This is a genomic window from Pseudomonas glycinis (assembly GCF_054871425.1).
Genome location: NZ_JBTYHF010000003.1, coordinates 1 through 56,361, shown reverse-complemented (window position 1 = coordinate 56,361; position 56,361 = coordinate 1). Strand labels below are relative to the sequence as shown.

Genomic DNA, 56,361 nt, shown 5'->3' with positions numbered 1-56,361 from the left:
GCGACCTTGCCGGTCAACGTGCTGGGGCTGGCCGGTGTCACGGTGCGGGTCAAGGTGATCGAGCCGCCGCAGTTCTCGGCGATTGGCGACCCGGCGCGGGCCAAGGCCGATCCGTTGGGACCGGACCGGATTTATGTGCGCACCGCGCAGGTGCGCACGCTGCTGTCGGTGAATCTGCCGGTGCTCTCGGGGGTGACGGGGCTGACCAATGCGGTGCTGGGCCTGGTCGGTACGCTGACGCCGACGCTCAATGCGCTGTTGAGCCTGAACCTGGTGGACACAATCAATTCAGTGTTCTGCCTGTTGGGTGCCGGCTGCCAACAGCTCGATCCGAAGCTGCTGCCCTCACCGCAAATCGACATCGCGCTGGATGCCGGCGGGGCGAAAAGCTATGTCACCGATTATCGCTGCCCGACCGACGACAGCGGCAGCAAAAGCCTGACCGCCGCCACCACAACCTCTCTCGCTGATCTCAAGCTCGGCAAGATCGATCCTGTCGCAGCGTTCTCTTCAGTCGCCGAACCAACGGTGGCGCCGTTGCCGCTGGTCGATCTCGGCATCATCACCTGCCACAGGATTCTCGGCATCGGCAGTTGCGATGCCGCCTCCCGCGTCCAGTACGGCGCGGGCGGCATCGCCATCAAACTCGACACCAGCGTCGCGCAGACCACGCAGAATCTGCTGTTCTCCAGCACCACACCCTTCGCCACCCCGGCCAATCTGAAACTGCCGCCGAGCCTGCTGCCGGCCGCGCCGACCAGCAACATCGTCGGCAGCCTGGCGAACACCCTGTCGGGCATCAACCTGATCGTCTACAAACCCGTGGGCAGCAATCCGCTGGGCGCCATTGTCACCGGGGTGGCTTCGTTGATCAGCGACGTCAGCAACCGCTTGTTGCCAGTGGTCACCGGTTTGATCAGTCCCTTGCTCGACCCGTTGTTGAACAATTTGCTCAAAGGCCTGGGCATCAATCTGATGAACACCGAGGTGGGCGCCAACATGACCTGCGGGCAGACCGGCAAGGCCTATCTGGTGATCTGATCATCCGTGGCAATCGGCAATTCGATGCAGAACCGTGCGCCCTCTGTGGAGTTGCGCACGCTCAATTGCCCGCCCATGTTGGCGATGATGCCGTAGCTCACCGACAAGCCCAGACCAGTGCCGACGCCAATCGGCTTGGTGGTGAAGAACGGCTCGAAGATCCGCTCCAGCAAACGCGGATCGATACCGCCGCCATTGTCCTCGACCCACAACCGCACGCTTTCCTCGTCACGCTCGGCGTAGATCGAAATCCACGGCTTGAACGCCGAGTCGTTGTCGCGTTTGCTGAGCAAGGCGTCGCGTGCGTTGACCATCAGATTGATCAGCACCTGCTCCAACTGATCGACGTAGCCGCGCACCTGCGCCTCGAAGCCGGTCTCGCTGATGCGCAGATCGACACCTTTGCCGCGCATGCCTTCGGCCAGTAGCGACAGGGTGCCTTCGATGGCTTGGGCCGGGTTGAACAACTGTTGTTCGATTTCCGAGCGCCGGCCGAACACACGCATGTGGTCGACCACCTTCGCCGCGCGCTGCACCTGGGCGTCGATGCGGTTGAGTTTGTCGGTCAGATAGTCGACCTGCACCTCACCGTTGCCGAGGCGCTTGAGCACGTTGACGATGGCCATGCGCATGACGTTGAGCGGCTGGTTGATCTCGTGGGCAAGGCCGGTGGCCATTTCGCCGAGGGTAGCCATTTTCGCGCTTTGCGTGAGTTGTTGTTGCGAGCGCCGCACCTCGGTGTTGTCGCGGCCCACCGCTTGCACTTCGATCAACTGGCCGCGCTCGTCGAACACGCCGCGATCCGACCACACCCACCAGGCGTGTTCGCGTCCGGGCAATTGCAGGCTGATTTCCGCTGTACTCAATGGCTGTTCCGGCGTCAGTTGGCTCAAGCGTTGAACGAACGCTGCGCGCTGTTCTTCGGACATCCAGCCACCCAGATCAACCCCGGGCAGTTGTTCCGGGGTGCATTCCAGATAAGTCGCCAACGGTCGGTTGCCAAAGATCAGCGTCAGGTCAGGGCGATAACGGCAGATCATCGCCGGCGAGTCCTCGACCAGAATCCGATAGCGCTCTTCGCTTTGCCGCACCTGCTCGGCGGCAAGCGTAGCGTCGGTGACGTCCAGCCACAAGCCCACCGCCTCGACCGGCAGGCCGAGATCATTGCGCAGCAGTTTTGCCTCATCGAGCAGCCAGTGATAGTCGCCTCGGTTGTCGCGCAGACGATAACGCGCACGCACCGAACCTTCGCGCAGCAACTGGCGGTTGCGCTGGAAATACAGTTCACGGTCGTCGGGGTGCACGCGCTCGACCAGCGCTGTCGTGTCGCAATCTTCCAGCGTCCAGCCCAGCAAGGGTTGCAGGCTGGCGCTGAAAAACGCCGGGATCAGCGCGCCTTCTGCGTAGCGCTGCACGTAGATCACCGCCGGTGAACTGGCAATCAGATTATCCAGCCGCGCATGGGCGGCAGCGGCGCGCTGTTGTTGATTCTGGATGTCGCTGATGTCGAGCATGAACCCGACCAGACGCCGATGCTCACCGGTGCCGCTGACCTGGCCCTGAATCCGGTACCACGTCGCTGCTGCGCCGGCCTCCGCGCGGTGCAGACGCACGCTCAGGGTCAGCGCTTCTCCTTGCAGTTGCAGGGCGCGCAAACGGCTGCGCAACTCGTCGCGGTCGGCGGGATGAAACAGCGACAGCCAGTCTTCTACCGGCAGCAGGCGATCGCTGAGATTCAGTGCCGAGGCCAGCGTCGGCGCCAGTGCAATCTGCTCTTCGGCACTGATTTCCCACCAGCCGGTGCCGAGCAGGTTTTGCAGCGAGTCCAGGCGCTCCATCGATTGCACATGGCGTCGCTCGCGCAAGCGGCTGAGCAGCGGCCCGGCCAGCGCGCCGGCCAAGGTCAGCCAGTCGCGATCGGTCAGCCATGGCGCCACGTTGTCGACCATATAAAACCCGCAGAGCAGCCACGCGACCACGCCCTGGTCATTGCTGTAGGGCACGGCGAAACCGTTGGCGTTGCCGAACGTGGCCTGCAATCGCGAATGTTCATAGCGGCCCTGCGGGCCGGCGAGGCGTTGCGGCGCGCTGCCGTTGAGGCTGTCCAGCGGCGTGCCCAGCGGCTGACCGTCCTCCCACAATTGCGGGGCATCGTGGCCGCGAAACTGTTGATGAATCTGCCAGCCCTGGGCCTGTTCATCCAGTAACGCCACGGCGAGGCAGGGGATGTGCCAGCGCTGGGCGATGGCCTGCAATTGTTCGCCGAGCACCGTCGGTAAACGTGTGAGGCTGCATGTGCGCAGACGATCGCTGACCTGCGCGGCGAGGGTCTGGCAGGCGTCGCGATCGCGCGCTTGCTGACGTTCGAGCAACAGGTCGGCGATGTCGAGCATCTGCAGTTGCCAGCCATCGTTTAGTGGCTGCACCCAGCCGCGAAGGTGCAGCGGCTGATCATTCAGGCCGCTGAAATCCAGATCGAGCAATTGCCCTTGCCAGTCTCGCGGCTGACCTTCGATGGTCAGCAGACTGTGCGGCAGCAGGTAGGCGCGGAGCGGCAGCGGCTGACCCTGAGGTTTGTGCTGGGCGAGCAAATGCCGCAGCGGGCCGGCGATTTGCAACACATCGCCGTTGCCATCCAGATAAAAATGCAGGCCGATCGGCGGCGCGCCGAGGTGGTCCGGCAAGTCGTGGGCTGCGACGGGGGCGCGCTTGAGCAAGCGCCCGAAAAGCTTATCGCCGGCGGTCAAAATTGCAGGCTCGAGCTGGCGGTCAGGTGCGTGGGCAGATTGGGCACCGTGCCGATCCCGGGCAGCACCAGAAACGGCATGATCTGATTGAGCTTGCTCACCGGATAATTGACGCTGACGGTCAGGGTGCCAGTCCCCGCGTCGTACGCCGCACTGGTGTCGGTGCCGACCACCAGATTCAAGGCCGAGGGCAGCCATTGCAGTTGTTGGGTCAGCGCGGCATTGGCGGTGTTGACCACCACCGTCGAATAGTTCGGCGTGGTCGGGTCGACCGCAACGCTGCGGCGCACCGCCTCGGCAGTGGCCTGGTTGAACGATTGCATCATCACGAAGGGCAGGCCGTAGCTGACCAGCCCGTAAAACACTGCGAAAAAGATGATGAACACCAAGGCGAATTCGATCGCCACCGCACCTTTTTGCGACCTGCGAAAGCCGTTTTTCATGCGTGCGTCTACCCTGACAGTCACTGCGTAGTATCAGCATAGAATCATTCAGCCAAAACGGACGGCTTTCAGCGGATGCAGATTTTCCTTGTTCTGATCTGGCTGGCGATCTGCGCCGCCCAAGATGCCCGGCAGCGACGAATTTCCAACGCATTGACGTTAGGCGTGGGCGCGCTGGCGCTGGTCTGGTTGTTGGCGACTGGCACTACTTGGCTGGGCGCCGACGCGGCGCAAGGCGGCTGGGCCTGCCTGATCGCTTTGCTATTGACGCTGCCGGGGTATCTCCTCGGCCGCATGGGCGCCGGCGATGTGAAATTAATGACAGCCCTGGGTCTTGCGACGAACGGCATATTCGTTCTTGGCGCGTTTATCGGCGCGGGCGTGGCCAGCGTGCTGTGGCTGCTGCTCGCGCCAAAAGTCTGGCCTCATATGGCTCAAGGAGTTAGAGAGCATGTGCGTCATCTGGCCCCGGACAAGTCAAAAAAGCTGCCATTTGCGCCGTTCGTGTGGGTAGGTGTAGTGCTTTCGCTGTACTGGATCACCTGATCGCGGGGTGCCACTAGTCCTATGTACATAGTCGGAAAGTGGGTCTACTTTCAATTCAGGCGAATACGCCACCAAAGTGCAGGAATCGTCAGCGTTGGCCGAGCAAATGGAGTGGTTCGTGAACAAGCCTAATTCGGTAAAAATCCTCGTGGTCGATGATCAGCCGCTGATCGTCGAAGAACTCTGTGAGTTTCTCGAGAGCAGTGGCTATCGTTGCGTGCCGTGCGACTCGAGTCTTGAAGCCATCGAGCTGTTCAGGGCGGACCCGGACATCGGTCTGGTGCTGAGTGATTTGCACATGCCGGACATGGACGGCATCGAGTTGATCCAGGCGTTGCAGCGGCTGGCCGGCAAGCAGCGGGTGTTCGAGGCGATCATGCTCACCGGCCGCGCTGACAAGCAGGATGTGATCAAGGCGTTGCGCGCGGGGATTGCTGATTACTATCAGAAGCCGATTGATCTGGCTGAGTTGCTCGAGGGTGTGCAGCGTCAGGAACTGGCTTTGCAGGAGCGGCAGAAGAATCTGCATCTGGGGCATTTGAATCAGAAGTTGCAGTTTTTGTCCGAGTCGATTGATGACCTTTATCAGGATCTGGACAAGGTACGGCGCTCGCCCGTGCCGGTGGTGAGTGATGGTGAGCCTGAGTCTGTGGAGATACCGGCGGTGTTCAATCAGTTGTCGCCCCGGCAGTTGGATGTGGCGCGGTTGGTGGGCAAGGGGCAGACCAATTATCAGATTGCCTGTGAGTTGGGGATTACCGAGAACACGGTGAAGCTGTATGTATCGCAGGTGTTGCGGTTGACGCATATGCATAATCGGACGCAGTTGGCTTTGGCGCTTTCTCCTGGTAGTTCGGCGGGGCGGCAGCGGGTTACTGCGCATTGACTTGGCGGCCTTTGGGCCGACCATGCTTTGGGTGGTTGGGGTGAATATCCGTTTCTTCGGGTGTTGCGGCTGGCGGTTTCGCCCTTACGGCGAGTCCCTTTTGGCAAACGCCGGAATGCCGGCCCAGCCCAAAGGAACCAAAAGGTCTTCGCCCTGACGTTCGGCCCGCTCGCTGGGGCTCGGGGTTCCTTCGCTCCGGGATCGATCCTGGCGCAGCGGCTACGGTTTGCTTCGCTGCACCTCCTTCCGCTGTGTACGACTGCGTCGTACGGTCGCTGCGCTCCCACGCCCGGATCAATCCCTCCACTCAGCCTGCCGACGGGCTCCCAGATCAAGATCAAAAGCTACTCGAGCTTGCGCTCATTGTTTTGAGTGGTGAAAAGCATGCGGTGTCTGGCTTTCGTTTTGCGCTGGATTCGCCCCTCACCCCAGCCCTCTCCCGAGGGAGAGGGAGCCGATTTGCGGGTTGTTCAAAATTTGCATTCGACTCGGTATCTCAGGTCGGCATACCTGACCCAAACAACTCGGGTCGGTCCCCTCTCCCTCTGGGAGAGGGCTAGGGTGAGGGTGCGTTTGATCTGCTTCAAAATCTGCATTCGACTCGGTATTTCAGGTCGATGTACTTCGCCCAAACAACTCGGTCGGTCCCCTCTCCCTCTGGGAGAGGGCTAGGGTGAGGGTGCTTTTGATTTTGATTGTTTAAATCTGTGTCTGATTTGCCAGAACCTTCCCACAAGGTTTTCAGGTTGTCCGTCGGACGTCGGGTCACTAGTCTCTGGCTGTCGCTGACAACTCAGCGGTCAGGTGTGGAAACCTGAAATTCAAGTAGTTGCTTTGCATTGCTACCGTAATCGTTGTCGGCGTGTTCGTTCGTCTGCAAACTGTGTCGCGGCGGCTGTGCGTGGGCAGACTTTGGTCTGGCCGGTTGCCTACTTATCGGTTTTCCACCCTGCGTACAGCTGCCACCTTTTGTCGTGTGGAAACGACAGAAGAGGGCGTCACAGCCAAGTAGGAGTTCTCATGGACAAACTGATCCCAGACCCACCCCCATCCCCCGCCACCCCGCTCGAAGACGCCATGCGCGCCGACGATCTTGTGAAAAACCGCGAAGCGATAAAACGCGCGCTCGATTTCTATCTCTGCCCCGAACCCGCAAAACCGCACCCGCCCAGCGCGCTGTTCATGGTGGTGCCCAATGTCGATACCGAAAGCTTGTTGGCGCATGCCTGTGAGTCGCTGGCGTCAGCGAGTGCGATGGCGAGTAATTTCGCTGGCGAGTTGAGCGGGTTTCAGCGCAGCACAGCGTTAGCGATCCAGCAGATTGTCATGCTGGCGGAGTTGGCGGTGAATCGGGCGCTGGATCGGGTTGATCCGCAGAGCTGAAACCGCGTTATCGTTCTTCGCGAGCAGGCTCGCTCCCACCGAAAGCACGCGGTCGACTGTGGGAGCGAGCCTGCTCGCGAAGGGGCCTTTAAGCGCACCACCAAACTAATTCTTGCTCTCGATCTTCCCGCCCACATCCGGATCGTAAAAATCCGGAATCTCGTACTGGTATTTTTTCAGCCAGCGCTGCATCGCCAGTTCGCGTTCGGTGGCGGTGGCGCTTTGCGGTTTGGGCGAGGCGGCTTTGTTGCGGCTTTGCAGGACCAGCCAGCCTTCGGTTTCCTGTTGTTGCGCTGAAGCAGGGCCGGTGTCGATGGCGTGGGCGGTGAGGGGCAGGGTGAGCAGGGTCAGGTAGCACAGGCCTTTGCGGATAGTCATGGCTGTCTCCTATTCGAGCGTCGGCGGTAGGGGGTCGATGAAGGCGGCGACGCGGTCGCCGGGTGCGGCTTTTGCGTGGGCCGGGGCTTTGAGTTTTTCCGCGCGTTGCTGCGCTTCGGTGAATTGTTCCGGGGTCAGTTTCGAGCGGCTGACGATTTCCGCAGCTTGCGGCCAGTCGTTCTGGTAGAGCAGCAGGGTGACCATGTTCAGCGTCGCCAGTTGATTGTTCTGGCTCAGCTCGATGGCGGTGAGGAATTCGAATTTCGCTTCGTTGAGGCGCAGTTGGTTGAGGTAGACCACGCCGAGGTCATTGCGGATTTTTTCGTCGGTGGGCGCCAGGCGCGCGGCGCGTTGCAGGTGGGCCTGGGCCTGGCCGTTGTCGCCACGGGCGGCGTAGACCTGGCCCAGGCCATGTTCGGCCTGGGCGGTGAGGCAGCCGCCGAGCAGGCTGCGGTAGAGCGGCTCGGCTTCGCTGCGACCGAGCAGGCGATAGACCTTGGCTTTGCGCAGGCGCACTTCGCTGAGGTTGTCCGGCAGGCTTTGCAGGTTGGCGAGGCTGGCGTGGAGCTTGCCGTCGCTGGCCAGATCATCGGCGAGGTTCAGCGACAGCTCCTGCTCCGAGGTCAGTTTGCTGCAGCTGGACGGCGACAGCAGCGAGGTCCACGGCGCCTGGCCATCCGTGGCGCAGCCGCTGAGCAGCAACAGACTTGCCATGACTATCAGTACTTTCATCAAACGCTCTCCATGAGCCAAGGTCAGTTTGCGAACGCGCGGGCAATGGCGGTGAAGCCCGGGCCGGCCAGTACGATCAGCAGGGCGGGAAACAGAAACAGCATCATCACCACCGACATCTTCGCCGACATTTTCGAGATGTATTCCTGCAGCCGGGTCAGGCGTCGGTCGTCCAGTAATTGCTTGAGCGCCAGCAGTGATTTCATCGCACCGCCGCCCTGGTGGATCAGTTGCTGGAGGATCACGCAGGTGTCGGTGAATTCGTCCACCGCGAGCATCACTGCGGTCTTGTTCAGCTCCTGCCCCAGCTCCAGACCGGAGTCGACGCGGCTGAGGATCAGGCGCAGTTCGCTGGTCAGCTCCGGCAGCAGTTTCTGCGCTTCGACACTGAGCACGCGCAGCGCTTGTTCCACGGCCATGCCGGATTCGAAGAGGATGCGCAGCAGCGGAATGAACGTGGAGATTTCCACGGCGATGGTTTTCTGTCGGCGGGCGGCGGCGTAGGCGAGCAGGCGTTTGGGCAGTAGATAGCCGCCGCCCGCAGCGAACATCGGCGCCATCCAGCGGTGACTGGTCTGCGGGAATAACACTTCCTGCAAAAAGATCGCCAGCCCCAGAGCGAGCAGCGGCGTGCCGATCTGGCAGGCGGCGAAGAGCGCGCGTTCGTTGGCGCGGCGCCAGCCGAGGCGGCCGAGCAGGGTCTGGGTTTCGCTGTCGATGCTCACCGAGCCCCGGCCGAAACGGCTGTTGCCCAGCGCGCGCAGCCAGTGGCCGAAACGGTTCTCCCGCACCAATTGGCCGTGCAAGCGCTGATGCACCTGACGCACGCGGCGGCGCTCGGTGAGCAGGTGATTGCCCAGCAATAACAGCGAACCAAGGAGCAACAACAACGCCGCGAGCCAGACCATCTCAAACGCTCCGCAACATGCGCCACAGCGCCAGACTGCCCAACACCTGCAACACGGCGGCGCTGAGCAGCATGGTCTGGCCGCTTTCGTCGTGCCACATGCCGAGCATGTAGCCGGGGTTGGTCAGCATGAAGTAGCTCACCAGAATCAGCGGCAGCAAACCGAGCACCCAAGCGGTCATGCGCGTTTCCCCCGTCAACGCGCGCAACTGCCGCGCGCCCTGGTCGCGCTCGCGGATCAGTTTGATCAGATTCTCCAGCAACTCGCTGGCGTTGCCGCCGTAGCGGTGATTGACCTTCAGGCCGAGGGCGAACATGCGCAATTCGTCCTGCTCGTAGAGCTCGGCAAAATCGCTGACCGCATCGGGCAGGTTCACCCCCAGTTGCACGTTGCGCTGCACCCGGCCCATGGCCGCTTTCAAGGGATCTTCACTGGCCTCGATGCCGCCCAGCACCGCATCGCTCAGCGTGCGCCCGGACTTGAGGCTGCGCACGGTGTGGTCGAGCAGTTGCGGCAGTTGTTCGATCATGCGGCGGATCCGCCGTCGGTAGCGAATGGCGATGTACAACCGCAACGCCACGGGCGGGACGAGCAACATGATCAGCAAACCAACCCAGCTCCCGAGCAGAAATCCCAGGCCCATGGCCGCCGCCCACAGGCTCAGCCACAGGCCGAAACGCTCGCTCGGCCGACCCAGTCCTGCACGCAGAAACATGCGCTCCAGCCCCACCCACCTGGTCTGCTCGACGGCCAGCTGCGGTTGTCCGGCGGCGAGTCGATTGAGGACTTTCTCCGTCGCGGTCTTGCGCAGCCCTTGCAGGAACAGATAGATCGACAGCCCGAGCAGCATCAGGCAGATGGCGATGAGAATGATCGGTCCCAGCATCTGCGTGCTCCTCGCCGTCAGCCCAGGTGAGCGTCGTGGCGCAGCTTGTCGCCGGCCGGGTTGACCGCTTCGCGCACAAAGCCGAACCCCGTGCGGCGGTCGAGGCGGAACAGGGTGTTGGTGACGTAGACGTCCTCGCGGATGCCGACCACTTCCACCACTTCACTGACGCAGCGCCGGCCATCGGGCATGCGCGTCAGTTGAATGATCACGTCGAGGGCGGCGCAGATCATCTGGCGCAAGGTGCGTTCGGCGATCGAGCGCCCGGTCAGCCCGACCAGCGTCTCCAGACGCAGCAGCGCATCCTGCGCATTGTTGGCGTGCACGGTGCTCATCGAACCGTCGTGGCCGGTGTTCATCGCGGTGAGCACATCGACCACTTCGACGCCACGGATCTCGCCGAGAATGATCCGGTCAGGACGCATGCGCAGGGCGTTGCGAATCAGGTCGCTGGCCTTGACCTCGCCATGCCCCTCAGCGTTGGGGGGACGGGTTTCAAGACGCACCACATGCGGATGGCCGAGTTGCAGCTCGGCGACGTCTTCGATGGTCACCAGCCGTTCGTGCGGGTTGATCAACTGGCTGAGGATGTTCAGCAGCGTGGTCTTGCCGGTGCCGGTGCCGCCACTGATGAGGATGTTGCAGCGCCTGCCCACGGCGTTCTGCAGGAATTCGAAAATCGCCAGATCGATGGTCTGCATCGCCATCAGGTCGGTGCTCTTGAGCATGTCCTTGCGGAACTTGCGGATCGACAGGCACGGGCCGTCGAGGGCGATCGGCGGGATGATCGCGTTGACCCGGCTGCCGTCCGGCAGGCGCGCATCGACCATCGGCGAGGACTCATCGAGGCGGCGCCCGAGCGGCGCAAGGATGCGTTGCATGACCCGCTCGACATGATGCGCATCGATAAAACGCAGATCGCTTTGATGCAGTACGCCGTCGCGCTCGATGAACACCCGGTGCGGGCCGTTGACCAGAATTTCCGTCACCGACGGGTCGCGCAGCAGGACTTCCAGTGGGCCGAAACCGGTGAGCTCGTCGACGATTTCCTCGCCGAGGCGCTCCATTTCGTAGCGCGAGATCGCCAGATGCAAACGCGCGATGTATTCGGCGACCTTGTCGGTGACGAACTGCGCCAGTTGCTGGCGCGAACCTTCCAGCAGGTTTTTCCCCGACTCCTCGATGGCGTCGATGATGTAGCGGTGCAGGACCAGTTTCAGGCCTTCGTGATCGCTGTTGCCGATCGCTCCGTGAGACGTTGCGCCAAAGAGTTTTTCTGCGCTCATGAGTGGCCTCGCAGACGGTCGAACCAGGTGACTTTTGGTTTGCTCAAGCCTTCGGAACGCTTGGCCAAACGTTCGCCGAGGGCGCGCAGGCTCTGGGTGAGTTTCTCTCGCGGCGCCAGTTCGAACAAACTCACGCCCTGGTTTTTCGCGTTCAGGCGCACATCGGGACTGAACGCCAGCACGGCGATGACTTCCAGATTGAAGGTCTTGCCCAGGGTCTCGGCATCCGGCGCAACGTTGCTCAGGTAACGATCGATCAGCAAGCGCCCGTGCTCGAGTTTCATGCCTTTCTCGCGCCACTGGTTGAGCACGGCGAGGTTGCGTCGGCAGTTGAGTACGTTCTGGTCGGTGTACCACAGCAGTTTGTCGCAATGGCTGACGAAGGTGCGCAACGCTTCACTGTCGGCCTGCCCGGTGAGGTTCACGACAATGTGCTGGAAGTGCTGGCGCAGGGCGCTGAGGAGCATGTACAGCTCGGCGGCACTGGTGGATTCCAGCGGCTCGTCGCTGTTGGCGTAAGCAAGAATTCGCAGGCCGTGCTCGGCGCTGGTGAAAGCGCTGTCGATCAGCGTGGCGTCGAGGCGGCGCAAATGACGCAGGGCATCGCCGAAGTGAAACGAACTCTCCAGACCCAACAGCGCCAGACTATCGCCACGCGGCAGACCGAGGTCGAGCAGCAGGGTTTGCTGGCCGCTTTTCTGCACGACCATGGCCATGTGATTGGCGATCAAGGCGCCGTCCGATGCGCCTTGCACACCGTACAGAACGGTGAGGCCGCCGAGCTGCGTGCTGGGGGTAACGGCCGGCAGCCGTTTGCTCAGGCGCCGCACCAGTCCGGCGACTTCGCTGGAACGCGAGCCATAGGCGACAAAATCCCGCGCGCCGGCCCTCATTGCATTGAGCACAAGTTGATTGTCCATGCCGTCGCCGAGAGCAACGATCGCCAGCATCGGCTTGGCTTCCAGCGCACCTTCGATCAGCGCGCTCTGCGCCACGACGTGCTCGCGATCAAGGCCGACGAAGACCAGATTGGCGAACGTTACATCGACCAGTGCGAGCAATTCGTCGAGGCTGCCGGCACCGGCGCTGATGACCTGGCCGAGTGGCGCGAGGGCGCTTTGCAGCCATTCCAGATCGGTGCTGTTGCGGGTGATGGCGAGGAAGGTCTGACTGAGATTCTGGTTCATTGCGACAACCCGCTGCGCTTGTCGAAGTTGCCGTTCTCGAGGAAGAACATGCGATAGAAATTCGGGTCGTAATTGCGCAATTTCTCTCCCGGCAACGACGGCAGTCGCGCGTCCGCCGCCAATGGCTGGACCAGATGCGGGGTGACGATCATCAGCAGTTCGCGCTCTTCGCGCTTGATCTGCGAGCCCTTGAAAAACGCGCCGAGGATGGGAATGTCGCCCAGGCCGGGAAACTTGTTCACCTGCGAGCTGTTGGTGGTGCTGATCAAACCGCTGATGACAAAACTTTCGCCATCGCCCAGCGATACGCTGGTGTCGGTACGGCGGATGGTCAGCGCCGGAACGGTGGTGCCGGCGATGTTCACCGCGTTGGCAAAATCCAGTTCGCTGACCTCCGGGGCAACCTTCAGCGCGATGCGGTCGCGGCCGATGATGGTTGGTGTCAGGGTCAGGCGGATGCCGAATTCCTTGTACTCGATCGACACGCTGTCGCTGCCGGAACTGGGCACTGGAATCGGGATTTCCCCGCCGGCCAGGAAGCTCGCACTCTGCCCGTTCAGTGCCACCAGACTTGGTCGCGCCAGGGTGTAGGCGAAGCCGCTGGTTTCCAGGGCGTTGATGATCGCCATGGTCTTGCCGCCGACCCAGGAGAAATTGAACAGCGAGTTATCTACCGGCAGGCGCGGCTGCGGCACGCCATCGATCGGTGGCAGCGTGCCGGGCGAGCCGAACAGGAAATTGCCGCGCGTGCCGATCAGCGACGCCGTGGCTTCCTTGAGTTTGGTGCGGCTGACTTCGACGAAGCGGATGTCGGTCTGCACTTGCGATGGCAGGGTCGGATCGTCCGACGGCACGCTGCTGGTCAGCGCCGTGGTCGCCGCGCCCTGGACGAAGACCATGGCTTGTTGCGGCTGCGCCGAGCAGGCCGTCCAGACCATCAGGCTGGTTGCGCCGGGGCCGACGCCCGTGAGCAAAAAGGACGAACCGCCATTGGCATGCACGTCGGCAATTTTCGGGTCGCCCACTGCCAGCCGAGTGATTGCCACCGGTGACTGCATGTCCTGCTGGAAGCCTTCACCGATTTCGATCACCGAGGGCAGGCGCGGCAGTGCCGAGCAGTTGCCCACCGCCGCGAAGGCGCTGTCCATCGTCAATCCCAACAACAGCAAGGCCCGGAGCGCCGGTTTCAATGTCGGTCTGAGTCGACTCTGCATGCACGTGAATCCTTGCGCAGTCATGGGGTTTGTTGGCTGATCTGGTTGCCGCGAATGATTTCCACCGCAGGCCTGGGCGCCGCGCTGGCACTGGCGGTGGCAGGTGTTTTTTGCGCGCTGCCCAGGGCGAGTTGAGTGAACTGGAAGAGCTGGCTGTTGGCGCGATCCAGATGCGCGGGCGATTGCGCTTCGCCGGCCCAGTATTTGGCCAGCCGCTGTTCTTCGCTGCTGCGCACCGCGAGACGCAACGTGCCGACTTGAGTGGCGAGCATCAGGCGGCTGAGCAGTTGTTCCGGCACCGCCAGCACCGCAGTCCGCGCGGCGATGCGGCGCTGGTCCTGTTTGAGTTTTTCTTCGGCGCTGAGGTTGGGGGAAGCCGGTTGGCCGTCGTTGGTCAGGCCGTACTGATCGCCGACCCCGAGCACGCGCAGGGCCGGAACGGCGATCTGCGCCGACTGCTGCAGATTGCTCGCGTCCTCGCGCAGATACAGCAGCACGTCAACGTAATCGCCCGGCAGCAACTGCCCGGCGGCACCGATCACTTCATCGACGGCCACGGTCAGTGCGCGCTCGTCGCGGCGAATCATCCGCGCCAACGCACCGCCGGCCTGGAAGCTTTCGTCATTGAGCCAGGTGCCGGCGCTGAGGTGGCGCCAAGGCGTGCGGCCGACTGCTTGTTCAATGCTGGTCAGGCTGCCGGCCGGTGCGCTGCGCAGTTTTTCCACGGTCACATCGGCGGCGCTCAACGGCGTGAACGGCGCTACATCGTGGAGCAGCACCACCACCGGTTGGCGGGTCTGGTCTTCGGCAATCGCGACAGTCTGTTCAATGCTGACCGCTGGGGCGACGGGCGCCTCGGCGACCGGGGCCGGCTGACGACTGAGCACCAGCCCCCAGTAACCGACAAAAACCGCGCCGAGCAACAGCAACGCGGCTAGGCCCATGGTGACGCGACTGTTCATGACGGCTCTCCCTTTCCTGCTGCACAACCGACGGCATCTGCTTGTGAAGGGCTTACTCATTCGGCAGCTATGAACATGCAACTATTTCGCTATTTCCAAGCTAGCTGATCCAAGCAAAAGCGCCATTAATGACAGGCGAAATAACCGTACCAAAGTATGAATCTGGCCAGTTAACAGCCGGAAACGGCGGAAAAACGATGGGATTAATGCTTTGTGATTAATGCGTTCTTACAGTTGTTGGGCGGGGGTTTGTTGACAATGCTCAGGTGGCACGGTGGAACCTTGCCGCGGTGGTGATGTCGGCGCCAGAGGCGCGAAGGAGTGGACCTATGTTTCGTATGACTTTTGATTATGTGATCGCCAAGGCTCGCGCGTTTGCCCGCAGTGAAGAGGGTGCTTCGGCGATCGAGTATGCGATTGTGGTGGCGATGGTGGCGGTGGTGGTTGTGGCGTTCGTCACTCCGCTTGGAGACAGGGTCTTGGCGATCTTCAACAATATTCTGACCTCGCTCGATGGTACGGCTGTGACCCGGCCAACGCCGTGATTTTGTGAACTCTGCACTTGGCTGATATCGCACTACACTGGATTTACCTTTCAGTATTCAGGTATTGCCTATGAACGCGTCTTCGTCGCCCCGCCAACAACTGCTTCTGGTTGATGATGAAGAAGACGCGTTGCTGGAGTTGGCGGAGTTGCTGGAGGGGGAGGGCTTTACCTGTCATACCGCGACGTCGGTGAAGTTGGCGTTGCATCTGTTGACCCGGCATCCGGATATTGCTTTGGTGATTACTGATCTGCGTATGCCCGAGGAGTCGGGCATGTCGCTGATCAGGCTGCTGCGTGAGCATACGTCGCGGGAGCATTTGCCGGTGATTGTGATGTCGGGGCATGCGGATATGGAGGATGTCAGCGATATGTTGCGGTTGCAGGTACTGGATCTGTTTCGCAAGCCGATTTATCACGTGAGGTTGTTGGAGACTCTCGATACTCTGTTTCCCAAGCCTCTGGTTGGGGCTGGGTGAACTCGGCGGCCTTTGGGCCGACCGTGTTCTTTGGGGGGGGTGAATATCCGTTTTTTGCGGTGTGGCGGCTGGCGGTTTCGCCCTTACGGCGACTCACTTTTTTTACAAACGCCTAAAAAAAGTAAGCAAAAAAACGCTTGCTCCTACGTTCGGCCCTCGCAGGCTCGGGTTCCTTCGCTCCGGGACTGATCCGGGCGCAGCGGCTACGGTTTGCTTCGCTGCACCTCCTTCCGCTGTGTTCGACTGCGTCGAACGGTCGCTGCGCTCCCACGCCCGGATCAATCCCTCCACTCAGCCTTCCGATGTCGCCGGTGGATCAAGATCAAGAGCACTCGAGCTTGCGCTCATTGTTGAGTGGTGCGGCTTCGCCGCGGGCAGCTGCGCTGCTTTGCTTTTGCTTTTGTGGGAGCGAGCCTGCTCGCGAAGGCGGCCTGCCAGCCGACCTGTTTCTCGCTGATGTACTCGATTCAAACTGTGGGAGCGAGCCTGCTCGCGAAGGCGGCCAGCCAGCCGACCTGTTTCTCGCTGATGTACTCGATTCAAACTGTGGGAGCGAGCCTGCTCGCGAAGGCGGCCAGCCAGCCGACCTGTTTCTCACTGAACGCACCCGATCAAACTGTGGGAGCGAGCCTGCTCGCGAAAGCGGCCTGCCAGCCGACCCATTTCTTCCTGATGTACATCAATCCTGTGGGAGCTGGCTTGCCAGCGAAGGCGGCCAGTCAGCCAACAACGCTCTGCCTGACTCACCACCTGCGCAATCAACCTCTTGCTCTTGTCACTCCGGCACAAGCCTGTCCAGTACGCGGTTGACTGCCAGTTCGCCCAGCATGATCACTTGCTGTATTCCCAACAGGGAATTGCGCTGCGGTCCATCGATAAATCCGGCGAGGTCGCTGGCCATGATGCTTGCCGAGGCCAGTGATTCGCAGGCATGCACCAGCAGGGTTTCGTTGTCCGCAGCCGGGTCGACGATGAACAGGGTGCTGGGTTTGCGCGGTGCGGCAGGGTCTTTGATGAGGCGGGGGTTGAGGTAGTAATCGATGGCGCGGTCGGCGGCTTCCTTGAGTTTTTGCGCTTCGACGAGCGGGTCGGCGAAAGTCGGATCGGCAAGGGGTGGATCGGGCGTTATCTTTTTCACGGGCTCAGTCTCCTTGTGGAGTAAGGGCCGCAACCTCACGCTGCTAAACGATAAGGGTGGCAGCTGGACGCAGGTTAGCAGACCGATGAGCCACGAAATCGGCGCGCCCGAGGGCGCCCTGCGCACAGCCGCCATCAAGCACAGGAATGTATTCCGGACTGATAGAACTGGTGCAACGTGGATCGGCGAGCTGCTAAACCCGACCACTGATGAGCAGTGGCAGGCAAACGATAGAACCCGCGCCCCAGGCGCACAAGCCGGCGGATTCTGGCGTAGCCGTAGGCAAAGGCGCAAGGATTTGTGGGCTGTTGCGAGGTAACGGGGCGTGTGTTTAAACGGCTGGTTTAAGCGCTGCGATAAATCGGTTGAATAGCCGAACGCTTTCGCGAGCAGGCTCGCTCACACAAGGACGGCGGTTGTACTCAGCAACCATGAACACCGCCGAATCTGTGGGAGCGAGCTTGCTCGCGAAGGCGGTGCGTCAGTCAAAAAAATCCTGACTGACACACCGCTCGGCCATCACAACTGATAACTGAAACTGATGCTGTACCGAGGCTTGCGGTTCAACGTGTCCAGCGCTTCATCGGACATGGCCTTCGCCACTTCCAGCGCGACGTTGTAGTACTTGGCATCGCCGAACCTCAGCCCGAGGGCTGTCGATGACAGGTTGTTGGCCTGCACCGGCAGTTGGTTGAACCAGCTGCGCGAGCGGTCGACGACGACGTAGGGTTGCAGGATGCGCACCCAGTTGCCGTCGCGGTTGAAGCTGTAGTTGACCTCGTAGGCCACGCCCCAACCCTTGTCGCCTGAGGCCTGGTCGTCCGGGTAGCCACGGCCGAAGTTCTGCCCGCCGAATACGGCGCGTTCGCTGTCGGGCAAGGTGTCGTCGCTCCAGTACAGCGCCGCCGAGAGCACGCCTTGCCAGTTGTCGAGGAACTTGTCGCTCTGCACGCCGGACAGTCTGACGCGGAAGAAATCCAGGTCGATGTCGTCATAGTTGGTGTGTGCGCCGAGGCTGTCGAAGCCCTGGTAGACACCGGCACTGAGGATGCGCAGTTGGCGGGCGTCGGCCTTGCGCCAGTCGCCTTCGAAAGCCAGGGCGCGGACGTCGGTGCGCAGTTCGGTGCTGAAGGGAAAGTTGATGCCGTCGTAGCGCGTCTTGTCGTCGACCGCATACAGGCGCGAGCCGGCGGTCAGCAGTTCGTTGGCGGATGCGATCAGGGGCGTGCTGAAGCCGATCGAGTAGCGATCGTTCTCGCGGTGGGTACTCAGGCGTCCACCACCGCCGACCAGCACTTCGGTGTCCGGGTCGGCGCGGTAACGCGAGGCCGAGACGTTGAGTTGCGTGCCCTCGGTATCGAGGAACTGGCTGTAGTCGAGACGGTAGTAATGCTCTTTGTCGTCGCCCGGTGGGAACAGGCCGCTGAGGCTCAACTGTTCGCCCATCGACGTCTGCGAATTGCTGCTGACACCGAGCAACGCCTGCGGGCCGTTACGGTTGTCTTCGGTGGTGCTCAGGGTGCTGGTGAACGGTTTGCGACTGGCCTGGGCAACCAGGGTGGTCGCGCCATCGGTGGTGCCCGGCGGTGGCACTTGCGCTTGAATCGTCACGCCGGGAATGCGGCTCATCAGCGTGGTGTAGCGCTCGAAGGTTTTGCGCGTCAGCGGGCGTTCGGCCTGGATTTTCGCGGCGAGTTTGTCGAGCAGACTTTTGACCCGACCGATGTCGCCCTGCATCTGGATATCGCGCACGTAGCCCTCGACCAGCACCACCCGCGCCACGCCGTCATCGAAGTTTTGTTGCGGCAGGAACGCGTAGGACAACAGGTAGCCGTCCTGCTGATAACGACGGGTGATGTTGCGCGTGGCTTCGATCAGTTCGGCAAGGCTGGCCTGGCGGCCGATCAGGGGCTTGTAGATTTCCGCGAGTTCGTTGAGCGGGTAGATCGTGCCGCCTTCGATCTGCACGGTCTTGAGGTTGACCTTGGTTTCCATCAGCAGTGGCTGTGCGGCGGTCGCACCCGGGTCCGGCACTTGCAGCGGCGCCGCGCTCGGCCGATAGGCGTCGGCGGGCAGGTTGGGTACGGGGAGGTTGCGGATGGTTTCGTTGCTGTTGAGAAAGCTGGGCAAGGTGTCGGCGAGGGCAGCGGAACTGAGGCTAAGGCACAGCAGGGATGCCAGTACGCGCATAGGACACTCCATGGTCAGAACACAGCACAGGGCAGATTTTTCCTTAGAAAAAAGGCGGAAGACTCGTGGGAATCTTCCGCCCTCAACCAAGCGTAGGCGCTGTAGGTAAGGCCGTCGAATCGGCCAGGTGCAATTTAGCGTTTGTTGCCGCCCAGCGCGCCGGTCAGGCCGCCGAGTACCCCGCCCAGACCGCCAGTTGTGCCGCCAGTGGCAGTGCCGCTGTTGACCAGGCCACCGACCGCTGCCACGGTGCCGCCGACGTTGGTAACCAGACCGCCGACAGCAGTGGTGACCGGGTTGTTGGTGGCGGCAATCGCTCCGCCGAGATTGCCGACTGCGGCGCCCACCTGATTTGTAAGACCAGCGACCGGAGTGCCGAGACCGGTAGCGGCGCCGACCTGTTGAGTGACAGTGGTGACCGCGCTGGTGACCGGATTGAGGCCCGCACCGACTGCGGCGCCGACACTGGCCAGCGGCGAAGTGGTTGCAGTGATCGGTGTGCCCGAGCCGCCGAGTACGGTGTTGATCGACGCAATCGTGTTGCCCAGCCCGCCAGCGGTGACGCCGCCGGCACTGACCACGCCGCTGGTGCTGCCGGCATTCAGACCGCTGCCGACGTTGACCACCGCACCACCCACGGTTTGCAGCAGACCGGTGCCGCCCAGCCCGCCACCGATGCCACCGATGCCGCCAGTACCCGAGCCAGTGCCATTGGACACCAGGCCGCCCGCTTTGCCGACCGCCGTGCCGGTGTTGCTCAGGGCGCCGCCGAGGGTATTGGTCAGGGCATTGCCGCTGCCTGCGTCGGTAACTTTGCCGCCGAGGCTGTTCACCGTGCCGCCCACTTTCGAGATCACCCCTTTGAGCGGATCACCCAGGCCGGTGGTAACGCCCAGTTTGTCGGTGGTGCTTTCGACCATGGCGATCACCGGCACCAGGCCGCTGCCGACCTTGTTGGTCAACTGGCTGGTCGGGCCGCTGGTCAGTGAGGTGTTGAGGGTGTCGCCAAGCATGGTGACTTTTTCACCGATGCCATCGACCAGCGGCGCCACCCGGGTGACTACACCGCCAACGACGGGAACGCTACGGGTCGCGGTGTTGAGTTTGACGCTGAGGTCCGACACACCGTCGCCAACATCGGAAACCACGCCGCCAACCGAGGCCACGGTGGTGGTCAGGCCATTGGGGTCAGTGGCCAGTTTGCCGATGCCATCAGTAACGCCATCGCCCAAGGTGCTGACCACGTTGCCGGTGGTGTTGGCCACGCTTTGGACGATGCCGCCAGCGACCGGAACAGTACTCAGTGAATCGCCGATCTGGCCGACGCCATCGCCGACACCGCTGACGGTTTTGCCGACATCCTGAACAAGTGTTGTGGTCACCAGCGAAGGTACAGCGGGATTGGTCGGGTTGGTGGGATCGGTCGGGTCTGTCGGATTGGTTGGATTGGTCGGATCGGTGCCGCCGCCGGTACCGCCAGTGCCACCGGTTCCGCCGCCAGTGCCGCCGGTGCCACCAGTGCCACCAGTGCCGGCAGTATCGCCGCCGGTTCCGCCGCCCGCGCCACCGCTGCCATCGGTGCCCGCCGTGCCGTCCGCCGTCGAGCTGCCCGAACTGCTGCGATGACCGCCACCGCCGCTGCTGCAGCCGACGAGGCCGACCGAAAGAATCAGTGCCAGCGCGATTGCCGATTTGGACCACATCACTTGAGTTTTCATGATTGAGATTCCTGCACCTGTCACAACGTTACGTTGCCTTCGATGGCTCGCCGATCTGTCGTCGGCGATGCCTCGTCCGTGGCTGTAATCTCAGTCGACGGCAGGTTTTTCACCATTCTCAAGTTGGTATTAACCCCTTTATATAGAGGCCCGGCGCAATGCCGAAGGACTAATACCCCGGTAATAAACGGGCAAAAAAAAGCCTTGATATTCAAGGCTCGTTTTTTTGCAGAGCGGCGGGCAGGGCGCGGAAAAACTTAAGTGATATATACACAATTAACGGGTTTTTCCGCCCCGCCAGATCAGGCGATCGGTTGCCACTGACCGACCATATGTTCCAGGTCGCCGGCACCGATCAGACGCAATTCACCGCTGGAGCCCGCGGCACTGGCCAGTAACGTCACCTCGCTGGGCAGACGCACCGGTTTGCGAAAGTGCACGGCGATTTCCAGGTTGGCTTTGGGCAGGTGATCGGAGAGTGCCGCCAGTGTCCGCGCCTTGTTCCACAGTCCATGGGCAATCGCGGTGGGAAACCCGAACAGTTTGGCGCTCGCCGCACTGAGGTGAATCGGGTTGTAGTCGCCGGAGACTTTCGCATACTGGCGACCGATATCAGTCGGCGCAGTCCAGCGCGTCACTTCGAGCAAATCCTGTGACGGCTGCCAGTCCTGAGCGAGCGCCTCGCCCTCGAGTTTCACCCCGCGACAGAGCATCCGGCTTTCGGCTTCCCACAGCGGCCCGAGTTGATCGTCCAGGGTAGTGAGCAGATCGAATGTCGCGCCCTTGGCATGTGGTTGCAGGTTGTGCACGCGCACGCTGACTTGCGCGCGACTGATCGCGCCCATCGGCCGCAGCACGCGGATGCGGTTGCTCAGGTGAATCAGCCCCAGCAGCGGGAACGGAAAGTCCCTGGCCGTGAGCAATTGCATCTGCAAGGCGAAGGCGAGGATGTGTGGATAGGTCGGCGGCAGCAGGCCGTCATCGACGAAACCGCAGACCTTGCGATAGGCTGCCAGCCGTTTGTTGTCGATATCGACCCAGCAACGCAGGCCGCTGTCGGGCAGTTGCGTACCGGTGATTTTGCGTCGCGTCGCTGCTCGCGAGTACAGCGCGGGCAGACTCGGTTCGCGATCCAGCGTGTGCCATTCGATGCTCATGCTCAAGCCCCCAGAACACTTTGCCCACAGACACGCAACGCCTGCCCGGTGAACGCGCCCGTGCCCGGTTGCGCCAGCCACGCCACGGCTTCGGCGACGTCTTGCGGCAAGCCACCCTGGCCCAGCGAACTCATGCGCCGCCCAGCCTCGCGCAGGCCGAACGGAATGTGCGCAGTCATTTGCGTTTCGATGAAACCGGGGGCGACGGCGTTGATGCTGATGCCGCGTTCCAGCAGCGTCGGCGCCCATGCCTGAGCCAGACCGATCAGGCCAGCCTTGCTCGCCGCGTAATTGGTCTGGCCACGATTGCCGGCGATGCCGCTGATCGAGGCAAGCAGGACCACCCGTGCGTTGTCCCGCAGGGTGCCGCTGTCGAGCAGCGCCTTGGTCAGCACTTGCGGCGCATTGAGGTTGACGGCCAGCACCGCGTCCCAGAATTCCGGGGTCATGTTGGCCAGGGTTTTGTCGCGGGTGATGCCGGCGTTGTGCACGAGGATGTCGAGGCCGTCGGGCAGCTGTTCGATCAAGTGCGCGGCGGCGTCATCGGCGCAGATATCAAGAGTGATCGCGCGGCCGCCGAGGCGGGCGGCGAGGGCTTCGAGATCAGTTTTGGCCGGCGGTACGTCGAGGAGGATCACCTCGGCGCCATCCCGGGCCAGGGTTTCGGCAATCGAAGCGCCAATGCCGCGCGCACTACCGGTGACCAACGCCTTGCGCCCGGCCAGCGGGCGGGTCCAGTCAGTGACTGGCGTGGCGCACGCTGTCAGACGAATCACCTGACCGGAAACGAAAGCACTTTTTGGCGAGAGGAAAAATCGCAGCGGGCCTTCCAGTTGATCTTCGGCACCTTCGCCGACGTAGATCAGCTGCAAGGTGCCACCGCCGCGCAGCTCTTTGGCCAGCGAGCGCGAGAAGCCTTCGAGTGCTCGCTGCGCACTGGAGGCGAACGGGTCGCCCAGGCTTTCCGGCGCGCGGCCGAGAATCACCAGATGCGCGCTATGGTCGAGATTCTTCATCAATGGCTGGAAGAATTCGCGCAACTGCTTGAGCTGGTCGGTGTGTTGCAGAGCGCTGGCGTCGAACACCACCGCTTTGATTTTCGGCCCGTGGCCGGGGATCCACGCGGTGGCCAGCGAGGGCTCGGTGCCGTAGCTGTAGATTGCATCGGTCAAGCGGTTGGCAAACACGCCGATCCGTTCGGCCAGCGGCCCGCCACCGATCAACAGGGCGCCCTCGATCGGCCGCAGACGCCCCGCCTGCCAGCGCTCCAGCCGCACCGGCGACGGCAGGCCCAAGGCCCCGACCAGACGATGGCCGAAGGATGAGTTGGCGAAGTCGATATAGCGGTCAGACATGGAACGCTCTCCAGAAGTTGGGGTTCAAAGTGTGGACTGTCCACGGCAATCAATCGTTCGATCGGCGCAATAAGGCCTACGCTTGAACACTCAGGTTTAGCAGGTCTTGCAGATAAATGCGGTTCATGTGGGAGCGAGCCTGCTCGCGAAGGCGCTGTATCAGGCGCTGAAGAGGCTGAATGTGCCGGCCTCTTCGCGAGCAGGCTCGCTCCCACAGGGATTGGGTAAATTTCGACCATTTGGAACAGGAGCTTTTCATGACCCAGCTGCGCCGCGTCGCGATCATCGGCGGTAACCGCATCCCTTTCGCCCGCTCCAACGGGCCGTACGCCACCGCCAGCAATCAGGCGATGCTCACCGCCGCGCTGGAAGGCTTGATCGAACGCTACAACCTGCATGGCCAGCGCATCGGCGAAATGGTGGCGGGCGCGGTGCTTAAATTGTCACGGGATATGAACCTGACCCGCGAATGCGTGCTCGGCTCGCGCTTGTCTCCGACGACGCCGGCCTATGACATCCAGCAAGCCTGCGGCACCGGTCTGGAAGCGGCGCTGCTGGTGGCGAATAAAATCGCCCTCGGCCAGATCGACTGCGGCATCGCTGGCGGCGTCGACACCACTTCCGATGCGCCGATCAGCGTCAGCGAAGGCCTGCGCAGGATTCTTCTACAGGCCAACCGCGCCAAGAGCACCGGCGACAAACTGAAAACCCTTTTGCAGTTGCGCCCCCGGCATCTGATTCCCGAATTCCCGCGCAACGGTGAGCCACGCACTGGCCTGTCCATGGGCGAGCACTGTGAGCTGATGGCGCAGACCTGGAATATTCCCCGCGAAGAACAAGATCAACTGGCCCTCGAAAGCCACCACAAACTCGCCGCTTCCTACAGCGAAGGCTGGCACAACGATCTGATGACGCCGTTCCTCGGCCTGACCCGCGACAACAATCTGCGCCCGGACCTGACCCTGGAAAAACTCGCCACGCTGAAACCGGCGTTCGAGAAAAGCGCCAAGGGCACGCTGACGGCCGGCAACTCCACGCCCCTCACCGATGGCGCTTCGGTGGTGTTGCTGGGAAGTGAGGAATGGGCCAGAGAGCGCGGCTTGCCGATCCTCGCTTATCTGCGCGACGGCGAGGCGGCGGCGGTGGATTTCGTCAACGGTGCCGAGGGCCTGCTGATGGCGCCGGTGTACGCCGTGCCACGCTTGCTGGCGCGCAATGGGCTGACGTTGCAGGATTTTGATTACTACGAAATTCACGAAGCCTTCGCCGCGCAAGTGCTGTGCACGCTCAAGGCCTGGGAAGATCCCGAATATTGCAAAACCCGCCTGGGGCTCGACGCGCCCCTGGGTTCGATTGATCGCAGTCGGCTTAACGTGAAGGGCAGTTCGCTGGCGGCGGGGCATCCGTTCGCCGCAACGGGCGGGCGGATTGTCGCGAATCTGGCCAAGCTGCTGGATGCGGCGGGCAAGGGGCGAGGGCTGATTTCGATCTGTGCGGCGGGCGGGCGGGGTGTCACCGCGATCATTGAACGCTGAAAAAGCCCCTCACCCTAACCCTCTCCCAAAGGGAGAGGGGACTGATTGGGGGATGCTCGAGATCGACGCCGACCTGAGCGCCCTTCACCGAATCCAAAGCTGCGATTCAAACCAGAAGCGCTGCGGTCTCTCAGGTCGATGCATTACGGGAGACACCTCGATCGGCCCCCTCTCCCTCTGGGAGAGGGCTGGGGTGAGGGCAACTGAAGTTCACCGACCATGTCAGATTCTGTCGCAAATGCCCTTGCCGACCGATACCAATCAATGCCACGGTCTCGGCTATGATTCGCCGGGTCGCTGCGATTGATCCGGCACAGTGTGTGCATCCTCAAGGTTCACAGGTCGGCAACCCCTCCCCGTCGGGCGAGGATTGCCGTATAACGAGTGACATTCGCGTGTTTGGTAATAAAGGACCCACAATAAAAGCTGATGAAGACTCCAAAACGCATTGAACCCCTGATCGAGGACGGTCTGGTCGACGAAGTGCTGCGCCCACTGATGAGTGGCAAAGAGGCAGCTGTTTATGTAGTGCGCTGCGGCAATCAGTTACGTTGCGCCAAGGTCTACAAGGAGGCGAATAAACGCAGTTTCCGCCAGGCGGCCGAGTATCAGGAAGGCCGCAAGGTTCGTAACAGCCGTCAGGCGCGGGCCATGGCGAAGGGGTCCAAGTTCGGTCGCAAAGAGACCGAAGACGCCTGGCAGAACGCCGAAGTGGCGGCGCTGTTCCGTCTCGCCGGCGCCGGTGTGCGAGTGCCCAAACCCTATGACTTCCTCGACGGCGTGCTGTTGATGGAGCTGGTGGCCGACGAATTCGGCGACGCCGCGCCACGGCTGAACGACGTGGTACTGGAGCCGGATCAGGCGCGCGAGTATCACGCGTTCCTGATTTCGCAGATCGTGCTGATGTTGTGTACCGGTCTGGTGCACGGTGACCTCTCCGAGTTCAACGTGCTGCTGACCCCGACCGGCCCGGTCATTATTGACCTGCCCCAGGCAGTCGACGCTGCGGGTAACAACCACGCGTTCAGCATGCTCGAGCGTGACGTTGGCAACATGGCTTCGTACTTCGGCCGTTTCGCGCCGGAATTGAAGAAGACCAAATATGCCAAGGAAATGTGGGCGTTGTACGAAGCCGGCACCTTGCACCCGAACAGTGTGCTGACCGGCGAGTTCGACGATCCGGAGGACCTGGCCGATGTCGGCGGGGTGCTGCGCGAAATCGAAGCGGCGCGCCTCGACGAGGAACGCAAGCAGGCCATTCGCGCGGCGGACGACGCGCCGAAAGGCAAACCCGAAGAACCGCCTCCACCGCCGTGGATGCAGTGATCGCGTGATGAAAAAGCCCGGCTTCGGCCGGGTTTTTTGTTTGAGTCAAAAAGCACCCTCACCCCAGCCCTCTCCCGGAGGGAGAGGGGGCCGACCGAGGTGTCTTGAGCCATACATCGACCTGAAAAAACCGAGTCGATTACGGATTCAAAGAAAAACGTTCAGGTCGGTGTATTTCCCAAATATCCCCCAATCGGTCCCTCTCCCGGAGGGAGAGGGGGCCGACCGAGGTGTCTTTAGCCATACATCGACCTGAAAAAACCGAGTCGATTATGGATTCAAAGAAAAACGTTCAGGTCGGTGTATCTCCCAAATATCCCCCAATCGGTCCCCTCTCCCTTTGGGAGAGGGCTAGGGTGAGGGGGCTTTCGGATCCTGGCTTATTCGCGTCTACTGTCCAGCGCTCCAACCACACTCAAGGACTGAATGTGACCACCCCACGCAACACCCACCTGATCGTAACCGCCCGGCTGATCTCCGATTTCGGCGCCTTCCTCAACATGGTCGCGCTGGCCACCTACGTCTACCTGCTGAGCAACAGCGCCATGAGCGTCGGCATTTTCCTTGCCAGCCGTGTCGGTGGCGGAATCTTCGCCAGTCTGATCGGCACACGCTTCTACCGACGCTGGCAGGGCCGCACGCCGCTGATTGCGTTCGATCTGTTGCGTGCTGCACTGCTGGGGCTGCTGTTGATCACACCGGCGAGTCAGCAGGCATGGCTGTTGCCGTTGATTGCCTTCGGCCTCGGCCTGGGCAATTCGATGTTCGCCATCGGTCTCAGCAGCCAGTTGCCGCGTTTGATCGCGCCGGCGCAATTGCTCAAGGCCAATGCCTGGATCACTTCAGCTTCTTCTGCGGCGATGGTCGGCGGCAGTCTGGTGTCGGGGTTGCTGGTGGCTGCTTTTGGTTTCGAAACGGTCTTCGCCCTCAACGCGCTGACCTATGTGCTCGCGGCGCTGCTGATCGTGCCCCTGCGTTTCGAAAAAAACGATGTCAGCGAACAGCCGCAACGCGGTGAATGGTTTGCGCTGCGGCAGGGCCTGCGTTCGGCGCCTGTGGTCGCGGCCATGCTCGCGGTGACCATGGCCGACACCTTGGGCAGTGCCGCGCATAACGTCGGCTTCCCGATCATTTCGAAACTGCTCACGCCCGAGGCGGCGAGTACGACCTTGGGCCTGGCGCTTGCGGTATGGGCCAGCGGCAAACTGCTCGGCGCACGCATCGCCAGTCACCTCAAGGGCTCGGAGAACAGCCACCTTGAAAGACGATTTTTCTGCGGTGTGGCGCTGATGTCCTGCGGGTTCATTCTGATGTTCCAGCAGCACAGCCTCTACGGTCTGCTGCTGTTCGCCTTGCCGGCCGGGCTTGGCGACGGGGTTTCCGAAGTCAGCTTGATGTCACGGCTGCAACGGGAACCTGCGGCGTTGCGCCTGCCGATTTTCAGCGTGCTGACCTTGCTGCAGATGACCGGATTCGGCATCGGCATGCTGGTCGCCGCACCGTTCTATGCGTGGTGGACGCCGGGGGCCGTGGTCATGCTGTTCCACGGCATTCCCCTCGGCACCCTGTGCGTGGTGACGCTGCTGGGGATCAGGCGCGAGCGGGTTGCGCGCAGCAGCCCGACGCCAGTTCCTTGAGGATCGGGCAGTCCGGGCGATGGTCGCCGCTGCAATGCTCGACCAGATCCTGCAGGGTGTCGCGCAACTCGCCGAGCTCGCGGATCTTCTGGTTCAGCTCGTCGATGTGCTGGCGCGCCAGTGCTTTCACATCGGCGCTGGCGCGCTGGCGATCCTGCCAGAGGGTCAGCAGCTTGCCGACCTCTTCCAGGGAAAAGCCCAGATCCCGCGAGCGCTTGATAAACGCCAGCGTGTGCAGGTCATCGCTGCCGTACACGCGGTAGCCGCTGTCGGTGCGATTGGCCGCTTTGAGCAGGCCGATCGACTCGTAATAACGAATCATTTTTGCACTCAGGCCACTCTGTCGGGCTGCTTGGCCGATGTTCATCGGTGTTCCTCCAGGTCCTTGGGTTTCCAGGTTTTCAACAGTAGCGCATTGCTCACCACGCTGACGCTCGACAGCGCCATCGCCGCACCGGCCAGCACCGGATTGAGGAAGCCGAACACCGCGAGCGGAATGCCGATCAGGTTGTAGACAAAGGCCCAGAACAGGTTCTGGCGAATCTTCGCGTAGGTCTTGCGACTGATCTCCAGCGCCGCCGGCACCAGTCGCGGATCGCCGCGCATCAGGGTGATGCCGGCCGCGTGCATGGCGACGTCGGTGCCGCCGCCCATGGCGATGCCGATGTCGGCGGCGGCGAGGGCCGGGGCGTCGTTGATGCCATCGCCGACCATGGCGACTACGCCGGTTTTCTTCAGCTCGGCGACGGTCGCGGCCTTGTCGGCAGGCAGCACTTCGGCGTGGACATTTTGGATGCCCAGAGCCTCGGCCACCACCCGTGCGCTGCCGCGATTGTCGCCGGTCAGCAGGTGGCTCTGGATATCCCGCGCGGCGAGTTGTTGCACAGCTTGCAGAGCGCCGGGTTTCAGCGTGTCACCGAAGGCGAACAGACCCAGCACCTTCGGCTGAGGACTTTGTTCGATCAGCCACGACAATGTGCGGCCTTCGCGTTCCCACGCTTCTGCGGATGTGCTCAATTCACCGGCACTCAAGGCGCTTTCGTCGAGCATCCGCCGATTGCCCAGCGCCAGGCGCCGGCCATCCAGCGTGCCGGCGATGCCGCGTCCGGTCAGCGACTGGCTGTCGCTGACATCGGGCACGTTCAAGCCGCGTTCAGCGGCTGCATCCAGCACCGCTTTGGCCAAAGGATGCTCGCTGCCACGCTGCAACGCACCGGCCAAGGTCAGCAGATTATTTTCGTCACCATCGACGGCGCTGAAGTGCGCGATTCGCGGCGTGCCAGAGGTCAGCGTGCCGGTCTTGTCGAACACCACGCTGCTGACTTCATGGGCGCGCTCCAGCGCTTCGGCGTCCTTGATCAGAATGCCGTGGCGCGCGGCGACGCCGGTGCCGGCCATGATCGCCGTCGGAGTGGCGAGGCCGAGGGCGCACGGGCAGGCGATCACCAGCACGGCGACGGCATTGATCACCGCAGTTTCCAGGGGTGCGCCGTACAGCCACCAGCCAATCAGCGTGGCCAGGGCGATCAGCAACACGGTCGGCACGAAAATCTGGCTGACCTTGTCCACCAGTTTCTGGATCGGCGCTTTCGCTGCTTGCGCGTCTTCGACCAGACGAATGATCCGCGCCAGCACGGTTTCCGCGCCGAGCGCCTGGGTGCGCACCAGCAAACGACCCTCGCCGTTGATCGCGCCGCCGGTGACCTTGTCGCCCGGCTGTTTCGGCACTGGCAGGCTTTCGCCACTGATCAGCGCTTCGTCGGCGTGGCTCTGGCCTTCGACGACTTCGCCATCCACCGGGAAGCGTTCGCCGGGTTTGACCAGCACCAGATCGTCGAGGCGCAGGGCGCTGATCGCAACGTCCTGCTCACGCCCGTCGATGACTTGAATCGCGCGCTCCGGCCGCAACGCTTCAAGAGCGCGAATGGCGCTGGCGGTCTGACGTTTGGCGCGGCTTTCGAGATATTTGCCGAGCAATACCAAAGCGATGACCACCGCCGAGGCTTCGAAATACAGATGCGGCATGCGTCCGGCGGCGCTGGCCCATTCATAGACACTCAGGCCATAACCGGCGCTGGTGCCGAGGGCGACGAGCAGGTCCATGTTGCCGGCGCCGGCGCGCACGGCTTTCCACGCCGCCACATAAAAGCGTGCGCCGAAGATGAATTGCACGGGGGTGGCGAGGGCGAATTGCGCCCAGGCCGGGAGCATCCAGTGAATGCCGAACGGCTGCAGTAACATCGGCAGCACCAGCGGCAGAGCGAGGGCGATCGCACACATCAATGCCCAGCGCTCACGGTTCAGGCGTTTTTGCTGGTCATCGGACTGTGGCCGTTCGGCTTGCCAAACGCTGGCCGAGTAACCGGCCTTGCTCACCGCGTCGAGCAGGGTTTGCGTATCGACCTGGCCGAGCAATTTGAGGTGCGCACGTTCATTGGCCAGATTGACGCTGACGCTGCTCACGCCTGGGACTTTGTTCAGGGCACGTTCGACGCGACCGACGCAGGACGCGCAGGTCATGCCGTCGATGCTCAATTCGACGGTTTGCCGGGGCACGCTGTAACCGGCGCGCTCCACGGCTTGCATCAGCGCCGGGAGGCTGTCGCCGGGCGCCTGTACCCGGGCTTGTTCGGTGGCGAGGTTGACGCTGACGGCACTGGCGCCGCTGACCTTGCGCAGCGCCCGCTCGACACGCCCGGCGCAACTGGCGCAGGTCATGCCGGAAATCGGCAGATCGAAAGTGGTGGATTCGGACATCGGTCGCGCTCCCTGTAGTGGATGACTACAGGATCAACCTTGCCATGCGGGCAAGGTCAAGCACCATTCCGCAAGATGTTGATCGTTCCCACGCTCCGCGTGGGAACGATCGGCGATTCTTGTGGGAGCGAGCAGGCTCGCTCCCACAGGTTAGGAATTTGCTCAATAACCGAGATCGGCGCGCTTCAGATACATGCCGTCCTGCGTCATCGCTATCCGGTACTTCTGGATCTCACCCGCTTGCAGTTTAATTTCCTGCGAGCCCGGTGCGAGCATGCCGGGATTGCAACCCGGTGCCTGGCCCGGCAGCAGTTTCAGGCGCAGCGAAACCTTGCCCGGTGGCAGGTTAAACGACGTGCTCTGCTCCTGGAACAGGCGCGCCGAGAGCTGGTCCTGGATGTACACGCCGATTTCGCACGAGGTCGCCACTTCGAGGCGCTCGCGGGAAATGATCAGTACCGCGTAATCCTCGCCGGCGGCTTGCACCTGCGGGACGGCGGCGAAAAGGCTGAGCAAGCCAAACAGGCCCAAAGCTGACCAGCGCATGGCTGAATCTCCTGAATTCCAGTCATTGATGCATGCAGCTTGGCCGAGCGCGGCGCCGATTGCCAGCCCGGCAGTTTTTCGCAGAACTTGACCTTGCCATCGTGGCAAGCTCGAGACTGCCGGCAACCTCACTCAAAGGAGTCTTCCCATGCAAGTGTTCAACGTTCAAGGCATGTCCTGCGGTCATTGCGTCAGAGCCATTACCACTGCGGTGCAGGCGCTGGATCCGGCAGCCAGCGTGCGCGTCGATCTGGCGGCCAAGGAAGTCGGCGTCGAAAGCGCGCTGAGTGCCGATCAGGTTATCGCAGCGATTCGCGAAGAGGGTTATGAGGTGAAGCTCGTCTGAAATTGATCGTTAGCGAGCTATCGGAATGTTCAAGGCGTCCGGGCGCGGCTAGACTGTCGGGCTGCGACTTGCCCACCTGGATGCCTGATGAACTTCCGCACGATTTTGATACTCGGCGCCTTGAGCGCTTTCGGTCCTTTGGCGATCGACTTCTATTTGCCTGCCTTCCCGGCCATGGCACTGGCGTTCGGCACCGATGAGCAGCATGTCCAGCTGACGCTGGCGGCCTACTTCCTCGGTCTGTCGCTGGGCCAACTGGCGTACGGGCCGATTTCCGATCGTTTCGGCCGGCGGCTTCCGCTGCTCAGCGGTGTCGCCCTGTTTACTCTGGCGTCATTGGCCTGCGCCTACGCGCCGAGCCTGGAATGGCTGATCGGCGCGCGCTTCGTCCAGGCACTCGGTGGTTGTGCGGGCATGGTCATTTCCCGTGCGGTGGTCGCCGACAAGTGCGACGCGGTGGGCTCGGCGAAAGTGTTTTCCCAGTTGATGCTGGTAATGGGCCTGGCGCCGATTCTGGCGCCGATGCTCGGTGGGCTGCTGGTCAATACCACGGGTTGGCAGTCGATCTTTCTGGTCCTGACCGGGTTCAGTGCGGCGGCGGGTCTGGCGGTGGCGTTGGGGCTGCCGGAAAGCATGCCGGCCCACGTGCCGCGCCAGCCATTGTCCGGTGCGTTGCGCCAGTACGCACGACTGGTCAAGGACTCGGTCTATCTGGGCCACGCCCTGACCGGCGGCATCGCCATCGCCGGCATGTTCGCTTACATCGCCGGTTCACCGTTTGTGTTCATCAAGCTCTACGGCGTACCCGCCGAGCATTTTGGCTGGCTGTTCGGCACCAACGCGGCGGGGTTCATTCTGGTGGCGCAAGTCAATGCGCGTCTGCTGGCCAAGCGTGGTCCGGCGTTTTTGCTGGTGCGCGCGGTGTGGGTGTACTTCCTCGCCGGGCTGACGTTGCTGGCGGTCAGCGCGATGCGTCCAGAGGCGTTGTGGCCGTTGCTGATTCCGCTGTTCATCTGCATTGCCAGCCTCGGCTGCATCATTCCCAATGCCTCGGCTTGCGCAATGAACGGTCAGGGCGCCCGCGCCGGCAGTGCTTCGGCAATGCTCGGTTGCCTGCAATTCAGCATCGCCGCCGGTGCTGCCGCGTTGGTGGGGGTGTTGCACGATGGCAGCGCCGTGCCGATGGCCATGGTCATCAGCCTGTGTGGTTTGCTGGTGGTGAGCGTCGCGCTGCTCACCCGGCGCTTGCAGAATGCCCGGGCGCTGGCGCAAGCCCAGGTCTGAACGCTCGACTTTGGAACTCAGCCGGCGGCGCGCTGCTGGGTGGGTTCGGGAATCCGGTGGGGCGCGCAGAGTCGCGCTTCGAGGGTGCGAGTGAAGGCCAGAGCCTCGGCTTCACTGCGAAAGGTCACGACGTGCTGGTCCAGACGCACCTGCCATTGGGACTTTGCCACTTCTTTTATCAGGATCTTCATTGCTGACCTCCCTTGCGTAAAAGATGTATCGCAGAGGCTTCGATTGTAGACCTCGATACCCGCGTAATTGTGACAAGGGTCAAGCAACCGACTGACGGCAAAAAGCCCCGCAACCGCTCTGGCATAACGAGCGGTTGCGAGGCTTTATTTTTTTAGAAACCTTCTAAAACAATTTTCCCCTTGGCCTTGCCGCTTTCCAGCAGCTCATGGGCGCGGCGCAAGTTGGCCGCGTTGATTACGCCGAAGTGCTCGCCCAAAGTCGTCTTCAAAGTGCCGGCGTCAATCAGTTCGGCGACGCGGTTGAGCAGCTTGTGCTGTTCGATCATGTCCGGCGTTTCGAACAACGAGCGGGTGTACATGAACTCCCAGTGCAGCGACAGGCTCTTGCGCTTGAGCAGGCTGATGTCGAGTGACTTCGGATCGTCGATCAGCGCCAGCTTGCCTTGCGGCGCGAGGGCTTCGACCAGTTGCGGCAGATGCTGATCGGTCTGGGTCAGGCTGGCGACGTGGGTCACGCTGTCGATGCCGGCGCGCTTCAATTCTTCGCTCAGCGGCTGGCTGTGATCGATGACCAGATCGGCACCGAGTGCGCTGACCCAGTCACGGGTTTGCGCACGGGAGGCAGTGCCGATGACTTTCAGGCCGGTCAATTGCTTGGCCAATTGAGTGAGGATCGAACCCACGCCGCCCGCCGCACCAACGATCAGCAGGCTCTGGCCTTGATCATTGCTGCCTTCGCTGATTTGCAGGCGCTCGAAGAGCAATTCCCACGCAGTGATCGCGGTCAGCGGCAGCGCGGCGGCTTCGGCAAAACCGAGGGACTTGGGCATGTGACCGACGATGCGCTCATCGACAACGTGCAACTCGCTGTTACCACCGGCCCGGGCAATCGAACCGGCGTAAAAGACCTTGTCACCGGCCTTGAACAGGGTGACGTCGCTGCCTACAGCCTTGACCACACCGGCAACGTCCCAGCCCAGCACTTTCGCCGCGCCGTTTTCCGGCGCCACGTTCTGCCGCACTTTGGTGTCGACCGGGTTGACCGAAATGGCTTTGACCTCCACCAAGAGGTCGCGCGGGCCGGCGACCGGTTCTGGCAGTTCGATGTCCTGCAGGGACTTGTCGTCGCTGATCGGCAGGGAAGCGTAATAGGCAATGGCTTTCATAAGTGGCTCCGTACAGTTGATAGAAGGAGGAATCAGGCAATTTTGCCGAGGCGTTTGAGCTGGAAGTGTTCGATGGTGTGGCCGGCGCTGGCCTGAAATTTCTGAAAATGCGCGCTGGCGTTGTGCGCCTCAAGAATCTCGTCACTGGCCCACTGTTCGATGACATAAAAAACCTGCGGATCGGCAAGGTCGCGGTGCAGGTCGTACTGGCCACAACCCGGCTCGGCGCGGCTCGGTTCGACGAGGGCGCGCAGCGCCTGTTCGAGAACGTCCTGCTGGCCGGATTTAGCGGTCAGGGTGGCGATAGCGGTAAAGGGCTGGGACATGCGCGGACTCCAGAATCGGGACGAATTCGATGGAGGCCATCATTGGCTATTTCTCTGCGCGATAAAAGCGGCTAAAAGAGCAGTCTCTTTCAATATTTTTTTGATAATCGAGGCTGCGCATGCTGCGTTTTGATGACCTGCAGTTGTTTGTCCGCGCGGCGGATCTGGGCAGCCTGTCGGCGGCGGCACGGGTGATGGACATGTCTGCGGCGGTGGCCAGCGCAGCGTTGAAGCGCATCGAGCAGCAACTCGGCGCACGACTGCTGGCGCGGTCGACCCGCAGCCTGCGCCTGACCGCCGAGGGCGAAGGCTTTCTCGAATATGCCCGCGCCGCCCTGAGCAATCTCGACGAAGGGCGTCGCCTGCTCGCCAGCGGTCAGGATCAGGTCAGCGGAATTCTGCAGCTGTCAGCACCCTCGGACTTCGGCCGCAATCTGCTGCTGCCGTGGCTCGACGCGTTCCAGCGTGAACACCCGAAGCTGACGGTGCGCCTGCTGCTTGGCGACCGCATTGCCGACCTGTTCCGGCAGCCGGTGGACATCGCCCTGCGCTACGGCGAGCCGGAAGATTCCAGCCTGATCGCCTTGCCCATCGCGCCACACAATCGCCGCGTGTTGTGCGCATCTCCCGATTACCTGGCCCGGCATGGCGAACCGCGCCAGCTTGAGCAACTGGCCCAGCACAATTGCCTTTTGTACATGCTCGGCAGCCGCGTCCACGACCACTGGAGTTTTCACGATGGCAAGCGTGAAGTCGGCCTGACCGTGAGTGGCGACCGCTTCAGCGATGACGCCGACGTCGTGCGGCTATGGGCGCTGGCCGGTGCCGGTATCGCCTACAAATCCTGGCTCGACGTCGGCGCCGATGTGCTCGCCGGACGCCTCAAAGTGCTGATGCCGGAACTGCTGTGTGAGCGCGCACCGCTGAATCTGTTGTGCGCCCATCGCGCACAATTGAGTAAGCCGGTGAACCTGCTGAGGGAGATGCTCGCCAGCCGATGCGCCGAATTGAGTAGCCAATTTCCCGGTTTCCTCAAAGTTGATCATTAGTCGCAGGCAATTAGAGAAATTTCTGTCAGGAACAATCGCCACCTGCCCAGGCCCAGGCGCAGGACGTCTGGCTTAACCCGCTTATACTAGCGCCCGCCTCATGCCTGCACTGACACCCGGCGCGCAGACCCCGTAACGCGTTGCCGGCTTTTGGTGACGGTTGCTACTTCTGCTGCCAGGTTGTGTGCCGGAGCAGCTGGTGTCGGTGGCATCCCTTGCCACCGATCCCGGGCGATTTTCGCGTGTTGGCCGATGCCCCATAACCGGCCAGGATGTCTCCGAGCGGTAGACGATACGATTCAACAGGGAGTGAACATATGGAACATGCACCGTGCATCAGCCAGATCGCGACATTGCTGGCCGACCCCAAGCGCAGCGCGATGATGTGGGCGTTGATGGATGGCTCGGCCCGGCAAGCCGAAGAGCTGGCGCTGCTGGCCGGGCTCTCGCCGTCGTCGGCCAGTGCGCATCTGGGACGCCTGTCCGCAGGGGGGCTGTTGAACATCGAAATGCGTGGACGCAAACGCTTCTTTCGCCTGGCGGCACCGGAAATCGGCGCGGCGATCGAAGCACTGGCCAGCGCCACCATTGCCAGCGCGCCACGGCAAATCCCTGATGCGCTGAAACGCACGGCTCCCATGGTCAGACCACAGGCGGCGCCGTCTTCGCTGTTGCGCGCGCGGTTCTGCGACGATCATCTGGGCGGTACTTTGGCGGCCGACCTGTATCAGCGCCTGCTCGATGCCGGCTGGATCGAACAGCTTGAGCAGCGGGTGGTGGTGACGCACAAGGGCTCCACCCGACTGGCCCAGCGCGGTGTGTTCATCCAGGCCCTGGCCCACCGCAACGTGCAGGTCGCCTGCGCCTGCCCGGACTGGAGCGAGCGCCGTCCGCACATGGGCGGCTCACTGGGCGCGGCGCTGTTGCAGTTGTTCATGCAGTCCGGCTGGCTGACCTTGCCCAACGATTCCCGCGCCTTGCAGTTGACCGCCACCGGCCAGCGCGAAATCCATCGCTTTGCCAAGGAAACCGAGCTGGAAACAGCGTTCTAGAGCGTTGCTCGGCGATGAGCTGAGGGCTGACGTCGTCCACGGCTGTGAACAGGTCGCATCCAGTACGAACTCTGAATGACCATGACGCACACTCGATCCGGGGATTTTTCGGATGGGGGAGCGCAACATGAATACACAACGATTTAGTGCGGCTGAGCGCCTGGAACGGCTGCCGCTCAGCGGTTATCACCGCGTCATTTTCATCATCATAGCCTTGGCGTTTTTCTTCGACTCCATGGATCTGGCGATGATGACTTTCCTGCTCGGCTCGATCAAAGCCGAGTTCGGCCTGAGCAGTGCACAGGCAGGGCTGCTGGCCAGCTCGAGCTTTTTCGGCATGGTGCTCGGGGCGTCGTTGTCAGGGATGCTCGCCGACCGCTTCGGGCGCAAACCGGTGTTTCAGTGGAGCATCGTGTTGTGGGGCGTGGCCAGTTACCTGTGTTCGACGGCGCAGACGGTGGAGACGCTGACGCTGTTTCGCATCCTGCTCGGAATTGGCATGGGCATGGAGTTTCCCATCGCACAGTCGATGCTGTCGGAATTGATTCCAGCACAACGGCGCGGGCGCTACATCGTCCTGATGGACGGCTTCTGGCCGCTGGGTTTTGTCGCGGCGGGCGTGCTCTCGTACTTCCTGCTGCCGCTGATTGGCTGGCGCGATATCTTCCTGGTACTGGCGGTGCCTGCGGTATTTGTCCTGGCGATCCGCTTTTTCGTCCCTGAGTCACCGCGATGGCTGGAACAGGCCGGGCGCGACGCCGACGCGGACAAAGTGTTGAACGGCATTGAAGCGCGGGTGCGTGCTTCGCTGGGCGGTGCGGCGTTACCGGAACCGGTTCGTTTGCCACGCACGGTGACGCCACCGGGCAATTTCTTCTCGGCGCTCAAGCAGATCTGGTCGCCGCAATATCGCCAGCGCACGACGATGATCTGGAGTCTGTGGTTCTTCGCATTGTTGGGTTTTTACGGGCTGACTTCCTGGCTCAGCGCATTGCTGCAGCAGTCGGGTTTCGCCGTGACGCAATCGGTGTATTACACCGTGCTGATCTCGCTCGGCGGGATTCCCGGCTTCCTCATGGCGGCGTGGCTGGTCGAGCGTTGGGGGCGCAAACCGGTGTGCATCGTCACCCTGCTCGGCGGCGGGGTGATGGCGTTTCTGTATGGGCAGAGTGCGGTGTTCGGCGGCAACGTCGCGTTGCTGATCGGCACCGGACTGTTGATGCAGTTTTTCCTGTTCGGCATGTGGGCGGTGCTCTACACCTACACGCCGGAGCTGTATCCGACTTCAGCGCGGGCAACCGGCTCGGGATTCGCCTCGGCCATCGGCCGCGTCGGCTCACTGCTCGGGCCTCTGGTGACCGGGCTGGTGTTCCCGATTACCGGGCAGGGCGGGGTGTTCGCGCTGGGCGCAGCGTGCTTCGCGATTGCGGCGGGCGTGGTGTGGCTGTTCGGGATGGAGACGCGGGGCAAGACCCTGGAAGAGCTTACTGAAACCGAAGTCACTGGCTAACGCTGATCAAAACTGTGGGAGCGAGCTTGCTCGCGAAAGCGGTGTATCAAACAACATCTGCGTTGGATGACACACCGTATTCGCGAGCAAGCTCGCTCCCACATTGGGTTATGCAGGTGATGCGGTGTTGCTTAAGGTTTTACCAACCGCGCATCCAGGCTGTTCTGCGCCAGGCGCTTGGCCTGATCCTGGGTCATGCCCAGATGCTCGTGCAGCGCATGGAAGTTCTCGGTCACGTACCCGCCGAAATACGCCGGGTCATCGGAGTTCACCGTGACCTTCACGCCGCGCTCGAGCATGTCGAGGATGTTGTGCTGCGACATGTGATCGAACACGCAGAGCTTGGTGTTCGACAGCGGGCATACGGTCAGAGGAATCTGCTCGTCGATGATCCGCTGCATCAGGCGCTCGTCTTCGATGGCGCGCACGCCATGGTCGATGCGCTGGATTTTCAGCAGGTCGATGGCTTCCCAGATGTACTCCGGCGGGCCTTCTTCACCGGCGTGGGCGACGGTGAGGAAGCCTTCGTCGCGGGCGCGATCGAAGACGCGTTTGAACTTGCTCGGCGGATGGCCCATCTCGGAACTGTCGAGCCCGACCGCGACAAACGCATCACGGAACGGCAGCGCCTGATCGAGGGTTTTCTGTGCTTCGTCTTCGCTGAGGTGGCGCAGGAAGCTGAGGATCAAACCGCTGCTGATGCCCAGTTGCGTCTCGCCATCCTTGAGCGCGGCGGCGATGCCGTTGAGCACCACTTCGAACGGGATGCCCCGGTCGGTGTGGGTCTGCGGGTCGAAGAACGGTTCGGTGTGAATCACGTTCTGTGCTTTGCAGCGCAGCAGGTAGGCCCAGGTCAGGTCGTAGAAATCCTGCGAGGTGCGCAGCACATCGGCGCCCTGGTAATACAGGTCGAGAAATTCCTGCAGGTTGTTGAAGGCGTAGGCCTTGCGCAGGGTTTCGACGTCGCTCCACGGCAGGGCGATCTTGTTGCGTTCGGCCAGGGCGAACAGCAGTTCAGGCTCCAGCGAACCTTCCAGATGCAGGTGCAGTTCGGCTTTGGGCAGGGCGTTGAGCCAGTCGTACATAGTCTTTTCTCATCAGGTGCAATGCCGGCATTCTACAGAGGCTGGCCGCAACAATTGGCAAAACCTGACCAGGTGATCGATCAAACCGCCTCTTGTTCACGGCGATAGGCGTAGGTATCGGCGAAGCGCGACAGCAGGAATTCGGCACAGGTGGTGGTCGGATATTTCGCCGGATGCTGTGCGTCCTGGCAACCGGGCAGGCATTCGATGCGCGTGTCCGGGTGCGGTTCGGCGAAGAACGGCATCGAATAGCGATCCACGCCCAGCGGGCTGATCACCCGGTGCGGCGTCGAGCGATAACGGTCGTTGCTCCAGCGCGCCATCATGTCGCCGAGGTTGACCACGAACGTGCCGTCAATCGGTGGCGCGTCGATCCATTCACCTTTGACGTTCTTCACCTGCAAACCGCCGGCGCTGTCCTGATAGAGCAGGGTGATGCAGCCGTAATCGGTATGGGCACCGGCGCCTTGCTGCTCGGCGGAACTGGCGGTGTGACGCGGCGGATAATGGATCATGCGCAACACGCTGACCGGGTCGACAAAGCGCGAATCGAAGAAGTCGCGCTCGATGCCCAGCGCAATGGTCATCGCCCGCAACAGGGTTTGCGCCAGCGCCTGCATGTCGAGGTAATGCTGCTCCATCAGCGTTTCCCAGCCGGGTTGCGCCGGATGCCGATTGGGGCCGCGCAAAGGTTTTTCCGCGAGCACCTCGGGATGTTCGTTCGGCAGGTGCAGGCCCATGTCGAAGGTTTCTTTGAGGTCACTGGGTTTGTCCGGGTCCAGTTGCTCTGTGGCAATCGCGCCGTAGCCGCGATGGTGGCGGGTCTGAGTAATGTCGATCTTCAGTTTTTCTGCGGCTGGCAATGCAAAGAAGCGCTGGGCGTGATCGAGCAGGGCGTCGATGCGCTGCGTCGAGATCGGATGGCCCTTGATGTAGAAAAAGCCCCACTCGCGACAGGCTTGGTCGATTTGTTCGGCCACCGCAGGCCAGGCGTTTTCGTCGTCGCTATAGAGCGGGCTGATATCAATGATCGGAAGCTGATCCATACACAATCCTTGAATACGCTGTGTTTCCAATGTGGGAGCGAGCCTGCTCGCGAAGAGGGAGTGTCAGACAACATTTTTGTTAATGACACACCGCTTTCGCGAGCAGGCTCGCTCCCACAGGGTTCTGTGTGGTGAATCGGGGGACTACTTCGGCATCTCGGCCTTCATGCCCTCAACGTAATAATTCATCGAAGCCAGTTCCGCATTGGTCGCGCTCACGCCCGCGGGGATTTTTTCCACACCGGCCTGATCCTTGATCGGCCCGGTAAACGGCTGCAATGCGCCGCTCTTGATGTCGGCGATCAACTGCTCGGCTTCGGCTTTGACCGGCGCCGGCACCAGATCGCTGATCGGCAGTTCCACCGTGCCTTCCTTCAACCCGCCCCAGTAATCCTGAGATTTCCAGGTGTGATCGATCACGCTCTGCGTCGCCTGAATGTAGTGTGGCGCCCAGTCGTTGACGATCGAGGTCAGCACCGCTTTCGGGCCGAAGTGGGCCATGTCCGAGGCGTAGCCCACGGCATACACGCCGCGCCGTTCGGCAGCCTGGATCGGCGCCGGGCTGTCGGTGTGCTGGAACACCACGTCGACGCCTTGATCGATCAGCGCGTTGGCGGCGTCGGCTTCCTTGCCCGGATCGAACCAGGAGTTGACCCACACCACTTTGATTTCGGTGCCAGGGTTGTACTTGTTCAGGGCCAACTGGATGGCATTGATGTCGCGGATCACTTCCGGAATCGGGAACGAGGCGACATAGCCGATCTTCTTGGTCTTGGTCATCTTCGCCGCGAGGAAACCGCCGACGTAACGGCCCTCGTAAGTGCGCGCCAGGTAAGTGCCGAGGTTCTTGTCCTGCTTGTAGCCTGTGGCGTGTTCGAAAGTGACCTTGGGGAATTGCTTGGCGACTTTCACTGTCGGGTTCATGTAGCCGAAAGACGTGGTGAAGATCAGGTCATATTTGTCCTTGGCCATGTTGCGGATCACCCGCTCGGCGTCGGCGCCCTCGGCGACGTTTTCCACGTAGTTGGTGGTGATCTGCGTGCCGAGTTTTTCCGCCAGGGCCTTGCGCCCCTGTTCGTGCTGATACGTCCAGCCGTGGTCACCGATCGGGCCGATGTAGACGAAACCGACCTTCAGCGGATCGGCAGCGCTGGCGCTCAGGCTGATTCCCAGACCGATGGCGGCGTACAGCAGTTTGTGCAGCGGACGTATTGGCATGAACCCGAACTCCATTTTGTTGTGTGTGCCCAGGGCCAATGCAAATTGCTGACCAACAGGACAACAAACGCATTCGAAAACGCGGCGCGGCCTTCGCGAGCAGGCTCGCTCCCACAGGGGACGCATTTGAATGTGGGAGCGAGCCTGCTCGCGAAGAGGCCGGCAAGGCCAATAAAAGTGCATGCCTGAATCCAGCTGCCATCGCGTGGTGCGCAAAGATGTAACGAAACGTTAGCGGCGCGCGGCAGTCAGTAGCTTCATCAGCTCTTTTCGGCAAAAGGCCCGTCATGCTCTCGATCCTCAAACAAGAAAGCTTCCTGGTGCTGGCAGTCCTTGCCGCGTGCGTCGCTTATCCACTGGAACACTGGCTGCTGCACAGCGGCCAGATCGTCGCGCTGGGCGGCGGTCTGCTGCTGATCGCCTTTATTGTCGCCGCTTCGATGCGTGTTGCTCATCACGCTGAACTGCTGGCGGAAAAGGTCGGCGATCCCTACGGCACGATGATCCTCACGCTCTCGGCGGTGCTGGTCGAAGTGGTGATCCTGGCGATCATGATGAGCAACGAAGCCTCGGCAACGCTGGTGCGCGACACGATTTATTCAGCGGTGATGCTCGACATCAACGGCATCCTCGGCCTCGCCGCTTTGATGGGCGGGATCAAACACGGCGAACAGTCCTACAACGACGATTCGGCGCGCAGTTACAGCGTGATGATCCTCACTGCGATGGGCGTGTCGATGGTGGTCCCGGAGTTCATTCCCGAGGCCAACTGGAAGATGTATTCGGCGTTCACCATTGGCGCGATGATGGTGCTCTACGCGCTGTTCCTGCGCATGCAGGTCGGCCCGCACAGTTACTTTTTCAGCTACAGCTACCCGGACAAACGTCGCAAGAAGGAGCCGGTCGAGCAGGAGCCGAAGCCGGTCAGCCTGGCGCTGTCGATCGGCATTCTGGTGTCGGGGGTGGTGATCATCGGCGCACTGGCCGAGGTGATGTCCAAGACCCTCGATCTGGGCCTGGAAGGCACGGGCGCGCCGCCGGTGATCACGGCGATTCTGGTGGCAGCGATATCCGCCGCGCCGGAGATTCTGACTGCACTGCGTGCGGCACTGGCCAATCGCATGCAGTCGGTGGTCAACATTGCGATGGGCGCGTCACTGTCGACGGTGATTCTGACCGTACCGGTGATGGAAGCGATGGCGCTGTACACCGGCCAGCCGTTTCAAATGGCGATGACCCCGGTGCAAACGGTGATGATCTTCATCACCCTGATCGTCAGCGCGATCAACCTCAATGACGGCGAAACCAACGCCATTGAGGGGATGACGCACTTTGTGCTGTTTGCCACATTCATCATGCTGTCGCTACTTGGTCTCTAAGCCCACACAAAACAACTGTGGGAGCGAGCCTGCTCGCGAAAGCGGTGTGTCATCCAACAAACATGTTGTCTGACACTCCCTCTTCGCGAGCAGGCTCGCTCCCACAGTTTTGAACGGCGGTGAGTCAGGTACCGGCAATCAACTGCCGAGCCGCCTGGCTGTGATCGGCGATCAAACCTTTCAGGTCCAACCCTTCAACCTGACCATCAACCACACGCCACTTGCCGCCAATCATCACCCGATCCGCCCGATCCGCGCCGCACAACAACAGCGCCGAAATCGGATCGTGGCTACCGGAGAAGCGCAGTTCATCGAGCTTGAACAACGCCAGATCCGCCTGTTTGCCCACGGCGATTTCGCCGATGTCGCTGCGACCGAGCAGGCTCGCCGAACCCTTGGTCGCCCAGCCCAGCACGCGCTCCGGGGTGATCTTTTCGGCGCCGTAGCGCAGGCGCTGGATGTACAAAGCCTGACGCGCTTCGAGGATCATGTTCGAGGCATCGTTGGATGCCGAACCGTCGACGCCAAGGCCGAACAGCGCGCCGGCGTCGGTCAGCTCGATGCTCGGGCAGATGCCGGACGCCAGGCGCATGTTCGAGCTTGGGCAGTGGCAGATGCCGGTACCGGCCTGGCCGAGGCGGGCGATTTCGTCGGGGTTGAAATGGATGCCGTGGGCCAGCCAGGTTCGCGGGCCGAGCCAGCCGACGCTGTCCAGATAATCGACGGTGCGCAGACCGAAGCGTTGCAGACAGAAGTCTTCTTCATCAAGGGTTTCAGCGAGGTGGGTGTGCAGACGCACATCGAGCGTGTTCGCCAGATCAGCACTGGCCGACATGATTTCCGGGGTCACCGAAAATGGCGAACATGGCGCCAGTGCGATCTGGATCTGCGCGCCGTCGCCACGCTCGTGGTACTCGTGAATCAGCCGCTGGCTGTCGTCGAGAATCACCTGACCTTCCTGCACCGTTTGTTGTGGAGGCAGACCGCCGTCCTTCTCGCCAAGGCTCATCGAGCCGCGCGTGAGCATGGCGCGCATGCCCAGTTCACGCACCGTTTCGACCTGCACGTCGATGGCGTTTTCCAGACCATCCGGGAACAGATAGTGATGGTCGGCAGCGGTGGTGCAACCTGAGAGCAGCAATTCGGCCAGCGCCACTTTGGTGGCGAGGGCGAGTTTTTCCGGGGTCAGCCGCGCCCATACCGGGTACAGGGTTTTCAGCCACGGAAACAGCGGCTGATTGACCACCGGCGCCCAGGCGCGGGTCAGGGTTTGATAGAAGTGATGGTGAGTGTTGATCAGGCCCGGCAGGACCACATGCTCGCGGGCATCGAACACTTCATTGCACGGCGCCGACGGCTGCTGACCGGCAGCGAGGACTTCGACGATCACACCGTCTTGCACGACAAGGCCGCCACGGGCATCAAGCTCGTTGGAGGTGAAAATGGCGAGGGGATTTTTTAACCAGGTACGGGTCGCAGGCATTGTGGCCGGCTCCTCTGAAAGTTGGGTTCAGGGTTGCCAGCTCAGTGTTGCCCTGTCTGCTGATCCAGGGTCGCCGCGAAGGACGAGGCGCGCAGTTTCAAACAAATCGCCGCGCCGGGCAAGCGCCACCTGACCATTCACCATCACTCCCTGTGGGAGCGAGCCTGCTCGCGAAGGCGTCATGTCAGTCGATACAGATTTACCTGACAGATCGTATTCGCGAGCAGGCTCGCTCCCACATCGGGATTTTCAGTGCTTACCAGGCAATCGTTTCACCCTTGTAATTGACGAAGTGATGCCCGCCCTTGCCGGTGAATGCATTGACCTGATCGATCAGCCCGCGGGTGCTGGTCTCGACATCGAGATCGGCGCCTTCGCCGCCCATGTCGGTCTTCACCCAGCCCGGGTGCAACGACAGTACGGTGAGTTTCTGTTCACCCAGTTGCGTGACAAAACTGTTGGTCATCGAATTCAGCGCCGCTTTGCTCGCCTTGTACAACGCCAGCTCCGGCGCATCGGGCATGGTCACGCTGCCGAGTACCGAACTCATGAACGCCAGCACGCCGCTGCCGTCGCGAATCTGCCCGACGAAACGCTGGGCCAGATTGATCGGTGCCACCGCGTTGGTGAAAAACAGTTGCCCGACCTCGGCCAGTGTCGCGCCGCCCGGCGTCTGCACGTCCGGGCCTTTGACCCCGGCGTTGACGAACAACAGATCGAAGGTTTCGCCCTTGAGTTTCTGGCTCAGAGCGATCACCGCTTGCTGATCGTCCATGTCGAGCTTCTCGATGCGCACGTCACCCAGCGCTTGCAGCGCCTCGGCCTTCTGCGGATTGCGCACCGTCGCGGTCACTTGCCAGCCATCGCCCAGCAGGGTCTTCACCAGACCGAGGCCCAAGCCGCGGGAGGCGCCGATGATCAGTGCGTTTTTTGCCTGAGACATGATGGGTTTCCTTGAAAGTCAGCATTCAGGATTCAATGGACACGCCTGACCGCGCCACAGTTGCAGCGCCTGGCGAAAACAGGCTTTGACCCCGGAGCATACTCCAGGCTTCTTGAGTTTCTCGAGGGTGTTTGATCAGAAACAATCATGAGGCGTGGTTCAAGTGTTGCCTGTGCGGACGCTTTCGCGAGCAGGCTCGCTCCCACGCTTGCCCGCGTTCACTCAGATCCCTTGTGGGAGCGAGCCTGCTCGCGAAGAGGCCCGCTCTGACATCAACTAATGTCCCGATTGCCACGGCTGCCCCAACGAAACCGGCGCATACAACCGAGTGCGCACGGCGTCGCGGGACAGCAGCACCAGCACCAAAATCGTCGCCACATACGGCAGCATCGCCAGCAGGCTCGAAGGTATCGCCAGTCCCAATCCCTGTGCCACCAAGTGCAGGATGCTGGCGAGGCCGAACAGATACGCCCCGAGCAGCAACCGCCACACCCGCCAACTGGCAAACACCACCAGCGCCAAAGCGATCCAGCCGCGCCCGGCGGTCATGTTTTCCGCCCACATCGGTGTGTACGCCAGCGACAGATAAGCCCCGGCCAGCCCGGCCATTGCTCCGCCGAACAACACCGCCAAGGTGCGCACGGTCAGCACCGGCAAGCCCATGGCGCTGGCCGCATCCGGGTTTTCACCGACCGCCTGAATGATCAGGCCGACACGGCTTTTGATGATCACCCACGCCACCAGCGCAAACAGCGCGAACGACAGATACACCAGCAGATCCTGGGCAAACAGCATCCGCCCGATCAGCGGGATCTCACTCAGATACGGAATCGCCAGAGGCTCGAAACCTGCCAGCGGCTTACCCACCCAGGCCGCACCGACAAATGTCGACAGCCCGACACCAAAGATCGTCAGCGCCAACCCAGTGGCCACCTGATTGGCGTTGAACACCAGCGCGACCAGGGCAAACAGTGACGACAACAACATCCCGGCCAACATCGCCAGCAGCACACCCAGCCACAGGTTGCCGCTGTTCAGCGCGACGATAAAACCGATCACCGCACCGAACAGCATCATGCCTTCCTGGCCAAGGTTGAGGACGCCGCTTTTCTCGCAGATCAACTCACCCAATGCCACCAGCAACAGCGGCGTGCCGCAGCGGACCATCGCGTAGAAAATATTGCTCAACAGATCGATATCCATCACAGCGCTCCGGCGGTTACGGCAGGGGTCGAGGCGCGCCGGGTCCAGCGCAGTTTCAGGCGTGGCCGATAGAGAATCAGCACGTCACAGGCGAGCAGGAAAAACAGCATCATGCCCTGGAACAATTGGGTGATCGCTTGCGGCAGATTGAGCGACATCTGCGCGCTCTCGCCGCCGATGTACAGCAGCGCCATGAGCAGACTGGAGAACAGAATGCCAAGCGGATTCAACCGTCCGAGGAACGCCACGGTGATCGCCGCGTAGCCATAGCCCGGCGACACCTGCGGCACCAGTTGGCCGATCGGCCCGGTCACTTCGCAGACCCCGGCGAGCCCGGCCAGACCACCGCTGATCAACAGCGCCAGCCAGATCAGGCGCTTCTCGCGAAAGCCGACAAAACCTGCCGCACGTTTGTCCAACCCGAGCACTTTGATCTGGAAGCCGATAAAGCTTTTCTGCAACAACACCCACACCGCAACCAGCGCGAGCAGGGCGAAATACACGCCGGCATGCACGCGGCCGTCCTCCAGCAGCAGCGGCAAGCGACTGGCGTCGCCGAACATCGCTGACTCGGGAAAATTGAAGCCCGCCGGATCCTTCAACGGCCCGTGCACGCAGAACAGCAGCAGGTTCAACGCGATGTAATTGAGCATGATGCTGGTAAGGATTTCGTTGGCGTTGAAGCGCGTGCGCAGCCATGCGGTGAGCCCGGCCCATGCGGCGCCGGCCAGCGTGCCGGTCAGCAGAATCAGCACCAGCGCCCAGCGACTTTGCATGTCGATAACGTTCACTGCCAGAGCACTGCCGGCCAAGGCGCCAAGTAGAAGTTGGCCTTCGGCGCCGATGTTCCAGATCCGCGCCTGATAGGCCACGGCCAGGCCCAGTGCGCAGAGCAGAATCGGCAGCGCCTTGACCAGCAATTCAGACACGCCATACAAATCGCTGACCGGTGCGATCAGCAGTGTGTGCAAGGTTTGCAGTGGGTCGTGGCCCAGCGCGATGAACAACAGCGAGCCGCAGCCGAGGGTCGAGGCCGCCGCCAATAACGGCGAGCACCACAGCATCAGGCGCGATTGCTGGCCACGGGGTTCGAGAGAAAGCAGCATGGTTGAAACTCCGTTAAACCGAAGCGGCGCGAGGTGAGTGATCGAACTGGCCGGCCATCCACGCGCCGACATCGCTCAGTTGTGTAAGGCCGGTGTCTTGAAGAACCGACAGACGCCCGCCGCACAGCGCGCCGAGGCGATCGCTGATCTGGAACAGCTCATCGAGGTCTTCGGAAATCACCAGAATCGCCGCGCCGGCATCGCGCAGGGCAATCAACGCGCGATGGATGGTGGCGGCGGCGCCAACGTCGACGCCCCAGGTCGGGTGCGCGGCGATCAGCAGTTTCGGTTGCTGAAGAATTTCCCGGCCGAGGATGAATTTCTGCAAGTTGCCGCCGGACAGGCTGCGCGCAGCGGTTTGCGTGTCCGGGGTTTTCACGCCGAAGCGCTGGATGATCTGTTGCGCGAGCGCTTCGACTTTGCTTCGTTGAATCAACCCGTGGCTGACCAGTCCGTGCTGAAAAGCACTGAGCAGGGCGTTATCGGCCAGACTCAACTCCGGCACCGCGCCGTGGCCGAGGCGTTCGGCCGGCACGAAGGCCAGACCGAGTTTGCGCCGCGCATCCGGGCGCAGGTCAGCGACGTTTCTATCTGCGAAGCGCAGGGTCGCCGCTTGCGCACGAGGCAAGGGCTGCTCGCCGCTGAGCAGGGCGAGCAATTCATCCTGACCATTGCCCGCGACCCCAGCGATGCCGACGATTTCACCACTGCGCACTTGCAGGTCGATGTCGGTCAGCGAGCAACCGAACGGATCCGGGTTGTGCCAGCTCAAACCCTGCACCTGCAGAAACGCCGCGCCACCGCTGACCTTCGGATACTCGCCAATCAAAGCCGCCGCTTCACCGACCATCATTTGCGCCAGTTGCTGGTCCGAACATTCGGCGGGCTCGCAATGCCCGGCAACCCGACCGCCGCGCAGCACCGTGGCGCTGTGGCACAAGGCGCGCACTTCACCGAGCTTGTGGCTGATAAACAGAATGCTGCAACCCTCGGCGGCAAGGCGCCGCAGGGTGATGAACAATTCGTCCGCCTCTTGCGGCGTCAGTACTGAGGTCGGCTCATCGAGAATCAGCAGGCGAATGTCCTGCATCAGGCAACGGATGATTTCCACCCGCTGGCGCTCGCCGATCGACAGGCTGTGGACAAGTCGCTCCGGCTCCAGCGCCATGCCGTAACGCCGCGAGACTTCGCGAATTTGCGGCTCCAGTTGCTTCGGCGTGCCGGCCGCCGCGCCCATCGCCAGGGCAATGTTCTGCGCCACGCTTAGGGTTTCGAACAGGGAGAAATGCTGGAACACCATGCCAATGCCCAACTGCCGCGCCTGCGCCGGATTGCGCATCTGCACGCGCTGCCCCTCCCAGAGCATTTCACCGCTGTCGCACTGGGTGACCCCGTAAATGATCTTCATCAACGTACTTTTGCCCGCGCCGTTTTCACCGAGCAGGGCATGGATTTCACCCGGCGCGATGCTCAGGTCGATGGCGTCGTTGGCCAGACAACCGGGGTAGCGTTTGCTGATCTGGCGCAGTTGCAGGCGCGGTGGGGAAGGGGCGATGGACATGACAGGCTCGACTGACTTGGAGTTGTGCCTGTGGATAAAGCAATTTCCTGGCCATTGAGTCAGGAACGCTTGCGGAGCCATTCCGCAAGTGCCGACAGCAGCGCATCGGCGGGCGTTTTGTCTTTCTCTCGAGCACCAATTCAGCGCAAAGCCATTGAACAGGCTCCAGTTTTGCCCGCTTGCAGTTGGTTAAAAAACGAGCAACTGCCTGGGAGCCAGACAGATCCAGCGGCTGCGGCGGTCATGAACGGCTTATCCACAGGTTGCTCCACAGTAATTGTGCGCAAGCGCCGAGGGTGGGCATAAGCACTGCGATGCTTTGTTCTAATGGTGATAAACGAAGGTAACTGTTTGTTTTTACGCTGGATTTCCCTTTCGTCGGGTCATTTGAACGAAAATTGAACAAATCGCGCAAAGCCGCATGACAGAAGGGTTACAGCGGTGTGTGCTCAGGTTATCCACAGTCGGGTGCACAGCAGGTGTGGGCAAGTCTGTGGAATAAGGAAAACGAGGGATGCCCTAAAAGATCGCAGCCTACCGCTGCAACAAAATCCGCCCCCGGCTCAGATCCGCCAACTGACTCTGCAACACTTCGATCAGCGCTTCCCCCACCGCTAGCTTCAACTCAACGCCATTGGCTGTGAAGTTCTCCTCCACCACCAATCCACCGAGATCCGCCACGCGCAATTTCACCAGCGCCAACTCGGCAAATCCGCAGGCGCAACTCAGCGGCACGCGGCTGATCAGCTCGATTTTGTCCGCCGCTTGCAGGCACTTGTTGGCGCCACCGCCATAGGCCCGGGCCAAGCCGCCAGTGCCCAGTTGAATGCCGCCGTACCAGCGAATCACCAGCACCGCGACCTGATCGCAGTCCTGCGCCTCGATCGCCGCCAGAATAGGGCGGCCGGCAGTGCCGCCCGGCTCGCCGTCGTCAGTGCTGCGGTATTGCGCGCCGAGTTTCCACGCCCAGCAATTGTGCGTGGCATTCAAATCGCTGTGCTGCTCGAAAAACGCCTGCGCATCGGCGGGGCTGCTGATCGGCGTCGCCAGAGTGATGAAACGGCTTTTGCGAATCTCTTCGCGGTACTCGCAAAAACCGCTGAGGGTGAAAGGCATAAACGTCTTATAGAGAAGGAGTGAGGCCGCAGCCTTTGAGAATGATGCGGATCAGGTTGTTGCCGGCGTCTTCCATGTCCTGCTTGGTCAATTTGCTGCGCCCGGTGACGCGGCAGATCTGTGTGGCGAAGTCGGCGTAATGCTGGGTGCTGCCCCACAGCAGGAAAATCAGATGCACCGGATCGACCGGGTCCATTTTGCCCGCATCGATCCACGCCTGAAACACCGCCGCGCGCCCGGTGAACCAGGTGCGGTAATCCTGATTGAAATATTCGCTCAGGCATTCGCCGCCGCTGATCACTTCCATGGCGAAGATCCGCGAGGCCTGTGGCTGGCGCCGCGAGAACTCCATCTTCGCGCGGATGTAGCGGGTCAGCGCTTCGGCCGGGTCATCCTCGGCAGTAAGGGTGTTGAAGGTGCTGTCCCACAACTCGATGATGTTGCTCAGCACCGCCACATACAAACCGAGCTTGTTGGTGAAGTAGTAATGCAGGTTGGCTTTGGGCAGCCCGGCATTCTGCGCGATGGTGTTCATGCTGGTGCCTTTGAACCCGTGACGGGCGAACTCGTCTTCGGCGGCTTTGAGAATGGTCTCTTCGTTCTTCTGACGAATGCGGCTGGCGGGTTTGCCGCCGTGGGCTGGGACTTCAAAGGTCATAGGCACTTCCGGGATTGTCTGTGGGTGCAACCAGTTGCGTTGATAGCGCACCCACAGGCATCCGACAAGTCCTGGCGCGGAAAAACAGTTACGCCTGTTCGATCTTGTTCAATGACGCGGGGCTTTTTGTCTCGGCGGTTTTGCCTTCCGGCAACAACAGACAGAGGACGATTGCCGTCAGCCCGCCGCTGGTGATCGCCGAGTCGAACAGGTTCTGCACCAGTTTCGGCAACAGGTGCAGCAGGTTCGGTTGCGCGGCGATGCCGAGGCCGACGCCGAACGAAGTGGCGATGATCAACATGCTGCGCCGGTCCAGCGGTGACTGCGCGAGAATGCGTACGCCCGCCGCCGCCACTGCGCCGAACATCACCAGCGTCGCACCGCCCAGCACCGGTTTCGGGATCTGTTGCAGCACCGCGCCGATCATCGGGAACAGGCCGAGGCAGAATAGAATCGCGCCGATGTACAGACCGACGTAGCGGCTGGCAACGCCGGTCAATTGGATCACGCCGTTGTTCTGCGCGAACGTTGTGTTGGGGAAAGCGCTGAAAGTCGCCGCGATCATGCAACTGACACCATCACCGAGCACGCCACCGCGCAAGCGGCTTATATAAGAAGGGCCGCTGATCGGTTGGCGGGCAAGCATGCAATTGGCGGTGAGGTCGCCGACGGTTTCGATGGTGCTGATCAGGTAAATCAGCGCGACCGGCAGGAAAGCCGTCCAGTCGAAGTTGAATCCGAACTTGAATGGCGTAGGAAAACTCACCAGTGGCAAGTCAGGCAACGGCTGCGGGACCAGTTTCCCGCTGAACCACGCCGCGAGGCTGCCGAGCACCAGTCCGATGATGATCGCCGACAGTCGCACCCATGGCGTATTCGAGCGGTTGAGCAGAATGATTGTCAGCAGCACGAACACGCCCAAGGCCAGATTGCCCGGCGCGCCGAAGTCCGGCGCGTTGAAGCCGCCACCCAGATCGGTGATGCCGACCTTGATCAGGCTGATGCCGATCAGCGTGATGACGATGCCGGTCACCAGCGGTGTGACCACGCGGCGCAACTGACCGATGAAACGGCTGAGCACGATCTGCACGATTGCGCCGAAAAAGCACACGCCGAAAATCATCGCCAGAATATCTTCCGGGCTGCCGCCGCGCTGCTTGACCAGAAACCCGGCCGACAGCACCGCACCGAGAAACGCGAAACTGGTGCCTTGCAGACAGATCATCCCCGCGCCAATGCCGAACGGTCGCCGCGCCTGGATAAAGGTGCCGACGCCCGAGACCATCAGCGCCATGCTGATCAGGTACGGTAGATGCGCGGTCAGCCCGAGCGCGGAACCGATCACCAGTGGCGGGGTGATGATGCCGACGAAACTGGCGAGCACGTGTTGCAGCGCGGCGAGAATGGCGGCGAGTGGTTTGGGGCGGTCGTTGAGGCCGTAGATCAGTTCACTGGACGAGTCGGAATCTGGCTGCATGGCTTTGGCTTCTTGAAGGAGAGTTATCCCTTCTCTGCAAAAACCTGTCCACTTGCTCAGGTTATTCCTCGATTCTGTCGATGAGGCCCAGACGGGCTGGGCTCTGCGCGCTTATCTATCGCGTCGCGGCCAGACTGTCGAGGAAACTTTCCAGCACCAAATGAGGGCGCCGCCCCTTGCGCGTGACCGATGCCAGACTCAAATCGTAAAAACGCGTGCCGGCCTTGAGCGCACGCAAGCGCCCCTGCTGTACCCAAAGATTGGCGTAGTGATCCGGCAGGTAACCGATGTAGCGCCCGGTCAGAATCAGAAACGCCATGCCTTCACGGTCAGAGGCACTGGCGGTGCAGTTGAGCGCCTGATAATGCGCCTGAATCTCCGCCGGCAAACGAAAGGTCGGCGCAATCGCGTCCTGACTGTCGAGGCGTTGATCATCGAGTTGCTTGTCGTCGACATAAAACAGCGGATGACCCACCGCGCAATACAGCAGCGAACGCTCGCTGTACAACGGCTGATATTCCAGTCCCGACAATGCGCTTGCCTGCGGCACCACGCCAACGTGCAGACGCCCGTCGAGCACGCCTTGCTCGACTTCATTCGGCGCAATCATGCGGATCTGGATCTGCACATCCGGCCCGCGTTCCTTCAATTGCGCGAGGGCGTGGGTGATGCGCATGTGCGGCAGGGTGACGAGGTTATCGGTCAGGCCGATGATCAGCTCGCCGCGCAGGTGTTGGTGCAGACCGTTGACCTCAGTGCGGAAGCTTTCCAGCGCACTCAACAATTGCAGCGCTGATTGATACACCTCACGACCTTCCTCGGTCAGGGAAAATCCGGCCCGGCCACGTTGACACAAGCGCAAGCCGAGGCGCTGCTCCAGATCGCTCATCTGCTGGCTGATCGCCGAGCGGCCGATGCCAAGCACGGTTTCCGCTGCGGAGAAGCCGCCACACTCCACGACGCTGCGAAAAATCCGCAGCAGGCGAATATCAAAATCACTGACCTGGGCCAATGGATCGGCGCGGCGGCTGCTCATTTCTTGTTCTCTTTGTTTAGCAATGATCTAACTGAAGGTTAGAAGAGTTGGATTTCACCGACTTTATCGCCGTGGCAATTTAGCTGCAACAACGCTTTCCATCTCCCTGACGCTTATGCCCTGCGAGGTTTTGCCCGATGAACATGCCTGAAAACGCGCCGTCGCCACTGGCCAGCCAACTGAAGCTGGACGCGCACTGGATGCCGTACACCGCCAACCGCAACTTTCAGCGCGACCCGCGTCTGATCGTCGGCGCTGAAGGCAGCTGGCTGTTCGACGACAAGGGCCGCAAGATCTACGACTCGCTGTCCGGTCTGTGGACCTGCGGCGCCGGGCACACCCGCAAGGAAATTCAGGAAGCCGTTGCGAAACAACTGGGCACCCTCGATTACTCGCCGGGCTTCCAGTACGGCCATCCGTTGTCGTTCCAGCTGGCAGAGAAAATCACCGAACTGACCCCGGGCAATCTGAACCACGTGTTCTTCACCGACTCCGGTTCCGAATGCGCCGATACCGCGGTGAAAATGGTCCGTGCTTACTGGCGCCTGAAAGGCCAGGCGACCAAGACCAAGATGATCGGCCGCGCCCGTGGTTACCACGGTGTGAACATCGCCGGCACCAGCCTCGGCGGCGTCAACGGCAACCGCAAGCTGTTCGGTCAGGCGATGATGGATGTCGATCACCTGCCGCACACACTGCTGGCGAGCAACGCGTTTTCCCGTGGCATGCCGGAGCAGGGCGGTATTGCTTTGGCCGATGAGCTGCTGAAGTTGATCGAACTGCACGACGCTTCCAACATCGCTGCGGTGTTCGTTGAGCCGATGGCCGGCTCTGCCGGGGTACTGGTTCCGCCGCAGGGTTACCTCAAGCGTCTGCGCGAGATCTGCGATCAGCACAACATCCTGCTGGTATTCGATGAAGTGATCACCGGTTTCGGCCGCACCGGTTCGATGTTCGGCGCCGAGAGCTTCGGCGTGACCCCGGACCTGATGTGCATCGCCAAACAAGTCACCAACGGCGCGATTCCGATGGGCGCGGTGATTGCCAGCTCCGAGATCTACCAGACCTTCATGAACCAGCCGACGCCGGAATACGCCGTGGAATTCCCCCACGGCTACACCTATTCGGCGCACCCGGTGGCCTGTGCCGCCGGTCTTGCGGCACTCGATCTGCTGCAAAAGGAAAACCTGGTGCAGAGCGTCGCCGAAGTCGCGCCGCATTTCGAGAACGCGTTGCACGGCCTGAAAGGCTCGAAGAACGTCATCGACATCCGTAACTACGGCCTGGCCGGCGCGATCCAGATTGCCGGGCGTGACGGTGATGCCATCGTGCGTCCTTTCGAAGCGGGCATGGCCCTGTGGAAAGCCGGGTTCTACGTGCGCTTCGGCGGCGACACCCTGCAGTTTGGCCCAACCTTCAACAGCAAGCCGCAAGACCTCGATCGTTTGTTCGACGCGGTCGGCGAAGTGCTGAACAAGCTCGACTGATTTTTCCTTCTATATATGTACGAAACAACAGGCGCCTCTTGCGGCGCCTGCTGACCAGAATTCAGGAGTGTTCGATGAGCGTTATCCCGCATTTGATCAATGGCGAACTGGTGACCGAGAACGGTCGCGCGGTGGATGTGTTCAACCCGTCTACCGGCCAGGCGATCCATAAACTGCCATTGGCCAGCCAGGCCACCATTCAGAAAGCCATCGATGCCGCCAAGGCCGCGTTCCCGGCCTGGCGCAACACGCCGCCGGCAAAACGCGCCCAAGTGATGTTCCGTTTCAAGCAACTGCTTGAGCAGAACGAGGCGCGCATCTCGCAACTGATCAGCGAAGAGCACGGCAAGACCCTGGAAGACGCTGCCGGTGAATTGAAGCGCGGTATCGAGAACGTCGAGTTCGCCTGCGCCGCCCCGGAAATCCTCAAGGGCGAGTACAGCCGCAACGTCGGCCCGAACATCGATGCCTGGTCGGACTTCCAGCCGTTGGGGATTGTGGCCGGTATCACCCCGTTCAACTTCCCGGCCATGGTGCCGCTGTGGATGTACCCGCTGGCGATCGTCTGCGGCAACTGCTTCATCCTCAAGCCATCCGAGCGCGATCCAAGCTCGACGCTGCTGATCGCTCAGTTGCTGCTGGAAGCCGGGTTGCCGAAAGGTGTGATGAGTGTGGTTCATGGTGACAAGACGGCGGTGGACGCGTTGATCGAAGCGCCGGAAGTCAAAGCGCTGAGCTTCGTCGGTTCGACGCCGATTGCCGAATACATCTACGCCGAAGGCACCAAGCGCGGCAAACGCGTTCAGGCACTGGGCGGCGCGAAGAACCACGCGGTGCTGATGCCGGATGCCGATCTGGACAATGCGGTCAGCGCACTGATGGGCGCGGCTTATGGTTCCTGCGGCGAACGCTGCATGGCCATCTCGGTGGCCGTTTGTGTTGGCGATCAGGTCGCGGACGCGCTGGTGGCGAAACTGGTTCCACAGATCAAAGCGCTGAAAATCGGTGCGGGTACCTCGTGCGGTCTGGACATGGGGCCGTTGGTTACCGGTCAGGCGCGTGACAAGGTCAGCGGTTATGTAGACGACGGTGTGGCGGCGGGCGCGACCCTGGTGGTCGATGGTCGTGGTTTGAGCGTTGCGGGGCATGAAGAAGGCTTCTTCCTCGGTGGCTGCCTGTTCGACAACGTCACTCCAGAGATGCGCATCTATAAAGAAGAGATCTTCGGGCCGGTGCTGTGCGTGGTACGGGTGAACAGCCTGGAAGAGGCGATGCAACTGATCAATGATCACGAATACGGCAACGGCACCTGCATCTTCACCCGTGACGGCGAAGCGGCGCGGCTGTTCTGCGACGAGATCGAAGTCGGCATGGTCGGCGTCAACGTTCCGCTGCCGGTGCCGGTGGCTTATCACAGCTTCGGCGGCTGGAAGCGTTCGCTGTTTGGCGACCTGCACGCGTATGGTCCGGATGGCGTGCGCTTCTATACTCGTCGCAAGGCGATCACCCAGCGCTGGCCGCAGCGTGCAAGCCATGAAGCTTCGCAGTTCGCATTCCCTAGCTTATAAGTAGCTGGATGTGCAGAAGGCCGACCTTTCAGGTCGGCCTTCGCGTTTTCGGGGCTTTTTTACCGATATGACAGAAATATGAAAATAGGT

At 61.7% G+C, this 56,361-nt stretch carries 51 protein-coding genes (1 of these 51 only partly in view); 18 read left to right on the top strand and 33 right to left on the bottom strand.

Annotated elements, in window-relative coordinates:
- A protein-coding gene (locus tag ACYSTU_RS08000) for a pilus assembly protein TadG-related protein (protein WP_498997308.1) crosses the window boundary here: on the top strand, positions 1–1,041 show its 3' portion. It extends 957 nt beyond the left edge of the window; 1,041 of the gene's 1,998 nt are visible here — the last part of the coding sequence; its start codon lies off the left edge, out of view; its stop codon occupies positions 1,039–1,041.
- Here ACYSTU_RS08000 and ACYSTU_RS07995 read toward each other — a convergent pair.
- Entirely contained in the window at positions 1,026–3,788 is a 2,763-nt protein-coding gene (locus ACYSTU_RS07995) for a PAS domain-containing sensor histidine kinase (protein ID WP_498997306.1), read from the bottom strand. The genes ACYSTU_RS08000 and ACYSTU_RS07995 overlap by 16 nt on opposite strands.
- Positions 3,785–4,231 (bottom strand): TadE/TadG family type IV pilus assembly protein, encoded by a 447-nt coding sequence (locus ACYSTU_RS07990; protein ID WP_323164163.1) that lies wholly within the window; start codon positions 4,229–4,231, stop codon positions 3,785–3,787. The genes ACYSTU_RS07995 and ACYSTU_RS07990 overlap by 4 nt, the downstream gene beginning before the upstream one ends.
- Positions 4,232–4,306: 75 nt before the next feature.
- On the opposite strand from ACYSTU_RS07990, the gene ACYSTU_RS07985 reads away from it, so the two are divergent.
- The 3 genes from ACYSTU_RS07985 (at position 4,307) to ACYSTU_RS07975 (ending at position 7,046) form a co-directional block, all read left to right on the top strand.
- On the top strand, positions 4,307–4,777 hold the full coding sequence (locus tag ACYSTU_RS07985) for a prepilin peptidase (protein WP_125917552.1): 471 nt from the start codon (positions 4,307–4,309) through the stop codon (positions 4,775–4,777).
- A gap of 106 nt (positions 4,778–4,883) precedes the next feature.
- Complete coding sequence (locus ACYSTU_RS07980) at positions 4,884–5,663, top strand: response regulator transcription factor (protein ID WP_232245428.1); 780 nt, start codon at positions 4,884–4,886, stop codon at positions 5,661–5,663.
- Positions 5,664–6,683: 1,020 nt separating this feature from the next.
- Positions 6,684–7,046 carry a DUF6124 family protein gene (locus tag ACYSTU_RS07975; protein ID WP_498997301.1) on the top strand — a complete coding sequence of 121 codons (363 nt, stop codon included), beginning with the start codon at positions 6,684–6,686 and terminating at the stop codon, positions 7,044–7,046.
- Between the two features lie 105 nt (positions 7,047–7,151).
- On the opposite strand, the gene ACYSTU_RS07970 is transcribed toward ACYSTU_RS07975, so the two are convergent.
- The 8 genes from ACYSTU_RS07970 to cpaB are packed head-to-tail and all read right to left on the bottom strand — an operon-like array spanning position 7,152 to position 14,599.
- Entirely contained in the window at positions 7,152–7,424 is a 273-nt protein-coding gene (locus ACYSTU_RS07970; RefSeq protein WP_498997299.1) for a DUF3613 domain-containing protein, read from the bottom strand.
- A 9-nt stretch (positions 7,425–7,433) separates the two neighbouring features.
- The gene (locus ACYSTU_RS07965; protein ID WP_016771841.1) at positions 7,434–8,156 is read right to left on the bottom strand and encodes a tetratricopeptide repeat protein; all 723 of its coding nucleotides are present in this window, start codon (positions 8,154–8,156) and stop codon (positions 7,434–7,436) included.
- 23 nt (positions 8,157–8,179) lie between these two features.
- Positions 8,180–9,064 carry a type II secretion system F family protein gene (locus ACYSTU_RS07960; RefSeq protein WP_217879255.1) on the bottom strand — a complete coding sequence of 295 codons (885 nt, stop codon included), beginning with the start codon at positions 9,062–9,064 and terminating at the stop codon, positions 8,180–8,182.
- A 1-nt stretch (position 9,065) separates the two neighbouring features.
- Positions 9,066–9,950: a type II secretion system F family protein gene (locus ACYSTU_RS07955; protein ID WP_110647080.1), complete on the bottom strand. Its 885-nt coding sequence runs from the start codon at positions 9,948–9,950 to the stop codon at positions 9,066–9,068.
- A 17-nt stretch (positions 9,951–9,967) separates the two neighbouring features.
- Positions 9,968–11,236, bottom strand: coding sequence for a TadA family conjugal transfer-associated ATPase (locus ACYSTU_RS07950; protein ID WP_073471819.1), 1,269 nt, complete (start codon positions 11,234–11,236; stop codon positions 9,968–9,970).
- Positions 11,233–12,423 (bottom strand): CpaE/TadZ family protein, encoded by a 1,191-nt coding sequence (locus ACYSTU_RS07945; RefSeq protein ID WP_122610416.1) that lies wholly within the window; start codon positions 12,421–12,423, stop codon positions 11,233–11,235. Before ACYSTU_RS07945 ends, ACYSTU_RS07950 begins: the two co-directional genes overlap by 4 nt.
- Entirely contained in the window at positions 12,420–13,637 is a 1,218-nt protein-coding gene (locus tag ACYSTU_RS07940) for a type II and III secretion system protein family protein (protein ID WP_024011445.1), read from the bottom strand. Before ACYSTU_RS07940 ends, ACYSTU_RS07945 begins: the two co-directional genes overlap by 4 nt.
- Positions 13,638–13,657: 20 nt before the next feature.
- Complete coding sequence (gene cpaB, locus ACYSTU_RS07935; protein ID WP_217879257.1) at positions 13,658–14,599, bottom strand: Flp pilus assembly protein CpaB; 942 nt, start codon at positions 14,597–14,599, stop codon at positions 13,658–13,660.
- 329 nt (positions 14,600–14,928) lie between these two features.
- Here cpaB and ACYSTU_RS07930 point away from each other — a divergent pair, with 329 nt between their 5' ends.
- From ACYSTU_RS07930 to ACYSTU_RS07920, 3 genes are all read left to right on the top strand, one after another.
- Positions 14,929–15,144 carry a Flp family type IVb pilin gene (locus tag ACYSTU_RS07930; RefSeq protein ID WP_370593582.1) on the top strand — a complete coding sequence of 72 codons (216 nt, stop codon included), beginning with the start codon at positions 14,929–14,931 and terminating at the stop codon, positions 15,142–15,144.
- Positions 15,145–15,214: 70 nt separating this feature from the next.
- Positions 15,215–15,622 (top strand): response regulator, encoded by a 408-nt coding sequence (locus tag ACYSTU_RS07925; RefSeq protein WP_136492285.1) that lies wholly within the window; start codon positions 15,215–15,217, stop codon positions 15,620–15,622.
- 357 nt (positions 15,623–15,979) lie between these two features.
- Entirely contained in the window at positions 15,980–16,432 is a 453-nt protein-coding gene (locus tag ACYSTU_RS07920) for a hypothetical protein (protein ID WP_498997290.1), read from the top strand.
- Here ACYSTU_RS07920 and ACYSTU_RS07915 read toward each other — a convergent pair.
- The 5 genes from ACYSTU_RS07915 to ACYSTU_RS07895 form a co-directional block, all read right to left on the bottom strand.
- Complete coding sequence (locus ACYSTU_RS07915) at positions 16,398–16,760, bottom strand: DUF6124 family protein (RefSeq protein ID WP_016771835.1); 363 nt, start codon at positions 16,758–16,760, stop codon at positions 16,398–16,400. The two genes, ACYSTU_RS07920 and ACYSTU_RS07915, sit on opposite strands and share 35 nt — an antisense overlap.
- A 519-nt stretch (positions 16,761–17,279) precedes the next feature.
- A complete protein-coding gene (locus ACYSTU_RS07910; protein ID WP_110603761.1) occupies positions 17,280–18,950 on the bottom strand; it encodes a ShlB/FhaC/HecB family hemolysin secretion/activation protein in 1,671 nt (556 codons plus the stop codon).
- Positions 18,951–19,084: 134 nt separating this feature from the next.
- Positions 19,085–20,668, bottom strand: coding sequence for a collagen-like triple helix repeat-containing protein (locus ACYSTU_RS07905; protein WP_217879258.1), 1,584 nt, complete (start codon positions 20,666–20,668; stop codon positions 19,085–19,087).
- A 302-nt stretch (positions 20,669–20,970) separates the two neighbouring features.
- A complete protein-coding gene (locus tag ACYSTU_RS07900) occupies positions 20,971–21,825 on the bottom strand; it encodes a MaoC family dehydratase (protein WP_217879259.1) in 855 nt (284 codons plus the stop codon).
- Between the two features lie 2 nt (positions 21,826–21,827).
- Positions 21,828–23,180 (bottom strand): 3-oxoacyl-ACP reductase, encoded by a 1,353-nt coding sequence (locus ACYSTU_RS07895; protein ID WP_217879260.1) that lies wholly within the window; start codon positions 23,178–23,180, stop codon positions 21,828–21,830.
- 257 nt (positions 23,181–23,437) lie between these two features.
- Between ACYSTU_RS07895 and ACYSTU_RS07890 the strand changes: the two genes are divergently transcribed.
- The 3 genes from ACYSTU_RS07890 to ACYSTU_RS07880 all read left to right on the top strand — a co-directional run bounded on the left by ACYSTU_RS07890 (position 23,438) and on the right by ACYSTU_RS07880 (position 27,678).
- Entirely contained in the window at positions 23,438–24,715 is a 1,278-nt protein-coding gene (locus ACYSTU_RS07890; RefSeq protein WP_498997282.1) for an acetyl-CoA C-acetyltransferase, read from the top strand.
- Positions 24,716–25,144: 429 nt separating this feature from the next.
- The gene (locus ACYSTU_RS07885) at positions 25,145–26,041 is read left to right on the top strand and encodes a PA4780 family RIO1-like protein kinase (RefSeq protein ID WP_016771829.1); all 897 of its coding nucleotides are present in this window, start codon (positions 25,145–25,147) and stop codon (positions 26,039–26,041) included.
- Positions 26,042–26,469: 428 nt separating this feature from the next.
- A complete protein-coding gene (locus ACYSTU_RS07880; RefSeq protein ID WP_498997273.1) occupies positions 26,470–27,678 on the top strand; it encodes an MFS transporter in 1,209 nt (402 codons plus the stop codon).
- Here the strand turns inward: ACYSTU_RS07880 and cueR are convergent.
- The 3 genes from cueR to ACYSTU_RS07865 all read right to left on the bottom strand — a co-directional run bounded on the left by cueR (position 27,632) and on the right by ACYSTU_RS07865 (position 30,981).
- The gene (gene cueR / locus ACYSTU_RS07875; RefSeq protein WP_016771827.1) at positions 27,632–28,045 is read right to left on the bottom strand and encodes a Cu(I)-responsive transcriptional regulator; all 414 of its coding nucleotides are present in this window, start codon (positions 28,043–28,045) and stop codon (positions 27,632–27,634) included. The two genes, ACYSTU_RS07880 and cueR, sit on opposite strands and share 47 nt — an antisense overlap.
- Complete coding sequence (gene cueA, locus ACYSTU_RS07870; protein WP_498997269.1) at positions 28,042–30,435, bottom strand: copper resistance metal-translocating P1-type ATPase CueA; 2,394 nt, start codon at positions 30,433–30,435, stop codon at positions 28,042–28,044. Before cueA ends, cueR begins: the two co-directional genes overlap by 4 nt.
- A 162-nt stretch (positions 30,436–30,597) precedes the next feature.
- Positions 30,598–30,981 (bottom strand): hypothetical protein, encoded by a 384-nt coding sequence (locus tag ACYSTU_RS07865; protein ID WP_122611286.1) that lies wholly within the window; start codon positions 30,979–30,981, stop codon positions 30,598–30,600.
- A 148-nt stretch (positions 30,982–31,129) separates the two neighbouring features.
- Between ACYSTU_RS07865 and ACYSTU_RS07860 the strand changes: the two genes are divergently transcribed.
- On the top strand, positions 31,130–31,327 hold the full coding sequence (locus ACYSTU_RS07860; RefSeq protein WP_024011459.1) for a cation transporter: 198 nt from the start codon (positions 31,130–31,132) through the stop codon (positions 31,325–31,327).
- Positions 31,328–31,414: 87 nt separating this feature from the next.
- Entirely contained in the window at positions 31,415–32,611 is a 1,197-nt protein-coding gene (locus ACYSTU_RS07855) for a multidrug effflux MFS transporter (protein ID WP_024011460.1), read from the top strand.
- 17 nt (positions 32,612–32,628) lie between these two features.
- Here the strand turns inward: ACYSTU_RS07855 and ACYSTU_RS07850 are convergent, their stop codons facing one another.
- The 3 genes from ACYSTU_RS07850 to ACYSTU_RS07840 all read right to left on the bottom strand — a co-directional run bounded on the left by ACYSTU_RS07850 (position 32,629) and on the right by ACYSTU_RS07840 (position 34,294).
- Positions 32,629–32,802, bottom strand: a complete 174-nt coding sequence (locus ACYSTU_RS07850) for a hypothetical protein (protein ID WP_168772664.1) — start codon at positions 32,800–32,802, stop codon at positions 32,629–32,631.
- A gap of 152 nt (positions 32,803–32,954) precedes the next feature.
- Positions 32,955–33,968 carry a zinc-binding alcohol dehydrogenase family protein gene (locus tag ACYSTU_RS07845; RefSeq protein WP_136492278.1) on the bottom strand — a complete coding sequence of 338 codons (1,014 nt, stop codon included), beginning with the start codon at positions 33,966–33,968 and terminating at the stop codon, positions 32,955–32,957.
- 32 nt (positions 33,969–34,000) lie between these two features.
- Positions 34,001–34,294 (bottom strand): putative quinol monooxygenase, encoded by a 294-nt coding sequence (locus ACYSTU_RS07840; RefSeq protein ID WP_016771821.1) that lies wholly within the window; start codon positions 34,292–34,294, stop codon positions 34,001–34,003.
- A gap of 119 nt (positions 34,295–34,413) precedes the next feature.
- Here ACYSTU_RS07840 and vimR point away from each other — a divergent pair, with 119 nt between their 5' ends.
- The 3 genes from vimR (at position 34,414) to ACYSTU_RS07825 (ending at position 37,905) form a co-directional block, all read left to right on the top strand.
- Entirely contained in the window at positions 34,414–35,343 is a 930-nt protein-coding gene (vimR, locus tag ACYSTU_RS07835) for a transcription regulator VimR (protein WP_016771820.1), read from the top strand.
- A gap of 317 nt (positions 35,344–35,660) precedes the next feature.
- Complete coding sequence (locus tag ACYSTU_RS07830) at positions 35,661–36,395, top strand: ArsR/SmtB family transcription factor (RefSeq protein WP_016771819.1); 735 nt, start codon at positions 35,661–35,663, stop codon at positions 36,393–36,395.
- A 127-nt stretch (positions 36,396–36,522) separates the two neighbouring features.
- The gene (locus ACYSTU_RS07825) at positions 36,523–37,905 is read left to right on the top strand and encodes an MFS transporter (protein ID WP_498997260.1); all 1,383 of its coding nucleotides are present in this window, start codon (positions 36,523–36,525) and stop codon (positions 37,903–37,905) included.
- A 131-nt stretch (positions 37,906–38,036) separates the two neighbouring features.
- Here ACYSTU_RS07825 and ACYSTU_RS07820 read toward each other — a convergent pair whose 3' ends face one another.
- The 3 genes from ACYSTU_RS07820 to ACYSTU_RS07810 all read right to left on the bottom strand — a co-directional run bounded on the left by ACYSTU_RS07820 (position 38,037) and on the right by ACYSTU_RS07810 (position 41,254).
- A complete protein-coding gene (locus ACYSTU_RS07820) occupies positions 38,037–38,990 on the bottom strand; it encodes an adenosine deaminase (RefSeq protein ID WP_024011466.1) in 954 nt (317 codons plus the stop codon).
- Positions 38,991–39,070: 80 nt separating this feature from the next.
- Positions 39,071–40,036, bottom strand: a complete 966-nt coding sequence (locus tag ACYSTU_RS07815; protein ID WP_498997257.1) for a 2-oxoglutarate and iron-dependent oxygenase domain-containing protein — start codon at positions 40,034–40,036, stop codon at positions 39,071–39,073.
- Positions 40,037–40,180: 144 nt separating this feature from the next.
- A complete protein-coding gene (locus ACYSTU_RS07810) occupies positions 40,181–41,254 on the bottom strand; it encodes a BMP family ABC transporter substrate-binding protein (protein WP_016771815.1) in 1,074 nt (357 codons plus the stop codon).
- 287 nt (positions 41,255–41,541) lie between these two features.
- Between ACYSTU_RS07810 and ACYSTU_RS07805 the strand changes: the two genes are divergently transcribed.
- A complete protein-coding gene (locus tag ACYSTU_RS07805; RefSeq protein WP_122508668.1) occupies positions 41,542–42,633 on the top strand; it encodes a calcium:cation antiporter in 1,092 nt (363 codons plus the stop codon).
- Positions 42,634–42,757: 124 nt separating this feature from the next.
- On the opposite strand, the gene ACYSTU_RS07800 is transcribed toward ACYSTU_RS07805, so the two are convergent.
- The 9 genes from ACYSTU_RS07800 to ACYSTU_RS07760 all read right to left on the bottom strand — a co-directional run bounded on the left by ACYSTU_RS07800 (position 42,758) and on the right by ACYSTU_RS07760 (position 53,216).
- Positions 42,758–44,116, bottom strand: a complete 1,359-nt coding sequence (locus ACYSTU_RS07800; protein WP_498997252.1) for an 8-oxoguanine deaminase — start codon at positions 44,114–44,116, stop codon at positions 42,758–42,760.
- A 256-nt stretch (positions 44,117–44,372) separates the two neighbouring features.
- Positions 44,373–45,059 (bottom strand): SDR family oxidoreductase, encoded by a 687-nt coding sequence (locus ACYSTU_RS07795; protein ID WP_039764086.1) that lies wholly within the window; start codon positions 45,057–45,059, stop codon positions 44,373–44,375.
- Positions 45,060–45,335: 276 nt separating this feature from the next.
- On the bottom strand, positions 45,336–46,262 hold the full coding sequence (locus tag ACYSTU_RS07790; protein ID WP_041479652.1) for an ABC transporter permease: 927 nt from the start codon (positions 46,260–46,262) through the stop codon (positions 45,336–45,338).
- Complete coding sequence (locus ACYSTU_RS07785; RefSeq protein WP_498997248.1) at positions 46,262–47,368, bottom strand: ABC transporter permease; 1,107 nt, start codon at positions 47,366–47,368, stop codon at positions 46,262–46,264. The genes ACYSTU_RS07790 and ACYSTU_RS07785 overlap by 1 nt, the downstream gene beginning before the upstream one ends.
- Before the next feature lie 13 nt (positions 47,369–47,381).
- The gene (locus ACYSTU_RS07780; protein ID WP_498997245.1) at positions 47,382–48,929 is read right to left on the bottom strand and encodes an ABC transporter ATP-binding protein; all 1,548 of its coding nucleotides are present in this window, start codon (positions 48,927–48,929) and stop codon (positions 47,382–47,384) included.
- 534 nt (positions 48,930–49,463) lie between these two features.
- A complete protein-coding gene (locus tag ACYSTU_RS07775; protein WP_122601542.1) occupies positions 49,464–50,045 on the bottom strand; it encodes an IMPACT family protein in 582 nt (193 codons plus the stop codon).
- 7 nt (positions 50,046–50,052) lie between these two features.
- A complete protein-coding gene (locus tag ACYSTU_RS07770) occupies positions 50,053–50,703 on the bottom strand; it encodes a TetR/AcrR family transcriptional regulator (protein WP_016771809.1) in 651 nt (216 codons plus the stop codon).
- Between the two features lie 88 nt (positions 50,704–50,791).
- Positions 50,792–52,180 carry a uracil-xanthine permease family protein gene (locus ACYSTU_RS07765; RefSeq protein WP_041479656.1) on the bottom strand — a complete coding sequence of 463 codons (1,389 nt, stop codon included), beginning with the start codon at positions 52,178–52,180 and terminating at the stop codon, positions 50,792–50,794.
- A gap of 115 nt (positions 52,181–52,295) precedes the next feature.
- Positions 52,296–53,216, bottom strand: coding sequence for a LysR family transcriptional regulator (locus ACYSTU_RS07760; protein ID WP_346621941.1), 921 nt, complete (start codon positions 53,214–53,216; stop codon positions 52,296–52,298).
- A 137-nt stretch (positions 53,217–53,353) separates the two neighbouring features.
- Here ACYSTU_RS07760 and aptA point away from each other — a divergent pair, with 137 nt between their 5' ends.
- The gene (gene aptA, locus ACYSTU_RS07755) at positions 53,354–54,703 is read left to right on the top strand and encodes an omega-aminotransferase AptA (protein ID WP_016771806.1); all 1,350 of its coding nucleotides are present in this window, start codon (positions 53,354–53,356) and stop codon (positions 54,701–54,703) included.
- 74 nt (positions 54,704–54,777) lie between these two features.
- Positions 54,778–56,271 (top strand): CoA-acylating methylmalonate-semialdehyde dehydrogenase, encoded by a 1,494-nt coding sequence (locus ACYSTU_RS07750; protein WP_103306253.1) that lies wholly within the window; start codon positions 54,778–54,780, stop codon positions 56,269–56,271.
- Positions 56,272–56,361: the final 90 nt, after the last annotated feature.

Excerpts from the sequence above, each read along its gene's own strand:
- ACYSTU_RS07990 (WP_323164163.1), bottom strand. The coding sequence starts at position 4,231 with ATGAAAAACGGCTTTCGCAGGTCGCAAAAAGGTGCGGTGGCGATCGAA.
- ACYSTU_RS07985 (WP_125917552.1), top strand. The coding sequence starts at position 4,307 with ATGCAGATTTTCCTTGTTCTGATCTGGCTGGCGATCTGCGCCGCCCAA.
- ACYSTU_RS07980 (WP_232245428.1), top strand. The coding sequence starts at position 4,884 with ATGGAGTGGTTCGTGAACAAGCCTAATTCGGTAAAAATCCTCGTGGTC.
- ACYSTU_RS07975 (WP_498997301.1), top strand. The coding sequence starts at position 6,684 with ATGGACAAACTGATCCCAGACCCACCCCCATCCCCCGCCACCCCGCTC.
- ACYSTU_RS07970 (WP_498997299.1), bottom strand. The coding sequence starts at position 7,424 with ATGACTATCCGCAAAGGCCTGTGCTACCTGACCCTGCTCACCCTGCCC.
- ACYSTU_RS07965 (WP_016771841.1), bottom strand. The coding sequence starts at position 8,156 with ATGAAAGTACTGATAGTCATGGCAAGTCTGTTGCTGCTCAGCGGCTGC.
- ACYSTU_RS07960 (WP_217879255.1), bottom strand. The coding sequence starts at position 9,064 with ATGGTCTGGCTCGCGGCGTTGTTGTTGCTCCTTGGTTCGCTGTTATTG.
- ACYSTU_RS07955 (WP_110647080.1), bottom strand. The coding sequence starts at position 9,950 with ATGCTGGGACCGATCATTCTCATCGCCATCTGCCTGATGCTGCTCGGG.
- ACYSTU_RS07950 (WP_073471819.1), bottom strand. The coding sequence starts at position 11,236 with ATGAGCGCAGAAAAACTCTTTGGCGCAACGTCTCACGGAGCGATCGGC.
- ACYSTU_RS07945 (WP_122610416.1), bottom strand. The coding sequence starts at position 12,423 with ATGAACCAGAATCTCAGTCAGACCTTCCTCGCCATCACCCGCAACAGC.
- ACYSTU_RS07940 (WP_024011445.1), bottom strand. The coding sequence starts at position 13,637 with ATGCAGAGTCGACTCAGACCGACATTGAAACCGGCGCTCCGGGCCTTG.
- cpaB (WP_217879257.1), bottom strand. The coding sequence starts at position 14,599 with ATGAACAGTCGCGTCACCATGGGCCTAGCCGCGTTGCTGTTGCTCGGC.
- ACYSTU_RS07930 (WP_370593582.1), top strand. The coding sequence starts at position 14,929 with ATGTTTCGTATGACTTTTGATTATGTGATCGCCAAGGCTCGCGCGTTT.
- ACYSTU_RS07925 (WP_136492285.1), top strand. The coding sequence starts at position 15,215 with ATGAACGCGTCTTCGTCGCCCCGCCAACAACTGCTTCTGGTTGATGAT.
- ACYSTU_RS07910 (WP_110603761.1), bottom strand. The coding sequence starts at position 18,950 with ATGCGCGTACTGGCATCCCTGCTGTGCCTTAGCCTCAGTTCCGCTGCC.
- ACYSTU_RS07905 (WP_217879258.1), bottom strand. The coding sequence starts at position 20,668 with ATGAAAACTCAAGTGATGTGGTCCAAATCGGCAATCGCGCTGGCACTG.
- ACYSTU_RS07900 (WP_217879259.1), bottom strand. The coding sequence starts at position 21,825 with ATGAGCATCGAATGGCACACGCTGGATCGCGAACCGAGTCTGCCCGCG.
- ACYSTU_RS07895 (WP_217879260.1), bottom strand. The coding sequence starts at position 23,180 with ATGTCTGACCGCTATATCGACTTCGCCAACTCATCCTTCGGCCATCGT.
- ACYSTU_RS07890 (WP_498997282.1), top strand. The coding sequence starts at position 23,438 with ATGACCCAGCTGCGCCGCGTCGCGATCATCGGCGGTAACCGCATCCCT.
- ACYSTU_RS07885 (WP_016771829.1), top strand. The coding sequence starts at position 25,145 with ATGAAGACTCCAAAACGCATTGAACCCCTGATCGAGGACGGTCTGGTC.
- cueR (WP_016771827.1), bottom strand. The coding sequence starts at position 28,045 with ATGAACATCGGCCAAGCAGCCCGACAGAGTGGCCTGAGTGCAAAAATG.
- cueA (WP_498997269.1), bottom strand. The coding sequence starts at position 30,435 with ATGTCCGAATCCACCACTTTCGATCTGCCGATTTCCGGCATGACCTGC.
- ACYSTU_RS07865 (WP_122611286.1), bottom strand. The coding sequence starts at position 30,981 with ATGCGCTGGTCAGCTTTGGGCCTGTTTGGCTTGCTCAGCCTTTTCGCC.
- ACYSTU_RS07860 (WP_024011459.1), top strand. The coding sequence starts at position 31,130 with ATGCAAGTGTTCAACGTTCAAGGCATGTCCTGCGGTCATTGCGTCAGA.
- ACYSTU_RS07855 (WP_024011460.1), top strand. The coding sequence starts at position 31,415 with ATGAACTTCCGCACGATTTTGATACTCGGCGCCTTGAGCGCTTTCGGT.
- ACYSTU_RS07850 (WP_168772664.1), bottom strand. The coding sequence starts at position 32,802 with ATGAAGATCCTGATAAAAGAAGTGGCAAAGTCCCAATGGCAGGTGCGT.
- ACYSTU_RS07845 (WP_136492278.1), bottom strand. The coding sequence starts at position 33,968 with ATGAAAGCCATTGCCTATTACGCTTCCCTGCCGATCAGCGACGACAAG.
- ACYSTU_RS07840 (WP_016771821.1), bottom strand. The coding sequence starts at position 34,294 with ATGTCCCAGCCCTTTACCGCTATCGCCACCCTGACCGCTAAATCCGGC.
- vimR (WP_016771820.1), top strand. The coding sequence starts at position 34,414 with ATGCTGCGTTTTGATGACCTGCAGTTGTTTGTCCGCGCGGCGGATCTG.
- ACYSTU_RS07830 (WP_016771819.1), top strand. The coding sequence starts at position 35,661 with ATGGAACATGCACCGTGCATCAGCCAGATCGCGACATTGCTGGCCGAC.
- ACYSTU_RS07825 (WP_498997260.1), top strand. The coding sequence starts at position 36,523 with ATGAATACACAACGATTTAGTGCGGCTGAGCGCCTGGAACGGCTGCCG.
- ACYSTU_RS07820 (WP_024011466.1), bottom strand. The coding sequence starts at position 38,990 with ATGTACGACTGGCTCAACGCCCTGCCCAAAGCCGAACTGCACCTGCAT.
- ACYSTU_RS07815 (WP_498997257.1), bottom strand. The coding sequence starts at position 40,036 with ATGGATCAGCTTCCGATCATTGATATCAGCCCGCTCTATAGCGACGAC.
- ACYSTU_RS07810 (WP_016771815.1), bottom strand. The coding sequence starts at position 41,254 with ATGCCAATACGTCCGCTGCACAAACTGCTGTACGCCGCCATCGGTCTG.
- ACYSTU_RS07805 (WP_122508668.1), top strand. The coding sequence starts at position 41,542 with ATGCTCTCGATCCTCAAACAAGAAAGCTTCCTGGTGCTGGCAGTCCTT.
- ACYSTU_RS07800 (WP_498997252.1), bottom strand. The coding sequence starts at position 44,116 with ATGCCTGCGACCCGTACCTGGTTAAAAAATCCCCTCGCCATTTTCACC.
- ACYSTU_RS07795 (WP_039764086.1), bottom strand. The coding sequence starts at position 45,059 with ATGTCTCAGGCAAAAAACGCACTGATCATCGGCGCCTCCCGCGGCTTG.
- ACYSTU_RS07790 (WP_041479652.1), bottom strand. The coding sequence starts at position 46,262 with ATGGATATCGATCTGTTGAGCAATATTTTCTACGCGATGGTCCGCTGC.
- ACYSTU_RS07785 (WP_498997248.1), bottom strand. The coding sequence starts at position 47,368 with ATGCTGCTTTCTCTCGAACCCCGTGGCCAGCAATCGCGCCTGATGCTG.
- ACYSTU_RS07780 (WP_498997245.1), bottom strand. The coding sequence starts at position 48,929 with ATGTCCATCGCCCCTTCCCCACCGCGCCTGCAACTGCGCCAGATCAGC.
- ACYSTU_RS07775 (WP_122601542.1), bottom strand. The coding sequence starts at position 50,045 with ATGCCTTTCACCCTCAGCGGTTTTTGCGAGTACCGCGAAGAGATTCGC.
- ACYSTU_RS07770 (WP_016771809.1), bottom strand. The coding sequence starts at position 50,703 with ATGACCTTTGAAGTCCCAGCCCACGGCGGCAAACCCGCCAGCCGCATT.
- ACYSTU_RS07765 (WP_041479656.1), bottom strand. The coding sequence starts at position 52,180 with ATGCAGCCAGATTCCGACTCGTCCAGTGAACTGATCTACGGCCTCAAC.
- ACYSTU_RS07760 (WP_346621941.1), bottom strand. The coding sequence starts at position 53,216 with ATGAGCAGCCGCCGCGCCGATCCATTGGCCCAGGTCAGTGATTTTGAT.
- aptA (WP_016771806.1), top strand. The coding sequence starts at position 53,354 with ATGAACATGCCTGAAAACGCGCCGTCGCCACTGGCCAGCCAACTGAAG.
- ACYSTU_RS07750 (WP_103306253.1), top strand. The coding sequence starts at position 54,778 with ATGAGCGTTATCCCGCATTTGATCAATGGCGAACTGGTGACCGAGAAC.